The sequence below is a fragment of the Synechocystis sp. PCC 7509 genome (assembly GCF_000332075.2).
Classification (GTDB): domain Bacteria; phylum Cyanobacteriota; class Cyanobacteriia; order Cyanobacteriales; family Chroococcidiopsidaceae; genus Aliterella.
Map to the genome: position 1 here is coordinate 1,494,223 of NZ_ALVU02000001.1, position 54,754 is coordinate 1,548,976.

Here is a 54,754-nt window from a genome sequence, read left to right on the forward strand (position 1 = left end):
CGCCTTGCAGAAGGCAATTAGTTTTTGCGGCGAACCCAGTTTAATTGCTTGAATCACATCCCGTCTAGGAGACATTGGTAAGGGATTAACAGGATAACCAAGCTTGTCAAATACGTAAGCTGTTAAGTGATTGCCTTTAATTGCTTCTCCTACCATTTGCGGCGCAAGAAAAAGCCCTTGAAAAAGCAGCCGATTTTGGTCAAAGGTTGCGCCACCATAACTACCAATTCCCGGAGCAGTCAAGCGGCAGGCAGCAGCCTCTACTAAGTCAGCGCGACCCGCAACGTAGCCACCAGCCGTCACAATTGTGCCGCCAGGATTTTTAATTAGCGATCCCGCCATCAAATCCGCTCCTACGGCAGTGGGTTCTTTGTCTTCGATAAATTCCCCATAGCAGTTATCGACAAAACAAATAGTATTAGGATTTTGCTGTTTAACGATCGCCACAATTTTTTCTATATCGTTAATAGATAAGCTAAAGCGCCAAGAATAACCGCAGGATCGCTGAATTAAAACAAGCTTTGTGCGATCGCTCACTCCTTGTTTTAAATTTTCCCAAGCGATCGTTCCTTCGGGAGTTAGATCCAATTGGCGGTAACTAATGCCAAAATCTAATAGTGAACCTTGTCCGTTACCTCGGATACCAATCACTTCCTCTAATGTGTCGTAAGGAGTACCAGCTACTGCTAACATCTCATCCCCAGGACGGAGAACGCCAAACAAAGCACAGGCGATCGCGTGAGTGCCAGAAACAAACTGCACTCGCACGGCGGCGGCTTCTGCGCCCATTACTTGAGCAAATACTTGATCTAAAGTTTCCCGTCCTAGGTCATCATGTCCGTAGCCACTTACTCCGGCAAAATGATGAACCCCTACCCGGTGATCACGGAAAGATGCTAAAACTTTTTGGAGATTTTGCTTGACCTGAGAGTCAATTTTATAAAAAATAGGAAATAGTGCTTGTTCTGCTGAACTTAGCACCTGGGCGCTGTTAATCATGACTTTTTTCGCAATCGAGATTAGTGAACTATTTATAAATTCACGTAAGATCGGTAAGACTATTCGTATTAAGGGTACTGCATGACGATTGCCACCTCAACCAAACCCACACTCAACTGGGTAAATATCACTTTTTTCGCGGCTCTACATATTGGCGCATTATTTGCCCTACTTCCCAGCAATTTTAACTGGAGAGCAGTAGGCGTTGCCTTCTTTCTATACTGGGTAACTGGAGGCTTGGGGATTACTCTAGGATTCCACCGCCTAGTTACTCACCGCAGCTTTCAAACTCCTAAGTGGCTAGAGTATTTTCTAGCTCTTTGCGGAACCCTTGCTTGTCAAGGTGGCCCTTTTGAATGGATTGGAATGCACCGTATACATCACTTGCATTCTGACCAAGACTTAGATCCGCACGATTCTAATAAAGGTTTTTGGTGGAGTCACTTAGGTTGGATGATTCACCACGCCCCTGCTCAAGACGAAATTTCCCGCTATATCAAAGATATTTCTGACGATCCTGTTTATCAGTTTTATCAAAAGAATATGATCGGGATTCAAGTTGCTTTAGGAGTAATACTTTTACTCCTCGGCGGCTGGTCTTTTGTAGTTTGGGGAATTTTCGCCCGTGTAGTAGTGGTTTATCACTGCACTTGGCTAGTAAATAGCGCAACTCACAAGTTCGGTTATCGCAGTCACGAATCTGGAGATAATTCTACTAACTGTTGGTGGGTAGCTTTACTGGTATTCGGTGAAGGTTGGCACAATAATCACCATGCTTTTCAGTATTCGGCTCGTCATGGTTTGCAGTGGTGGGAATTCGATTTAACTTGGCTAACTATTCGATTGCTGCAAACTTTAGGTTTAGCAACAAACGTTAAACTAGCGGCAATACCTGTAAAAGAGTAGATTCTAGCTTGTTAGGCTGGGCATCAAACTTAAAACAAAAAATTTGTCTGCCTTTTTTAGTCCGTAGATTAAATAAAAAGTCGCTTCACCTTCTGGAGCGGCTTTTTTACTGGCACAAAATACAACTGGGTTTAGCCTTTGCTAAAACTTGATAACAAACCAATATTGGCTATTTACCAAATTAAAACAGAAACTAAACCCAGTGAAGACACGCTAATTAAATTATCCTAATTTTCTAGCGTCTGCCCCGTACCGGAACTAAGCTTAAGTAATCCAAGTCAAAAGCCGAGACTTTCTGCGCGTAGTTATTTTTTGTATTAACGGCGGCTGCCATTTCGCGGTATTTGCCGGGATCTCCTTCGGGAAGACGGCGTTCTTTGTTCTTGCGGCTGTAGTATTCGTCCAAGGTAAAACGCCAATCGGTCTTGACTGTGCCTACTTGTTCGCGGTAATCTTCGCCGTAACGAGGAGTTACCAGGTTAAATGGTCGTCCTTCCATCCGCTTGCGTTGGTAAGGTACAACGTTGTCGCCAAAAGCGTCGGTATACTCTGGAGAATCGATTAAGGCATCTACAAAGCCATAGAAACCCAAAGTCCCAATTTTAATTGACCAAGCAATTTCTTCAGCTTTGTTGTAAGCACAACGACCCAAAAAGCGCTTGAGACAAATATCAACTAAACGATAGTTATTGTTAACGCCAACAACTAATTCGTAAAACCGCGCAGATTTTGCAAGTCCCCGGATAAAGTCGCGGATGGTAATGCTGCGATTTTTTACTTGGGATTCTAGTTGAATTTGACGGTTAGCTTTCAGGGTTTCGTGTTCGCTAAAAACTTGGCGATAGGTTGCCCAAATTATCTCTTGAAGCGCGGTAGCTGAATCTGCGTCTTCAATCCGATAGATGTAAGGTGTGTCCTCATCAAGGTCTGCCTTACCGAAGCTGGCGACGCGATGATTTTGAGTTGTTGGCTTGTATTCAAGCAACGGTAGTTCCATGCTGCTTTTCTCCATTAAATAGGGTGAATAATGTAGTCAAAACGACTTTTATAACCGAGTAGGAAAGCTCGCCGAAGGATTAATTGAAACGGCGGCTTCTTTATTATCTCGCGTCATGTCAGGAATTTGAATGTTAGCTGTTTGAACGGGTTGAGGAACAACAACGCGGATACTGAGGCTTTTTGCCATATCCATAAAGTTGTTGATATCGCCCCACTTGTAGCGCTCCGTTTCTAGTTTGTCACGCCAGTAGTTGCCATAGCGAGGGGTAACTAAGTTAGTTGGTCTATCTTTGTAACGGCGGCGTTGGAAGGGTACGGTATTATCGCCAAAGCTACTACGATATTCTTCACTATCGATTAAAGCATCTACAAAGCTACCCCATCCTAGAGTTGCAACTTTTATTGACCAAGCAATTTCTTCTTCTTGGTTGTAAGGCGCTCTCCCTAGTAAGCGTTTGAGACATAATTCCACTAAGCGGTAGTTGGAATTGGTTTCTACTACTAAGTTGCGGAAAGCATCAGACTTTGCTATTCCTCGGATAAAATCGCGGACGCTAATCGAGCGGTTTTTTAGCTGCGATTCTAGCTGAACTTGGCGGTTAAACTGTAAAATTTGGTGTTCGCTGAGAACTTGGCGGTAAGCGGCGTTGATTAAGTCTAGTACGTCGTTGGGATTTGAGCAGTCTTCAATCCGGTAAATCCAGGGCGTATCTTCGTTGGATACTTCGTAGCCAGCAACGCGCTGATTTTGGGAAGAAGGTTTGTAGTCAAGTAAAGGGATTGACATGGTAATAACTACGGGTGAGTTTTGCTGTGAACAAATTGCCTATACCTTGGGGTTCGCTGCGGGGATGTAGCGGTAGGGTAAGGCGGCTTCTTTGGGCTTTACGGTACGTTCTATCGAATTTTGTCCTTGAGTCATATCGAGAAGTTCCATATTTTTGACTTGGGACGTAACGGAGGCGATGGTGCGCTGGTAGTTGTTTTCGGTAAGTAAAAGCCCTCCAGCCATAGACATAAAGTTGCTAGGAATAGCTTTTCTGACTACTTCTTTGGTAACTTCTCCCGTTTGGCGGGTTTGATAGAAGGAACGCCCACCGATCGCTCGCAAAGATTGGCGATCGCGGAAATCATTGCCATAGCGAGGATTAACTAGGTTAAAGGGGCGATCTTTATAACGGCGACGTTGGTAAGGAATAATATCGTTACCGAAGTTTTCGCGGTATTCCTCACTGTCTACCACTGCGTCTATAAAGCCATGTAAGCCGCGAGTAGCAATAACAATTGACCACGCGATTTGCTCGTCTTGATCGTAACTAGCGCGTCCCAAAAACCGCTTAAAAGTGATATCTACCAAGCGATAGTTAGAATTTGTCTCCCCAACTAATTCCCGGTAGACTTCCGACTTACCCAATCCCCGGATAAAATCGCGCACTGTAATCGCCCGATTGCGTAATTGCGATTCTAGGTATAGTTGGCGGTAACTTTCTAAAATTAAATGTTCGCTGAAAATTTGCCGATAACCTGCCCAAATTAGATCGTTAATGTCTGTACCGGTGGTAGCATCGGCAGCGCGATAAATTCTTGGTTTATCTTCGTCGGGGACTTCATAGCCTTCAACGCGCTGGTTTTGCGTTTTTGGTGTAACTTCAAGTAATGGTATTGACATAATAAATTGACCTGTTTTTATACTTGAGATAAAACTTGTTGCGCCCAGTGGAGGCGCGATCGCACTCCTACATCCGATTCCGTTTGACTTTGCCCGTCAAAATGACTCGTTATTTGCGCTTTTAATTCGGGAATCTTTGCTAGTGCTTGCAATCCCACCGTCGCCGCGTAACGAATTGACCAATCAGTATCGCCGGAGATTGATAAAAGCGTTGCCATTGCTTGCTGTTGAGCCGGATAAACCTGCTCTGGGTTCAGTCGATCCCATTGCAACCTTCCTAGACCAATAGCTGACCCCCGACGGACGCTAGGCGCAAAATCTGTAGTGGCCGCATTGATAAATAACTCTAGAGCGCGGGGGTCGCAAATCGCGGCTAATGCCCGAATTGAATACGCTCTTGCTCCATAGTTGTACTCATCTAATTGTTCCATTAATGGTTGCACGGAATCCGTGCCTAGTTCAATTAGTCCAGCTACGGCGGCGATCGCGGCGGCGGGGTTGTTATACCCCAATACAGCAATTAAAGTAGAAATTGCCTGTTTATCCTTAACGGCTACCAAAGCCTGCACTGCTGCCACTAATTGGGCAGGTTCAGACGCTTGTTCGACGGATTGGATTAGTTCTTGTAGGGCTGTCATTGAAAATTAGCTTATAGTAGAGAATCCATAAGACTCATTACCCGAATAGCATCAGATAAATTGGCTTGGAGGGCAAGATGTTCTAATAATCCCTTCAGAGCAATTAACTTAAAACTGCTTTCTACAGAACATTGGGCGATCGCTTCGGCAGCAGGTAAATAACCAATTGCCCCTAAATCCGTTAAAGCTACCCGACGTAACTTGACATCGCTACCCTTTAGTGCATCAACTAGACGTTGTCCGTAGACATCATTTTGAGTCAGTTGGTACAGAGCGCGTAAGGCGGCGTACTGTACTTTGACTACAGGCTGGTTTAGGAAGCTTTCAATTAGTGGCACGGTTTCTGTTGCGCCCAAACTGCCCAAGGCTTCGATTACAGCTTCACAAGGCTCTAGTGAGTGAGGTCTTCCGGTAACTTGCTTTGTTGCTTCTGTTCCACTATTTAGTAGCAATTTTAAAGCGGGGATAGCCGTAGTAGCGCCGAGCATTTCCAACGATTGAGCAGCAGCTTCGCGCACGTAGAAGTCAGAACATTCCAAAGCTTGAATTAAGCTATCAATAGCGCTTTTATCCTCCAATTTGCCCAACGCTCTAGCCGCATTGCGACGCAAGGGGTAGTCTCCAAGCTCGGTGCGGTGATCTTCGTCAGCTAAGGCAACAATTAAAGCGTCTACGGCTGCTTTTGTGCGGATGCGAAATTTTCCCAACCACCAAGCGGCATAGTAACGCAGACTCAAGTCTTCTTGCTGCAAAGAGGCGATCGCACTTTCCTCGGTCAACGGCGTTACGGTTTCAGGACTAGAATCCACCATCGGAGCTTTAGCTTTTAGCAGACTCGCTAGTTAAAGATTCTATATTCACAATTTTGCCGCCTAAACGAGTAATTCTTTGCATTTCCTCATTCATGCGGCTGTATGGCACGGTAACAAATACGCTACCACTGCGCCGAATACCATGATTATTTTTGTCTGTTTCTTCGTTTTGCTTTAAGCCCGTAACTTCGTAACGAAATACCCGACTAGCAGAGGAAGAAATACCGCCAGTCCCGACGATTGTTTGACCGAACATTGTGTTAGCTCCTATAGTTATTTTGCTTTTTCTTGAGCGCCGGTCGCTTTACTTTTACCTTTAGCTTCAAGGTTTTGATTAGCGGTGGCCGCTTCAGTTTTTGCTTGACTATTGCTATCTTCTAGTGTCAACGGTTTAATGCTAACGATTTTGCCGCCCATGCGGTTGATGCGGTGCATTTCTTCATTCATGCGATTGTATGGCACGGTAATGTAAAAGCTGCCACTCTCACGAATCGGATAGCTGAGTTGGTCTGATTCGTAGGTTTGACGCATTCCCTCAACTTCGTAGCGGAACATCCGATTTTCGGCTCCACTAAGCCTGCTACTACCAAGTGCAGTTTGACCAAACATCTATTATTGCTCCTGTAAATTAATAAATAGCTGTTAGCTCTTAGTTGAATTAAATTCTCCAATTGCTAACAGCCTACAGCTTAAGCTGGTGTAACGCTGACGATTCTGCCGCCTTTTCTGACGATTTCTTGGTACTTTTGCGATAGTCGCTCGTAGGGAACCATAATTGCTGTAGCACTACGGCGCACGTAAGGATAGCCTGGTTGCAAAATTCCTGTTACTTCAATTCTGAACATCCGTCCGCTTTCTTGGGGAGTCCCGCCCAAAGCTTTAGCCGAAGCGGAGTCTTGAGGAATAGAGCCGCCATGTCTCCAACTTGAGCCGCCACCAGAAGGCTTAACGATTGTCCCGGCTTTGTTTTGACCGAGTTCACGCGTTAACCTAGGAGACTTTCCGCCGACAGATCCGCGATCGCTACTAGCATAACCTCGATACAACCGAAACATTCTAGTAAAGCCTACGGTTCTAACTCCCGCATCTACCATAAATCCGGTGTAGTAAGGAACAACGCTATTGCCAAACTTTTGCTCGTATTCGATGCTGTCAATGTAAGAATCAATATCTACATCGTAGCCTTGCTCCTCGCACTGCCCAGTATGAATTGCCCATTCAGCTTCATCGTAAGGAGCGCGACCTAAAAGGTGCTTAAAATTGACTTCAACAAAACGTTGATTTGAATTGGGGTAGAAAAATTTATTTTTGTATAACTCAGATTTGGCTACCGCCCGGACAAATTCGCGTACTGTAATGCTTCCTTGTCTTAGTAACGATTCTGCCGAAACTAGGCGCTCGGATTTCATGATATAGTCGTTACCCAATACCTGACGGTAAACGGCTCGAATTACCGTTTGTAAGTCGCTCTCTGTCCAATCTGGTCGCAATTCAATTCGTGAAGAAGCATCGAACGCAGAAAGCCCAAGCGATCCTGCGGCTGCTAAAGTGTTCACCATTAAAGCGCTCATAAACCGTCCCTATGCTGTTATTTAGATTTTTATAATGAGGCTCTTGAAAAACAATGCCCGGAAAAATTAGTAACTGTTAGCAACAATATCTCTCGTGCGCCAACACTCACTTATTCTTCCGGGCAAACTACTCTAAAACTAGCTTAGGGCGCTAATTGCGTAGTCGATGTAGGTGTTGGTTTGGTTGGCTTCTTGTCCGCTCATACCATGATTTGCTTTGATGTGGTTCAAAGCTTCGATGTACCAGCTAGGAGATAGCTCGAAAGAACGGTTGATTTCATCCAATCCAGCAATTAGATACTCATCCATTGGTCCTGTACCACCAGCAATTAGGCAGTAAGTAATCATCCGCAAGTAGTGACCAATGTCACGAGCGCACTTAGCTTTACCGCGTGAATCGGAGGAGTACTGAGGCCCTTGCATTTGGGTGGTGTAGGGGAATTTTTGGTAAACTGCGTTTGCAGCACCGTCAATTAGCTTTTGAGCGCTTTGTGTCAAACCACGCGCTGCATTTAAGCCAGCGTTAGCTTGAGCAAATCTACCATTAGCTGCTTGTAATTCAGTATTGCCCAAAAAACGTCCTTGGGTATCAGCAGAGGCGATCGCTTCGGTAATTGGTGTTTTCATTTTTTAGATTTCTCCTTTAAACTTGTTTTGCAATTTTTTTTCAAGTATTTGACTTAACTAAATCGTTAGTTAAGCAACAGAAGATGCAGCGCGGTCGAAGTAGCTTGCTAATTCAGACATAATTGCACTGCAATCGCCTTGAACAATACCGGAAGCTTTGGCATCATTAGCGATGTTGATGGCGATATCTTTCATTTTTTGTACGCCAGAAGCAGTTGAACCGCCGGGTACGCCCAATGCTTGGTAAGTTTCGCGCAAGCCATTTAGGCAGCGATCGTCTAGTACACTAGCGTCACCAGCCATTAGTGCGTAGGTAACGTAACGTAAGATAATTTCCATGTCGCGCAGACAAGCTGCCATACGACGGTTGGTGTAAGCGTTTCCGCCTGGTTGGATTAGTTGAGGCTGATCTTCAAACAAAGCGCGAGCAGCGTCAGAAACGATGCTAGAAGCATTTGTGCTGATCCGGTTTACTGCGTCAATACGCTTGTTGCCTTCTTTAACCATATTTGACAGCGCATCAAACTGATTGCCGCTCAAAAATTCACCTTTTGAATCAGCCTGAGAAACTACCTTAGCGAATGCGTCTAACATGAACTCAATTCTCCTAATTGCTTAACTTTTGAGTGCAGTTTTGCTAAAAAGCGAAAATGTTGGATAGATAGAACAGACACAAAAAACATTTTATTCAAGTCGCCGATCGTTTTTTCTCTTAGTTCCTTTTAAAGTTTTAAACTTTAAAAGCGAGAAATCTGAGAAATTTCTTTTTTATATGAGAAATGAGCGAACTTGACTAAATCATGGCTTTGGCTGTTGTTTATCCTCTCTAGGTTATGTTTATACAATGCTGTTGCGACCATGTTTATTACAAATTATTAATGCTAAATTTTGACGGATTTTAGCAGCCGTCTTCACCTAATAATCAGGGTTTCCAGCTTTTACTTATCTAATTTATTGTTACAAAACTTAGTAGTATTTATACTTATACAAAGTTTGTTGAGACGCTTAATATTATTTTTATAATTGACCAAATGCAGTCCTAAAGAGAGATTCAGACAAAATGAGAATACTAAAATAAATAATTATGTAAAGTTACATAACAAAAATATTTCTAAATATTGCTGATAATTGCGGAAGTTCTACGGCGTAGAACCTCTAAAAGAGTCAAAAATGCTGTGGGTAGGGGTGCAGTAACTGAAATAAAGTCGCTAGTTACAGGATGGATCAGTTGAAGTTTCCAAGCGTGGAGAACTTGACCAGGGAGATTTACGCCGATATTTTTACCAGAACTATAGAGGGGATCGTTAACAATAGGATGTCCGATATAAGCACTATGAACGCGAATTTGATGGGTGCGCCCAGTTTCTAGCTGAAAGTGCATCAAGGTGTAGTTGTCTAGCCTTTCGATAATTTCCCAATGGGTAATAGCATTGCGCCCACCTTTTTCGATGGGGACAACTGCCATTTTTTTGCGGTCTACGGGGTGGCGACCAACGGGAAGGTCAATTTTGCCCTTTGGGGTAGCTGGAACGCCGTAGACAACGCCTAAATAGTCTCTCCGGGCTGTTTTAGCTTTCAGTTGGGCTTGCAAGTGTTGTTGAGCAAAATCTGTTTTGGCGATCGCAATTGCGCCTGTTGTGTCTTTATCTAAACGGTGGACAATTCCCGGACGTTGTACGCCACCTATTCCCGGTAAATTGGGACAGTGAGCTAAAAGAGCGTTTACTAGCGTTCCGTCAGGATGACCGGGAGCGGGATGAACGACTAAACCCGCAGGCTTATTGACAATTAGCAAAGCATCATCTTCATAGAGAATATCTAGGGGGATGTTTTCAGCTTTGAGGTCTAGAGGTTGGACATCGGGAATTTGGATTAAAATGTGATCGCCTTTTTGGACGGTAGCTTTTTTAGAAAGGCAGATTTTGCCATTAACTTGAACGTTTCCTTCAGCAATTAGCTGTTGGAGACGAGAACGAGATAAATCGCTGAGATTTTGGGCAAGATAAAGGTCTAATCTTTCGCCATTTTCTTCAATTTGCAAACTAATTTCTATCACAGGTTTTCTAGATCAATTCCTCGTTCTTGAAGCAAAGCGCGGAGAGCTTGCAATTGAGTTTCGGCTTGTTCGGCTCGTTGTTGGGCTTGTTGTCTTTGCTGTTCTACTTCTAGATAACTAAGAAATGGTTGACCATCAGGGCGATAAATTTTTAGTTCGCTTGCAGACAATTCAAATCTTATGCCTAAACGCGGACTTACCCAACCAGCTACTTGTTCGATAGCTTCTAGTTCGTCTTTAGAGCGCAGCCAAAGCAACAATTTGTTACTATCTGGGTCATAAAGATAGTATTCTCCTACCCCGTAGCGTTGATAAAATCGGTGTTTGTTATTCATCTCCTTAGTGGTATTTCCAGGGGAGAGAATTTCAAAAACTACTTGAGGAGCAATGTTATCTTCTTGCCATTGTTGATAAGAACCGCGTTCACCTTTTGGTCTACCAAAAGCAACCATTACATCGGGAGCAACTCTAAGCTTATTATTGCCTTCAACGGGATACCAAAGTAAATCGCCAGCTACAAACACATTGGCATCGTTCGCTAATAGCAAATCCAAGTTTTTTTTAATTAGTACAATTAATTCAAATTCCTTGGTATTGTCTGCCATCGGTTGCCCGTCACTGTCGGGGTAAATGATATCTTTTTGAGTGACAGATTCGGAGGCTACCATTGCTGTTATCTCAATTATTGAGGGTTATGTTATTGATTTTAACTGCTTACTTGGCGACCAAAGTAAAAATTACATAATTGGGCGATAGCTAGGCAAAATATGATGTAAGTTTACAACTTCCCCAATAACTGCGATCGCCGGGGCGCTAAATTGAGATATTTCTACTTGCTTGACAATTGTCGTTAACGTCCCGATTAATTCTTCTTGCTCAATTCTCGTACCCCAACGCACTAAAGCAATGGGAGTATTGGCGCTTAATCCAGCTAATTGCAACTGCTCGACAATATGGGCTAAATTGTGAATTCCCATGTAAACGACAATCGTTTCTGAACCATGAGCGATCGCCCTCCATTTGACGATTGGGCGGTACTTCCCTGCGCCTTCATGCCCGGTCACAAAGGTGACTGAGGAGCTATAGTCTCGATGGGTTAAAGGTATACCTGCGTAGGCTGGGGCGGCAATTCCTGACGTTACACCAGGCACAACTTCTACTTTTATTCCAGCTTTTACTAAGTCTGCCATTTCTTCGCCACCGCGCCCAAATACAAACGGATCGCCGCCTTTTAAACGTACTACTACCGCGTTATTTTGGGCTTTAGCTATTAATAATTGCGTAATTTCATCTTGACTTAAAGAATGACGACCCCGACGCTTTCCGGCATCTAGTTTTTCTGCTTGAGGATTAATCATTTGCAAAATTGCCGCACTAACCAAAGCATCATAAACTACGACATCGGCACACTCTAATAATCCTTTACCTTTGAGTGTAAATAGTCCTGGATCTCCTGGGCCTGCACCTACTAAATAAACTTTACCTAAACACTTTTTAACTGTGTTATCGTTCATTACTCAATTAAATTAATAATTAAATTTGCAAGTTCTGTACTAGCGCCTAATGGTTCTACTAATTGAACATTTATACCTGGGAATTTGAGTTTTAGTTCGTTAACCTTAGCCAGTATTGCATCAGTAATACCACCTGCAAATAAAAAGTATGGCACAATTCCAATTTTTTTATAGCCATTACTCTTTAACTTTTCTACCTGTGTCTCTAAGCTTGGCGAAATCGCCCAGTAAGCAGAAGATGCGCCTATTTTACGGGCAATTTCTTCAATAGGGGCTTTAGAACTAGGGCGACGGCTACCATGAGCAATTAAAATCCAGGCTTCGGCGGTAGTATTTGCCATTTGTTTTTTTAATAACTCAATTAAGCCTGGTTGAGTACCTAAATGAGTTTTCAACTCTATAGTTACTTTTGGGTTGCTTATTTGCCGCGCTTTTGCCACTTCCTGGGGTATATCTTCCATGACATGAACCCCAGAAAGCAGAAATAAGGGTAAAACTTGTAATTTGTCGTATCCACAAGCTAAAGCGCGATCGCATTTTTGTTTAATCTGTGCGTGTAAAGGGAGCGGATCTAGCTCTAAGTAGGCTACATCTACTAAGGGTTCTAGAATTGCGATCGCACTGGTGGCATTTTTATAGGGGTACTTGCCTTTGTGGGCATCCTCTAACTTATGCTGATAAATTAGTTTGGCTAGTTGCTCCATCGCCATTTGAGGACGCGGATCTCGGCTTCCATGAGCTACTAACAAATAGGCTGAAGGCATTGGGTAAGTATTTAGTTGCAACTACTTGTACTTATTTTATTAACATAGGCGATCGCATTTTACTTTATCTGTATATTTTGCTGCATCTTATTGTTGTTCGGCAGAATAAGTATAAAAGTTTTGCATTACTCCAAGTGTTTTAAAGCGATACAGAGGCACAACAGAAGTAATTGATATGTTAGTGCGATAAATACTAAACAAGATAAAATTTTGTCTTTGCGTACTGCGAACAATAATTTGCTGTATCTGCGGGCGATTGGAGTCAATTAAGGAGGCGCAAGAGCCTTGAACTAGAGTTTCAAAGGCTTTGGGTACTTGAGTGCAAACATCATTTTTTAAGTAAGTAGTAAGTTGTTCTACTGCATATTCTTCATAGGTTGCGGAATCTGGATTAGTTATCGCCATAGCTGTTACTACTCCAGCTAAAACAAATAAACCAATGGATGCAAGCGGTTTTAAGCTTTTCATTTCTAAATAATTTTCATTATTTATTTTTGATATTAATTCATCTGTGCCTACTACACACTGATCTAGTTATCTTTGATACCATGTAGCAATTTTATTAGGGGAAATACCAGTAAGGTAAGCAATAATTGCTACTTGATTAATGAAAATAGTCTGAATAATTCCCAACTTTTGCCAGCGCCTTTTTGAAGTGACAACGGGAGTAGAAATAATTGCAATTTGTCCTCTGCGTCGCAAACGACAAATTAGCTCAAAATCCTCCATAATTGGCAAATTAGCAAAACCACCTAATTTGTGAAATAGTTTGGCATCAAGGAATATAGCTTGATCTCCATAGGGTAACGCAAAAATGCGCGATCGCACATTTACAGCTATTTCAACTAATCTTAGCCTCCGCAAAGAACTATCAATTCTCAATGCAAACGCACCCGCCGCAATTTTTCTAGCAATTGCTTGATGAACCATAGTATCAAATTGTCTCGGCAAACGAGTATCGGCGTGCAAAAATAATAAAATCTCTCCGGTGGCGACTTGTGCGCCTAAGTTCATTTGCTGGGCGCGATTAGCACAATTAGAGAGCAAAACCTTAACTCCCAAGGCTTGCGCTATTTGTACTGTATTGTCTTGGCTACCACCATCAACAACAATTACCTCTGCATTTTTTGTACTGGCGAGGGTATCGGCAATATTTTCGGCTTCATTTAAAACCGGAATAATTACAGAAATACGAGTAGGATGGGTCAAAATCTAGTTATTATCGCCAGGAAAACGGAACAATTTTACAGGAAATGTAGTCAACAATAACAAAAATTGTCATCGGTCAAATCATCGATCGTAAGTATATTAGCTAGAGAGACTGAGTTAGAATAGTTCTCAGTACAAAGAGTAGTGAAAAGTCTTTATTTGACTTTAAGCAAATAGCGTTGACGATCGCTTCTTATCCTACAACACAAGATTAAAGGCTTTTTAAGTCTGTTTTTTACTCATCATGCTTACCCAACATCGCTTGCCTGTAAGTCTGTCTCTAGTCTCCACAGACCTACCTCTGTGGTCAGTTGTAGAAACTTTTGCAACACTATATCAAAAAACCTGTGAGCAGTTCCATATAGTCTTACATGAACCACCTTTGCAGCATCTAGAAGTAGCTACTCCCCGTTTGCTGTGGCTAGATATTTCCCCTCATCGAGTGACTATGAGTATGCAAGCAAGTGGAAAAGTAAGTTATCGTCATTCATGGCAACAAGGGACTTATGGCTATAGCTATTATTGGCTGCAAAGTCAGTCGTTCAAACCTCAAGAACAACTGCGATTGCGAAATTTTACTTGTAATTTAAAACTTGTAGGGCGGACAATACCCGAAAATTTGCGCTTGGAATATGAGTTGTGGTCGGAAAAAGTGCAAATGGGACGCTATACATTGAATTTAGATATTCATCATTAACTTATTGAGAATTATTGACGATAAGAACTGCGATCGCCTATACTAACCATTGGACGTAATTGCAAATAATTTGCAATAAATAGTAATCAGCGCGATCACACAATATGGGCAACGATACACTACAAGCTAAGGCACAGCTACGATTGAGCCGCCGACAATTTTTAGAAATTGCTTTAGCTGGGGTAGGTATTACGGGCGCAGCCCTTGCTTATCAAGCAATTAATCAAAAGTCTGTACCTGTGCGGATTCCCAATAGTTCATCTAGCGACTTGCCAGAAGATAGCAATAATCCGATGGCAATAGTGCGAGATTTTGATTACGGGACGGTAAAACAGGAAAAAGGACGGACGATTAGAGAGTTTAAAATTGTTGCGGAAAATTCCACAATTGCTTTAAATAGCGCGGTTAATTTTAATACTTGGAATTTTAACAATCGGATTCCAGGGCCAACATTAAGGGCAACTCAGGGCGATCGCATCCGCGTAGTATTTTACAATAATGGCGGACATTCCCATTCTATGCACTTTCACGGCATTCATCCGGCGGAAGCTGATGGTTTGCGCCCAGTACGTCACGGAAATGCCGCAATTTACGAGTTTGATGCCGAACCTTTTGGCGTTCAATTGTACCATTGCCATACTGACCCCGTAACGCGGCATATTAGCAAGGGATTGTATGGAATGTTTATTATCGATCCTCCTAAACCCCGCCCCCCAGCCGATGAGATTGTATTAGTTATGGGAGGATTTGACACAAACGACGATAACATTAATGAGTTTTACGCTTTTAACGGACTACCAAATTATTATAAAACTCATCCGATTCCTATCTATCAAAATCAGCTAGTGCGGCTTTATTTACTCAACATGATTGAGTTCGATCCGGTGGCTACTTTCCACCTCCATGCTAACTTTTTTCAAGTTTATAAAACGGGTAGAACTCTTAAGCCTACAGAAGAAAGCGATGTAATTACAATGGGGACGGCGGAGAGACATATTTTAGAATTTGCTTACAAATATCCGGGCAAATATATGTTCCATCCTCATCAAGATGCGATCGCGCAATCAGGTTGTATGGGTCTATTTGAAGTTATCCCAGCTAGTTAACAAAGTTTTTCCAATAACACTAAATAAGTACCATGTCTATTATCAAGTTTTTGTTTCTCACTTTGGCGGCGGCTATGCTTTCAGTTTTATTTAGCTGCAATCAAACGCCGTCAGTTGTAGCACCAAATGTCTCGCCTAGTAACGTTTCTAGCCCGGCGGTAGTAGCAACAGGCAAAAACAAAATCAATATCAACAATGCTATTTTGTCGGAGTTAGATAAACTAGAGGCAAAGTTAGGTATTCCGGCTTTATCTAATCAAATTCAAGCGCAACGTCCTTATGGAAGCCCAGAAGAATTAGTAAGTAAAAAAGTTATTAGTCAAGCGCAATACGAGCAAATTAAGGACATTGTGACAATTGAAGACATTGTGCTTACAGGTGTTGCTAAAGATGTTGATTATATGACTAAGCTGGGATTAATGAAGGGACACTTGTTAGTAGCTAAAGAACTCTTAGATTTACAAAAACCTGCTCAAGCTGAACCTCATATTGGACACCCAGTAGAAGAAATTTATATCGATGTAGAAGACCAATTAAACGAGCGTAATGTCCCGGAATTTAAAACAAGTTTAATTAGTTTGCAAGACCTAGTAAAAGCTAAATCGGCGAAGGTAGATACTAATTTTACTGAAGCAGTGAAATCGGTAGATAATGCGATCGCAGCTTTACCAGAAGTAATGCGATCTTCACCAGAATTTGTTTTACAAGTAATCAATGGTTTGCTAGACACGGCTAATTCTGAATATACCGCAGCGATCGCTAATGGCAAAATATCCGCCGCTATTGAGTATCAAGACTCGCGTGGTTTTGTCAACTATGCAGAGGAGTTATACAAAGGTATTTCCAGTCAAGTAAGTGCAGGAAATGCGGACACTGATAAATCTATCACGACTAACATGAGCGAATTAACTAAAAATTGGCCCACCGTTATTCCTCCAGCAACTCCTGTCAACCCTCCATCTTTAGTTACACAGTTGATTAAAACTATTGAAAAAGAGTCGCAAAAAGTGGTAGACAGTAACACCACTGCCCAACAATAAAAATTATGCGCGAACTTGACACAGAAAAAGCGATCGCTTTGCTTAACTCCATCATGGAATTTGAACTAGCTGGGGTAGTACGTTACACCCACTATTCCTTGATGGTGACAGGCCCGAATCGTATCCCGATTGTAGAATTTTTTAAAATGCAAGCAACAGAATCTCTTACCCACGCCCAGCAAGTAGGGGAGATTTTGACAGGTTTAGAAGGGCATCCCAGTTTGAGAATTGCCCCAATGGAAGAAACTTTTCAGCATTCAGTAAAAAATATTCTGGAAGAAAGTTTAAATCACGAAAAGAAAGCACTAGAATTGTATAAAATATTGCTTGATACTGTCAGCGATGCCAGCGTGTATTTAGAAGAATTTGCGCGGACAATGATCGGAACAGAAGAATTACACAACATACAAATCAAAAAAATGTTGCGCGATTTTAGCGGTAATGGAATTTAAGACAAAATATGATGGCAGAGGCGGATAATTTTATTAACCCTCTGCCTTTAAAAAATCGGCGTTGCTAAAAATGTGACGATTTTCTTACCAATTACCCATTACCAACTCAGCAACGCCAAAACAAACTATGAATTTTAGTGCAGCTATACCTACGTTTGTAATTACTCTCCGCGAAGGAGTAGAAGCAGCTTTAGTAGTAGGAATTGTCCTAGCTTGCTTAAAAAAAGCTGGGCAAAAGGGCTTAAACTCTTGGGTTTATGCGGGTGTAGGAGTAGGAATTATTGTTAGTGCAATAGTTGGAATACTTTTTAGCCTTGCAATCCCCATCATTAGCGCCGCTAATCCAAAGTACACGACGGTAGTTGAACCCTTATTAGAAGGCGGATTTAGTGTAATTGCGATCGCTATGCTGAGTTGGATGTTAGTGTGGATGACTCGCCAAGCTAGATTTATGAAAGCCCAAGTAGAAGGAACAATTAGCGCCGCTTTGCAAGACAAAAATGCTGGCTGGGGCGTTTTTACCTTAATTTTGATAGCTGTAGTGCGAGAAGGCTTTGAAACCGTACTATTTATCGCTGCCAACTTTCAACAAGGCTTATTTCCTGCTTTTGGGGCGATCGCGGGGGTAATAACTGCCGCCGCAATTGGTGTAATGCTGTTCCAATGGGGAGTTAAAATTAACATCCGTTTGTTTTTTAAAACTATGGGAGTGTTATTGCTGCTAATTGTCGCCGGATTAGTGGTAGCAGCTTTGGGACACTTTGACGTAGCTTTTGCAACGCTGTCACAAATGGATCGTTCTTCTCAAGGTTTGTGCTTTTACTACGAAAGGTTTACTAAAAACCCTTCCTGTATATTGGGTGCGAGAGTTTGGAATACATCAAAAATCCTGCCCGATGACCAGTTTCCAGGGATAGTATTTAATGCTTTATTTGGCTACACAGAAAACCTGTTTATCGTGCAAGCAATCGCTTATGTCGTGTTTTTGTTAACTATAGGTGGTATCTATTTTCAGAGTTTAGGCGGTAAAGTAAGTAAAAAAATTGAAAATTCGCCTCAATTACCGTTAAAAACTAGACCCGATTAAGCTTATGAATAGTACGGCATTAGTCAAAGAATTATTTACGCATCCAGTTAAAGGTTTAACTCCCCAAAAATGCGATCGCGTATTTTTGCAAGTAGAACATGGTATCCCAGGCGATCGCGCTTTTGCCTTAATGTATGAAAGCGTTACTACCGATGTTCCCGACACTGCGATACCTTGGATGCAGAAAAAAAACTTTGCCATGCAGTGCGATTTACCAGTTTTAGCAGCTTTAAATTGTCAGTACGACAGCAATACAACTATTTTGACAGTTAAACAGAACGATAGAGAGTTAGTAAGTGCTGCAACTAATAATCAAGCAGGACGCGATCGCCTAAGTAGCTTTTTTAGCGAGTATATAGCCCCCCACCGCCCTCAAAAAGGAACTTTGCGCCTAATTGGAGATCCAGAAGGTAAAACTCGGTATAGCGATCGCCAACCTGTGCATATATCCTTAGTTAGTCAAGCAACTTTAGACGCACTTTCTAGCGCCGCAGGACAAGAAATAGATGCACGGCGATTTCGCCCTAATGTTGTCCTAGAAGGAGTACCAGCTTGGGAAGAATTTAATTGGGTAGGACAAGAATTACAAATAGGACAAGCAAGAATTAGGATCTCTGCGCCGATTACTCGCTGCTTGAATATTGATGTCAATCCCGATACCGGAGAACAAGATATTAAGCTTTTTTCTTTGTTAAAGCAGCACTTCCAGCATCAAGAAACGGGCGTAGTAGCGCAAGTAATTAGTAGCGGCGATGTAGCGGTAGAGGAGCGCTTGATTAGAGAGTAAATAGGGTGCGCGATCGCCAAATAGATTAAGACGTTTGATCGCTAAGTCGCCGTCATCAGGAATTCACTCAATGGTGTACTTTTAGACCACCTTCGCAGATGGGCGATCGCTCGAAAAAAAGGTAAATTATCTAGTAAGCTTAAAAGCTAAACTAGGTATGTATATAATTGGTGTACTGTATCTCGGTTTCTAACCATAACACAATACAAAGATACTATTGGAACTAGGAAGTTACTTTAAGTTTTACAGATAAATGCAAGCACGCTCGTTTAGAGGTTGTTAAGCTTGGTGATGAACATAAAAAAATGAACAATCTATTATTTTTCATAGGTAAAATCATTTTTGATTAAAGGTACATAATGAGGCTTGCTAATTCTCCAATTGTTGAAGCAATATTCGATATAAAGGTCGAATTATCTGATGAGTTTCAAGTAAACGAACTTTTAGCATTCCGGGAAAAAGTCGGAGGAAAATATCCTAATAACAAACCACAGATGGAGTTTTTGGGGCAGCTTAATTTTGAAGTAAATTTACCTCTAGAAATTCAATCATCATCCAGTCATTTAGGGTTTATTTTTATTTCTGATGATGAAAAAAAGATTGCTCAAGTTAAATTGGATGGCTTTACTTTTAGTCAAGTCAAACCATATCAAAATTGGAAAGATTTTTATGAAGAAGCTTACAAGCTATGGCAGTTCTATGTAGAAATTGCAGCTCCTAAAGCGGTAAAGCGTGTTGCTTTACGGTATATTAATCGAATTTTAATTCCTTCAGCAGAACAAATAAATTTAAAAGATTATATGAGAATCTTACCGGAGACTCCTGATACATTTTCAGTAACAATATTAGACTATTTTCTAAGAATCGTGGTAGCTAATCAAGAAGATAGTAACGTCAGAGCAATTATTAATCAAACTATTCCAAGAGATGATCAATTAGATTTAGAAAAGGATAGCATACCTTTAATTTTAGATATTGATGTATTTCAAGAAAACGATCTCACTATGGATGATACTGAAATTAGAAATATATTTGAAAATAAATTGCGTAAGTTTAGAAGCAAAATATTTGATGAGAGCATAACAGATAAAACAAGGAGTCTTTTTCAATGAGTTCAACACTTACTATACTAAAAGACGAAAAAAATACTTTTACTAACTCTAGTCAAGGTACAAGTAAAGAGCAGGGAATAATCATTCATGAGGCTAAAAAAGCAATAGCTCATGTACGAATGACTCGGTTGTCAATGTCTTCTGTCTCTTACCATTTATTTAGTAGCTCAAATATTTCTGAATTTGAGGATAGAGTTGAGGAAATCTATAATCAGCTATTAGAAGGTCGTACACTATTTTCGGATAGAGATATAAGCTTTCTAGAGGCAATAATTGATCGATTAACAATTTCACAATTGTTAGCTTTAGCAAGGCTTTTTGGACCTTTCCTGGAAAAAAATCGCTACTCACAAAAAGCTAGTAGTATGATAAAAAAGCTCCTTCGGCATTCTTGTCCAGAAGCAAGATATGCAGCATTAGAAGCAATAAGTTTTGCTTTAGGTGAAGTGTCAATTGCTGAAAGTATGCTTGAGGAAGCAAAAGACATACTTAAAAATGAGACAAGTTCTTTTGTATTGGATTATTTAGAGTCACTATAGGATTTATGAGTGCTACGGTACTATAGAAGCGTTGGTAGTCTTACTAAATGGCAAAAAGGCAGAGAGATGCGTGCTATTCCAGATGAATATGCAAGCGCTTATTTAAAAGATATCAAGCAGGGAACCGGACTTCCTTCTTTATGGCTGGCGGAAAGCGAGTGTGATTTGGAAAAGATTGCCCTAGGAATACTACTAAGAAAGGGCAATCTTGACAATATTAGATTAGTTGGCTTCGATAGTAATTGTTTTAGCACCGTAGGCATTCAAGTAAAACAGAAAGACGATCTTGAATTTCCAGTACATACAGTATGTCACCTTCACCACGAACTATCTACTTCGGAAGATGAAAAGTTAAAATCTGCTATAGAGATTTTTTTTAGAGGTGAAGGTGGATTTAAAGAATTTTTTAAATCAAATCTAAAAGATACTAATATGCGCCTAATTTCTGCTAAACATATTGGTGAAGTGACAGATGCCTACAAAGGAAAAGCTCAAGAATGGGGACGCATCTCTAGTTAAAAAGCAAGAACTTTATCATTAAATGTTTTGATTGTTTTGTCTTAAAGCAACGGAGAAGGGGAGATTCGAACTCCCGGAAGCTTTCACTTCATCTGATTTCAAGTCAGACGCAATCGACCACTCTGCCACCTCTCCAATTTATCAGTCGGTCAAAACTGACAGATAACCATCATACCTTACGATCGCACTGGCTGCACTACTTGATTTGGTTGCTGATAAACAATTTCTTCTGATACCACTGTAAAATCCTTGCCTACCCAAACTAGAGAGGCTTGAGTAACTACTCCAGCTTGTAAATATACTAAAGAGAAGTTTCGCAGCACGTCCCTTTGAGGAGTTGTGATAATTCGGGGAACGCGCGCCGCATTTAGATACATTGTTCCTTCAGGACTGACTAAAAACGTCTTTCTTAACTGTTGTTTTGTATACCTTAGATCGTGGTGCATATGACCGAAGGTAACTAAAGGAATAGTTTTACCTAATTTTCGCACTTGAGCGATCGCTTCTGTCAAATCAGGATCGCCATAATCGCCGCCTAGAGGTTGCCAATCTTTCCCACAGGGATCATCGGCGTTACTTCCTAAACCTACGGGCCCATTATGACCAAGAAATATTATTGTTTCATAAGCTGCGGTTTCGGCGGCGGCTACTATTTTGGCTGTAGACTCGGCAAAACTTGTAACTCCAAACCTTTCTTTGTAAAATTCGGCATTTTTCCAAACTTCTCCACCCCAGCTAAACGGACGGCTACCAACTACAGTGAGTTTTAAGTCAGGAAAATCGAGCTTACCATAACCTACATGAATTTCTTTTAATAAATCTATCTGGTCTTGAACCCAATCTTCTTTTTGGCGATCGTAGGGGCATTTTTGTTTACCCCAGTCTGAAGCGCTGTACCATGCGTCATGATTGCCAAATACTGCGGCTTTAGGCAGCTTTACTGCGGCAATTTCTCGTACTACCTGTACCGATTCGTTGCCAAAATCTCCCACAAATAATACTAAATCTACACCCAAATGCTGAAGGGCGATTTCGTCGGCGGTTTCCCAGCGATCGTGTATGTCTCCGACAACAGCGATTTTAATCGATTTGCTAGAGAAAATATTATCTTTTTGTTCGTGCGTTCTCTGGCTGGTCATCCCTTTTTCCTTGCCTGTCTTTCCCTAGGATAGGAAACCTCAATCTATTTTGACAGAAAAAAGTCCCACAGCTAGTTTTGGTAAAAACTACTATAATTAAATTTAGAACTGATTAAGCTATTTAAAACCTGTGTTTACAACTGCCCTTGCTCAAAAAAGTCCCGCTAATGAGTTACCTATAGATTTATTTGCAGCAATTTCCGATCTTAAAAAAGAGTTAAATGCTGTAATTTTAGCTCACTACTACCAAGAACCGGATATTCAAGATGTCGCCGATTATATTGGCGATTCTTTAGGACTTTCCAGACAAGCCGCTAGTACAAATGCCGATGTAATTGTCTTTGCTGGCGTTCATTTTATGGCAGAGACGGCAAAAATTCTCAATCCCAATAAATTAGTATTATTACCAGACTTAGATGCTGGCTGTTCGTTGGCTGATAGTTGTCCGCCGCAAGAGTTTGCCGCTTTTAAAGCTGCTAACCCGGATCATTTAGTCATTTCCTACATTAACTGCACTGCCGAAATTAAGGTGATGAGCGATATTATTTGCACAAGTTCTAACGCTGTGCAAATTGTCAAGCAAATTCCCGAAACTCAGCCGATTATTTTTGCACCCGATCGCAATTTGGGACGTTACGTGATGGAACAAACCGGGCGAGACTTGCTACTGTGGCAAGGTAGCTGTATTGTTCACGAAACTTTTTCCGAACGAAAGCTAGTTGAATTAAAAATTGCTCATCCCGAAGCGGAAATAATTGCTCATCCCGAATGCGAGACAAGCGTACTGCGCCACGCTAACTATATAGGTTCTACTACAGCTTTACTCAAATACTGTACAAAATCCTCGGCAAAAGCCTTTATCGTTGCCACCGAACCGGGGATTATTCACCAAATGCAAAAAGACGCTCCCGGCAAGCACTTTATCCCTGCACCCCCGATAAATAACTGTGCTTGTAATGAATGCCCATATATGCGGCTAAATACTTTAGAAAAGCTGTATTTAGCGATGAAAAACCGCACGCCAGAAATAACTATGTCTGAGGAAGTTAGATTAGCAGCACTCAAGCCTATGCAACGAATGCTAGAAATGAGCAAGTAAATTAACAAAACATAGAATCTGTTTTATTTGCCTCAAATTGTCTGTATTAGAGGAAATGCGTTTAGCTGTTCTCAAGCCTAGGCAACGAATGCTAGAAATGAGCAAATTAAAATACAGAATCTATTTTATTCGTCGTAAGTTGTATATAATTATAGATTGCGTCCTTATTGCAGTCTGTATATGCCTAAACTAAAAACTCGCAAAGCCGCCTCCAAGCGCTTTCGCGCTACTGGTACTGGTAAAATTGTCCGCCGCAAAGCTGGCAAAAACCACTTACTTCAACACAAATCGTCAGACAAAAAGCGTCGCTTCTCTCAAATGGCAGTAGTAGACGAAAGCGACGCTAAAAATGTCCATTTAATGCTGCCATATTTGTAAATAACTAAGGATAAATAAACTATGACACGGGTAAAACGCGGTAATGTAGCCCGCAAACGCCGCAAGAAAATTCTTAAACTAGCTAAAGGATTTCGCGGTTCTCACTCTACGCTGTTTAGGACGGCAAACCAACAGGTAATGAAAGCCTTGCGGAGTGCTTATCGCGATCGCAAAAAACGCAAGCGTGATTTTCGCCGTCTATGGATTGTCCGTATCAACGCCGCCGCCAGACTTCATGGAGTTAGCTACAGCCAACTGATGGGCAATTTGAAAAAGGCTAATATTGGTATCAACCGTAAAATGCTGGCACAAATGGCAATACTAGATCCCACAGGTTTTAGCAAAGTTGCCGAAATGGCAAGCCAAGTTAAGTAGATGCAGCTAAAAGGCAAAAGGATAGTTATATTCCTGATTGCTTTTTACTGCGGTTTTTTGAGTTTTTGCGGTGCTTGTAGCGCCGCCGAACTTAAAGAAATTCAACGCCGAGGCTACCTAACGGTGGCTGTAAAAGATAATTTGCGTCCTTTGGGCTTTCGAGATGGTCAGGAGAATTTGCAAGGCTTAGAGATTGATTTAGCTAGGCGTTTGGCACAAGATTTGTTAGGCAAGCCAGAATCTGTAAAGTTGCAACCAACAGAAAATAATTTGCGGCTTTCGGCAGTTTTAGAAGATAAAGTAGATATTGCGATCGCAGATTATACCGCTACCGAGTCTCGCGCCCGATTGGTCAGCTTTAGTTTGCCTTACTATTTTGACGGTACAGCTTTAATTACCAAAGATGCCGCCATCCAAAAATTAAGCGATGTGGTTAGAGGCAAAATTGCAGTTATTAATGGTTCTAGTACCATAGCCAGCATCCGTTACTTGTTACCACAAGTGCAGTTAGTGGGTGTTGATAGCTATCAAGCTGGGAAAAAACTATTAGAAGCCAACGGTGCAGTAGCTTTTGCGGGGGATGCCAGCGTGTTGACGGGCTGGAAGCAGCAAAACGAGCAATATAGACTTTTACCTAGTTTAATTGGCGCAGAACCCCTTGCTGTAGTCATGCCGAAAGGATTGCAGTACGATGAGTTACGCAGACAAGTTAACTATGCGATCGCTCGTTATGTATCTGAAGGTTGGCTAGAAGAGAGAGTTAATTATTGGGGTTTACCTAATTCTATTTCTAGATTAAGAAGTGGCAAGATGGAACAAGACGTAAACTGAAACTATATTTTTTAAAAATGGATAATTTACCAGTTGTATATCTTTCAATTTTATTAATTGTGCTGCTAGGTAGTGGTGTATTTGTGTTTCGCCAGGTGTTGAAAACCCGCAAAACCGAAAATGCCCTAGGAAGACTACAGAAAAAACTTAGTAAAGATAAGGGGACGGTTCAAGAGTGTTACGAGTTGGGCAGTATATATCTAGAGAAGAAATTGTACTCCCAGGCGATCGCCCTATTTCAAAAAGCTATCAAAGCCGCCGAACAAGAAACTGAGGAAAATATCGCCCCAATTTATAACGGTTTGGGCTATGCGGCTTTTTCTCAAGAACAGTACGACTTAGCAATTCGTCACTACAAGGAAGCTTTGAAGGAAAACCCAGATTACATTTTTGCTCTCAATAACTTAGGTCATGCTTACGAAAAGAAAAGTTTAATGACTCCAGCATTGGAAACTTACGAGCAAGTATTAAAGTCTGAGCCAAATAATACCACTGCCAAACGTCGCGCTGAATCCATCCGCAAACGATTAGTTACCTCTTAAACACCATAAAAAACCGACTGCTCTATTACGCAGTCGGTTTTTAGCTTAAATATCGCTATTTTGGGCTTATTTCTCTAAAAAGCCTTGAATTTGTCTAATAGCTGCGGGCGCAATATTGAAAACTGCCCAACTTGCGGCGGCAATTAGTGGTAATAAAACTATGGCTACGCGAAAATCAATATCCATCTGATTGTTATCCTCTCTTATTTAGAGATTAAAGTTTTTTAGAGTAGTTCTCATTTTTTATTTTTAGCTGAAACAGGCAAATAAGCTAGACCTTTTACCGATAAATGTTTTTAATTAATCTGTTGTCACTGTAAAACCCATATCTGTACCCTTGCCAGCGTGAACTAAAGCTAACTTTTTGTAACGCTCTGCGTGTTCTATAAGTTCGGCGACAGTTTGGGGAGAATTTTCTTTAATCGGTTTTCCCGGTACGCCGACAACTAACGAAAAAGGCGGGACATCTTTAGTTACAACCGATCCCGCACCAATAATACTACCCGTACCGACTCGCACACCGTCCAAAATTATCGCCCCAATTCCAATTAAACAACCTCGTTCGATATAAGCGCTGTGAATTACCGCCCGATGTCCAACAGTAACAAAATCCTCTAGAATGGTTGGCTTGCCAGGATCTCCATGCAAAATTGCCCCATCTTGAATATTAGTACATTCCCCAATTTCAATTCGCTCTACATCGCCGCGAACTACTGCGCCATACCAAATACTCGCCCCGGTAGCTATTTTAACTTTACCAATAACCACAGCATTAGCCGCAACAAAAGCAGCTAGAGAAAGATCGGGCGCGGGGAAGTAAGACATAATAGACAACAGCAGCGAATAGATTTCCAGGAAAATAGTTGTAAAGGCTCAAAATGCAGCGCTTTAAGCACGATATCATAGTGCTAACCTCCCAGCAGGCAAAGCGATACAGAGGCAGCAATGACACAAAACCACTGGCGCTAGTGAAGAAGTAACTATGCTGATAAGCACTTCATGATCAACTCAAGCTTACAATATCCAATTTTTGGCCCAGAAATTCAGTGTCCCCATTGTCGCCAAACCGTCCCGGCGCTGACACTAACAGATACTTATTTATGTACTCGTCATGGTGCTTTTGAAGCTGACCCCAAAACCGGGGAATTAGTACACCTCCAATCTGGTCGTCATTGGAAACAATGGGGCGATGAGTGGTATAGACAACATACCCATCCTGACGGGATCAGATTTGAAATTCATGAAGCTTTAGATCGACTTTATACTCAAGGCTTCCGCGCGACAAAAGTAATTATTGCTTGGCGTTATCAAGAATTAATTAGCGGCTATTTAGAACGTAGCACCCCTTGGCGGGGACAATCAGACCAGTTTCCCAAACTTTACGGATTACCTGTAGATTTTAGTCCCAATCCCGAAGCAGATGCGCGTTGGGAAGTAATTAATTTTGACCTAGAAAAAGAGCCTGGTGTTCCAGTACGTTATCCTTATTTTCGCTTGTTTGAGTAATGCACCACGTTTCTATTCGTACTGGAAATATTCATAAAGCGATCGCATTCTACGAATTACTAGGCTTTACTGTAGGCGATCGCTTTACAACTGGCTACACTCTAGCTTGTTGGATGGAAGGCTTGCAGGGACGTATTGAATTGATCCAAATTCCTCAACCTCACCCTGCCCCTGATGCTTTTAACGATGAGCATTATGTTGGTTATTATCATTTGTCTTTTGACTTAACCGAGACTGCACCAGACTTGACCGATTGGTTAAACTCTTTGCAACAGCGTTTTGCTAAAGCGCACCAAGAACAGCCAGAACAATATTCGCCGTTAAAGATACTATTACCGCCAGAACAGCAGCAAATCGGCAATTCTATCTATGAAGTTGCCTTTATTGCCGATATTGATAACTTACCTTTAGAATTTATCCGCAAATTGAATTGAATTATGCCCCCCCAGAGGATTGCATTTTAATTAAAATATAGCTTTGATTAAGAAAAATTCATATTTGGTTAGAGAGTAAATTTGTTAACTACAGTTACAGGCAGTTTATTGTCTTCAACCTTTTTGGATTGGACAATTACGCCGCATTTAGCCTTACACATTCCTGATGGGTTTTTAAACTTACCTGTGATCCTTGTCACCTCCTTGGCAGCGCTAGGGTTAATTGCTTTAGCTCTAAATCGAGTACAGGCAGAATATCAGGAAAAAGCTGTACCTTTGATGGGAGTTTGTGCAGCGTTTGTATTTGCGGCACAAATGATTAATTTTCCCATTCCCGGCGGTACTTCCGGTCACTTACTCGGTGGAACTTTAGCAGGTGCTGTGTTAGGCCCTTGGGCTGGTTCTTTGGTGATGACAGTAGTGTTTATCGTCCAAAGCGTGATGTTTCAAGATGGCGGCTTGACAGTTTTGGGAGCAAATATTTTTAATATGGGCTTGGTGGGTACGTTTGGCGGCTATTACCTCTACAAAGTAATTAGACTTGCCATTGGGAGAAATAAACTATCGGGCTTAGTCGTAGGATCTGCTGTAGCATCCTGGACGAGCGTTGTCGCGGCGGCAGCGATCGCAGCACTACAATTAGCCATTTCTGGTACTGTACCCTTGTCTGTAGCTTTAACAGCTATGGCTTCTTGGCACGTAATTATTGGGATTGGCGAAGCACTAATTACTGTAGTTGCCCTATCTTCTATTTGGCGGACTCGACCAGATTTATTTTACGATCCCCCCCGCAGAACTAGGGTTACAGCCTCTCGTCCAGTTTCTAGGTATTAATTTATGAATAATAATAATGTGCGATCGCGCAATCTTGGCTTTACCATTGCAGGCTTAGGGGTTGCTCTCCTAATTGCTATATTTCTTTCTCCTTTAGCTAGTCAAAACCCTGATGGTTTAGATAGAGTTGCCCAAGACTTGAAGTTTGAAGATAAAGCTTTAGAAGATACACTGGCTCGTAAAACGCCTTTTGCTCAGATATTTGATGAATATGCATTTATTGGCGTACCAGAAAGCGTTGCGACTCCAATAGCCGGATTAGTAGGAACTTTAGCAGTGTTTGGTTTAGCTTGGGGAATTGGCAAAATTGCTGTGCGGGGTTCATCTCCAAAAAACGAGCAGTTGCCTTACTCCGACGATTCAGACTCGCAAAGGCACTAAATGCTGTTACACGTTGGCGCTTTTAAGCTAGATATCGATAGCAAACATCGTACACCTTGGCACGCGATCGCCCCTCGTACCCGCTTGCTGTGCGCCTTACTATTTGTATTTGCTGTAGTTTTGACACCTAACGGACATTGGCAAACTTGGGCAGTTTATGGGTTAGGTTTATTGAGTTTAATTTTGCTTAGTCGCATTACTATTGCCGTACTGTTGAAGCGTTTGGTAGTAGAATTTGCCTTTGTGGGTGTAGTGCTGATTGGTACGTTATTTCGGGAAGGAGGACAAGTAATTTGGTCTTGGGGAATATTAAAAATTACCACCGTAGGACTAACTATTTTGGCAAGCGTCAGCATCAAGGCAATGCTGTCGTTAACAATATTAAATCTACTAACGCTGACAACTTCTATCCCCGCAATCTTGAACGGGATGAAAGAATTACGCATTCCGCCCTTACTGGTGGCAACTTTAGCCTCCATGTACCGCTACATTGGCGTGTTGATTGCCGAGTTTGAGGCGATGCGACGGGCTGCATTGTCACGCAACTTGATGAATAGCAATCGTTCTATCCGTTTAGTAGTGGGTAATACTATTGGAGCGTTATTTATTCGCACCTACGAGCGCGGAAATCGCATACATCAGGCGATGCTGTCACGAGGTTATCAAGGAATCCCACCAATGGAAGAAATAGCCCCAGGTGGAAAAAAAGACATTGTAGCCTTGACTTTAACTTTGCTACTGGCACTGCTAGGGCAGGTCATTTACTTGCGAACATAATTATTATCTGTTGTCTCAATGCACCATAATCCGATCGCAATTCAAAACCTTAGCTATGTTTACCCCGATGGAACGCAAGCACTACAAGGAATTAATTTATCTATTGCTGCTGGCGAACGAGTAGCATTAATTGGGGCTAATGGTTCGGGAAAATCTACCTTACAATTGCATCTCAACGGGATAATTTTGCCTCAAGAAGGAGAAGTAATTATTGGTGAGTGGTCAGTAAAAACAGAAAACTTGCGCTCTATTCGTAATTTTGTGGGTTTGGTGTTTCAAAACCCCGATAATCAGCTATTTATGCCTACAGTTTGGGAAGATGTGGCTTTTGGTCCTATGAATTTAGGCTTGCGCGGTACAGAACTAAAAAAGCGAGTATTTGGCGCTATGCACGCCGTAGATATCGATCCTGAATGGTATGGACAAAGATGTACAGAAAACTTGTCTGGGGGGGAGAAAAAACGTATTGCGATCGCCGGGGTACTAGCAATGCAGCCGCAAATCTTGGTATTTGACGAACCATCGGCGCAGTTAGATCCGCGATCGCGTCGTCAACTAATTGAATTATTGCAAACATTGCCTTTAACACAGTTAATTGCTACTCATGATTTGGATTTAGCCTTAGAAATATGCGATCGCACAGTGGTACTCAGTCAAGGAAAAGTAGTATTTGATGGCGAAACAGTGCAAGTAATGAGCGATCCTGATTTTCTCCATCAACACGCTTTAGAATCGCCTCTTAGTTACAGTCGCCCTTATTGTTTGTTGGAACATTCCCCAGTTAAGAAGTCTTACTCTTTGAGTTAGAGGTAGAATGCGATCGCACAGGCAGCAAAAGGAGAAAATGCGATCGCTGTTCAAATTCCCGCCCAAACAAACCTTGTATATGCAGCTATTTATGAGGGTGCAACAGCTTTATTACCAGACAGTTTAATGACAGTAGAAGCTTGGCAACAAACCTTAGAAACTTGGCAAACACCGTATCAATTAGTTAAAGCGGAAAATGGTTTAGGGGCAACAGTTGTAAGTGTTTTAGAGATTGCCGAATCTCAATGGCAACAAGGGAAATATCCTAATTGGATAGATGCCGTACCTTTTTACGGTCAATCCCCTGTAAGCTGAGTCTTGTTTCTGGGTCGTTAAGTGCGATCGCTTTGATTAATAGGTTGCTTATTTCCTGTCCTTTCAAGATGACACAGAAGAATTTGTTTGGAACTAAGTTTGACTTCAAATTCATCACCAGGCTTTAGCCCCATTATCTGAGTGTACTTGGCACTGATTGTAATTTGACCGCGTTTATCTACCCTACCGCGATACGGTGCTTGTATACCGAGATTTTTTCGACGAGACAAGAGAATTTGCTTAGAACTAAGTTTGACTTCAAATTCATCACCAGGCTTTAGCCTTATTGCCTGAGTATACCTGGCACTGATTATAATGTTACCGTGTTTATCCACCCTACCGCGATACGGTGCTTGCCGAGTGCGCTTTTCTCTTATTTTCTGATTTATCTCCACAGCCTTCATAGCAGAAGAATTACTAAATAGCCTTGGAAATTCTTGTTTTGATAAGTAAAAAAAGTTAATATTTTTTTGAACTAGAGATTCTACTTTTGAAGGATAAGAAGCTGATCTTACTGCTTCAATAATCTTTTGGATTAGAGATTTTGCTTTTGAAGGATTAGAAGCTGATTTTATTGCTTCAATAAAATTATTTTCTGATTGAATCGCCGCTATAGTTTCCTGCGATGATGTATCTTCGCTCGCAGCTAATAATTTAATTGCTTTATCTAATAATATTGAACTATCCCAAAAAGTAGCAGAACTAGGCAGAATTAGCTGGACTGGTCTATCTAGCTCGTCAGTTGAACGTTGAAACAGTATTATGTTCTGATTTGGATGAGGAACTTGCTGCCATCCAATTTTTTGTGCATAAGATATAGTCTTTTCCAACAATAAGTTGTCAAAATGAGGAGTATCAGACAGTAATTTATCCATAGCTAAAACTCTCCTGTTTTAACTTTATTGAGTAAGGCGATCGCTGATTCTGGTGTTAGCAGATTCTGTTGAGGGATATAAATCGTTTTCCCTACCTTATTTGATGTACGCAAGCCAGTGGGATAATACCAGTAGCATCCTCCTCCTATTGTGACTTTTGTTTCCACACACTCCAACCATTGCTCTCGGTTTTTGGGTAAAGTTAAAAGAATTAGAATACAAGGTACAGCACCGTTTGCGCCCATCTGAATTAGATCGTTGTAGGTTTTTGCTTCTAGGTTATAGATAATTTTATCTTCTTTTTGTTGCCACTGGATTGATGCCTTGAGTTGATAGTGCAATGAAAAACCTGACTGGCAATGTCTTCCATTAATAATACTAACCTCACTAAAAGTACCGTCAATACCATAATCAAATTCGGTTCTTGATATGATTAAGCCAGACTTTGCGGCAATTGCTTGGACGCAAGCACGACTCAATCCTTCTTCAATGTGCTGCTCTGTGATCACTATTGATTAAATTTTGCTCTAAGTGACTTGACTGAATTAGAGCATTATCAACTATAAAATGCTTATTGCTATACTTACGCCATCACGAAAGCGTAATCTTTGTAAGTTTCGGTGCGATCGCAAATGCTAATAACGCCTTTGAAGCTTGCGATATAATTTACTGTTTCTCTCCACCGATCGCACCTATCAGTAAAGTAAAATTATCTCCCACCCTGCCTTTACTAACCCCATGCTTTGCGACTACTTAGTACAGATTCTCACCGCCCGCGTTTATGATGTTGCCCAAGAAACGCCCTTAGAATACGCCCCCAACTTGTCAACGCGATTAAATAACAAACTTTTGCTGAAACGCGAAGATATGCAATCTGTCTTCTCTTTCAAGCTGCGGGGTGCTTACAACAAAATGGTAGGACTCTCGCCCGATAAACTAGCCAAAGGAGTAATTGCCGCCTCTGCCGGAAATCATGCCCAAGGAGTGGCTTTATCTGCCCGTCAGCTAGGAACTAAAGCTATTATTGTCATGCCCATAACTACGCCCCAAGTTAAGGTAGATGCGGTAAAAGCGCGGGGTGGCGAGGTTGTATTGCATGGCGATACTTATGACGATGCTTATAGTTATGCGCGTCAAATAGAAGCAGAAAGAGGTTTAACTTTTATTCATCCTTTTGATGACCCTGATGTAATTGCCGGACAAGGTACGATTGGGATGGAGATTTTGCGCCAGTACCAGCAGCCTATTCATGCGATTTTTGTGGCGATTGGTGGTGGTGGGTTAATTTCTGGGATTGCGGCGTATGTAAAAAGGTTGCGTCCAGAAATTAAGATTATTGGGGTTGAACCTGTAGATTCTGATGCAATGAATCAATCGCTAAAAGCAGGTAAAAGGGTAAGGTTGTCTCAGGTTGGTTTATTTGCTGATGGGGTGGCGGTGCGGGAAGTTGGCGAAGAAACTTTTAGACTATGCCAGCAATACGTTGATGAGATTATTTTGGTTAATACTGATGCTACTTGTGCAGCAATTAAAGACGTATTTGAGGATACAAGGTCAATTTTAGAACCTGCGGGGGCATTGGCGATCGCTGGGGCGAAACTTTATGTTGAACGAGAGCAAATTGAAAACCAAACCCTAGTTGCGGTTGCTTGCGGTGCAAACATGAATTTTGACAGACTCCGGTTTGTAGCCGAAAGAGCAGAATTAGGAGAACGTCGAGAGGCTATTTTCGCGGTGGCGATTCCTGAAGCGCGGGGAAGTCTGCGTAAGTTTTGTGAAGGTTTGGGAAGGCGCAACTTAACGGAATTTAGTTATCGGATTGCAGACGAAAAAGAAGCACATATTTTTGTAGGCGTACAAATTCAAAACCGCGCGGATGCTGCTTTGATGGTAGAAAACTTTGAAGCCCATGGATTCAAAACTATAGATTTAACTGATGATGAATTAACAAAATTGCATTTACGGCATATGGTAGGAGGGCGATCGCATTTAGCCGATAATGAATTAATATATCGCTTTGAGTTTCCCGAACGTCCCGGCGCATTAATGAAATTTGTGGGTTCTATGAGTCCCGATTGGAATATTAGCTTATTTCACTACCGCAACAACGGCGCAGATTACGGGCGAATTGTTGTAGGCGTACAAGTTCCCCCCGATGAGATGCAACAATGGCAAGCATTTCTCGATAATTTGGGCTATCAGTATTGGGATGAGAATAACAACCTGGCATACAAGCTATTTTTAAGATAATAATTGTTTACCATCCTTCCCTTTCTCCCAATTACCCATTACCACCCTTGCATTTCTACCAATTCTATGCAGAGATTATCAATCTTTTGCAAATTTGGACTATGAGGTAAAGTTGATTGTTGCATAGCTTCATCCATTTGAGCGATTAAATCTTCTGCCATTTTCATGACTTCTTCGTAAGTATACGCGCCTTGCAAAATAGCTTTTAATTCGTCTACATCTCCGGCTACTTGGCGATTGACAATTACTTTACCTTGGCGCAATATTTCTAAACCACAACGCAACAATCTAATACAGTGCATTCCATGCTTTAAATCAAAACCCGATTGTTTTTCCATTTCTGCTCTTTTCGGATTTCTATTTTGCTGCCATGACAAATAAGCTTTCCACTCGCGCATTGCTCCTTGATACTTCTGGCTTTTTTGTAATAGGCGAATAAAATCAGCGCGACTATTAGTTAATTTTTGCGTATATGCTAAAGTTTCATCGGGCAAAGTATGCTGTTTTAACATACCTTTAAAATCAATATCCGCCGTGAGTAATTGATATAATTCTTCGGCTTCTTCTAAAAATTCAATTCGTCCTCTAACTAAGTTATACAAATATTCTAAAAAAGCATTTAATTCGTCTTTAGTTAATGGATCTTCTAGGATGCCAAAATCTGCGGGTAAAGGCTTATTTTCTGGTGGATGTAACAACCATTTACGATGAGTTTCTATTTTTTTGATTTGAGCAAAAGCATAGCCAGAATAAGTATGTTTAACCTTTTTGCTGAGAAATAATTGTCTATGTTCAATTAAATATTCTCCTACTTCTGTAAGAAAAGGATAATTATCTAACCATAGCAATTCTAATACATTAGGATTTGCCGCCGCTAGTAATTGAACAACTTTTTTTAACTCGTAAATAACCGTATCTTCATTACCATCTATAAACGGAAATATTCCTTCTTCATTCCAACCGCTATCTTTTTGTTCTATAGAATTAAATCCTAAATAGTATTCTTTTGGCGCAATAAACACGCCACGATAATCATAATCTGATTTAGGATGATTCAATCCGTAAGCATGACTACCAGCTAAACCCACAAAAATAGCTCTTTCTTCAACCTCTTTTCTTTTCATTTTTTTGCGTCTAAAACTTTAGATGCGCGATCGCACTATCAAGTTATCTTAAACAATATGCGCTTGCTATATGGAAAAGCGATCGCATTACCCTAGCCAAGTTTCCAAATCTGTAATACTGGTAAAATCTAATAAAGATTCCCCCAAAGCCTCTAATCTTTCCAGACTTAGATTACTCACTTTTGCCGTTATTTCTAGCGATAAACTACCCAACTTCCGGGTAAGCAATTTGAAAACTAATGTTTTTTCTCCATCGGTGCGACCTTCGCGTAAAATAGATTGATACATGGTAGACTCGCGCATCGCCGGACTCCTCATTAATTGTCGGATTGTCTGCTCCTCTAATTCTAACCCTGCTAAGATGCTTGTAGCTGCTACTAAATTACTCTGTTCTCTAGAATCAGCAATTCGCTCTAGTTGATTTACCACTTGCGCTAACACGCTTTCCTTATCTGCTGCGCTGCTTAATACTGCATAAGGTAATAATCCTGGGGTTCTCAAAAACACCTCTACTGGTTCTTCCCATAACCGAATTGTGCGAAACTGATGAGTCATTACAGGCGTTACATATCGTTCTTGTCTAACTAAGTTTGAATTTGTCTTTTTTAAATAAATGACTACTTGTTGAATAGTTTGTTGGGGAAACTTACGTTTTAGACGCAAGTAATAATCCGCCATCCGAAAGGGCATTGTTTCATCGCCAAAAGTTTGAAACTCTGTGTGCAGGATAACGGTACTCGATTGCAGTAACATTACTGAATCGGCTCTAATGGGTTCTACATTTAGTTCGGTAGGATTAATGGTAGTTAGACTAATTGCGTCACCTAATAACCAAGCTGCAAAATCATTAGAATACTGTTCGATCAGAAACTTTGAGATATTATCTATCACTGGTAGATCATTAGATGTAACTTAAAGCGATCGCATTTAAGACTGATGTAAAATCAATCTATTACCATCAGGATCGCACGCATAAATTTCTTTACCGTGAGAAGCTATAACAATCTCCCCCGTTGGTGGGTAGCCTATATTAGTTAAATGCGCGATCTCTACTTTTTCATTAACGGTTTGATGTTTTCTAACGCATCTGCTTCCTTCTGTTGTGCATGATATAAATCCCATCGCAGTTGAAGATTTAACCAGAAGTCAGGGGACATTTGAAAAAACTTAGCTAAACGTAGCGCAGTTCTAGGCGTAATTCCTCGGCGACCATTAATAATTTCATTAATTCGTTGGTAAGGAACTCTAAGCTCTTGAGCGAGAGTAACTTGAGTTATATTCATCGGCTCTAAAAACTCCGCTTTCAACATTTCTCCGGGATGCGTCGGAACTCTATGGGTAGGAATACGAATCATCTGGGTTTCCTATAAGTGGATGTGTTTAGTGATAATCAACAATTTCAACATCTTCTGCGCCGTTTTGTGTCCAAATAAAGCAGATACGATATTGGTCATTAATCCGAATGCTGTATTGACCTTGGCGATCGCCCTCTAATGCTTCCAATCTATTTCCTGGTGGAACGCGAAGCTCATTTATTTCAACGGCGGAGTCGATTTGATCTAACTTTCTAAATGCAACGCTGTATAGGGTTTGAGGACAGGTTTTACGTGCAGACTTTGTATTTTCGCCATTAAAAATATCCTCCGTGCCTACATTTTTAAATGACACTATCATACTAACACTCTATCACGGTTATCATGCTATTATGTAATCATGTCTCTAGCTGTATCTGGCATTCCAATATTTCTCAATACTGCGGAAAAGCGATCGCATTTAAGACTGATGTAAAATCAATCTATTCCCATCAGGATCGCACGCATAAATTTCTTTACCGTGAGAAGCTATAACAATCTCCCCCGTTGGTGGGTAGCCTATATTAGTTAGATGCGCGATCACACTTTCCAAATCTTTCACCTCTAAACACAAGCTCATCCTACTACTTTGACTACTCGCAAACTCAGATTCTTTGCTTTGCTGCGGCTGAAAAATACCCAAGCGCAAGCCAGAGATTTCAAACTCAGCATACACATTTTCTCGATAAATCTGCGGTTCTTGTTGCCATAACTCTGTATAAAACAACACGAGCTTATCTAAGTTGCTAGTTGCCAAAGTTACAAAAGCAGCAGTGTAATTAGATAACATTAGGTTCAACCTGTCTATAGGTAAGTGCTTATAAAGTAACGTGAGTTCGACAGAATTAAAAAATAGCAGGAAGTAGTACAGGTAAGCCTTTTGGCTAAATTTCAATAGACGGTTTTTTCGGCAAATAGTATAAGATGCTAAACCTACCATCAAAATTATTTAAACATTTAGCGGATATACTTTTTCTGTCTTTAAAGCATTGCTTGCATAGCTCAAACAAGCTTTTATATCTTCTTGTGTTATTCCTAGATGATTTTTTAGTATGTCTGCTTCTAACCATCCTTGAGCTAAAAGCTCGACAATAAATTCTATGGACAGACGAATACCTTTAATTACTGACTTTCCTGCCAATATCTCTGGATTAATAATAATGCGGTCTTGCCAATCCATGTTATCTACCTTACCTTTCATTGCGACCCCAATCCGATAATCACCTACACGAATCTTATATTTATCTATATAACCAGTCATTTTTTCAATATATCCTAGTGCAAAAGGATTTTCTGACTCTAGTTCGGCAAATACAATAGGTTCGACACGGGTTTGAATTTCTAATGGTAAAGTAGCCAAATCTTTTAAAAATCGCTTAGTATATTCAACTTTCCACATTACTATCCTTTAGCAATTGATAAAACTTTAAAGCTTCATTTTTAGCAAGTTGTTCCTCGTTATGAGTTTCATCCATTAGTTTTACTAAACCATAATTTTCGAGAATTTCCTCAATTTGCTCAAACTCAGCAATGGGAATTTGTACAGCTATAGGTTGCTGCTGTTCGTTTAAAACATAATTTTTGTGAATTTCAAGCATTGTATTACTTGTCTAATGGTTGACTATAGTAGTTTATCAATAATTAAGCGATCGCACTTTTAGATAAGGATGCGATCGCTGTGAAGTTTTTTATTTTAGAGTATCGTTATAGTCACTTAGTATTCTAAATAACCAATAAATTCAATAACAGTCGCCTTCAAAGTCGTAGGTTGGCAAGTCAGTTTCAAATTCTGACATTTGCTGTTGATATAGAAGTAAATATTCATGTACTGAATCAGTTGTGACTTGCAACCATGTAGTAGCACCCTCAAAAGAGTTTCTTACTACTTCCATTCGTTCTTGAATATTTCTTAGATCGTATGTTTTCTGCTTTAGTAATGTTAGATTACCTTGTTTATCTAGAGGATAGCGAAATGTTATACCTCCAGGATCTAATCGATGAATATCTAATATAGTTTCGCATATACTTTCTTTAAAGCCAACTTCACTTATTAATCGTAATTTTTCAGTCAAGTATTTTAATACCGTTTTTAAACAGTGGGTGTCAAGCTAGCTTATTTTTAACTCTTTTTTTAAGTTCTCCATAATTCGATTCAATTTCTTTAAGGACATCATAAGCATCCTCTACCTTATCTATTAAATCCTTCAAACTTAACTCTATGTAATGTCTGTAGTTAAAAACGACCGGGAAAAACAGCATATCTCTATCTCTATCTCTATCTCTATCTCTGTTTCTATCACTAGCTAAAGCCGAATTAACTAAAATATTAGCAGCTTTGTAATAACCGTGAATGTGATTATTTGAGCCTAGTAAGTAATTTCCACCTGCTATTGCTTCATTTTGCCAATTCTTCTTTGTTGATGAAATAAAAGTTTTGTTTATCATAAGGTTGTAATAACGATCTGAATACTCTATTTTAAATGACTTAAGTATGTTATGGAAATTTAAATTGGCAATAGATACTTAAATCTTGCTTAAATTATTTTTTGCAATTATTCTAAAAAGCTTTCAATTTCTTCATTTGTAAAGCCAAATTGTCTACAAATGCGTAACACATAAGCAGGTGACATTTCTCCTGCGCCTATATCTATAGGAACGACTTTTCGCACTGCATCAATTTCATGAGTATATAAGCAATGGTCGCCTTTCCCTTGTCTATAAAATGTACAGCCTGCTTTTTCCAAAAGCTTAATCAATTCTCTAGGTTTAAGAGAAGGTATATTTTTAGGCATAAACCTTTCTCAATTCATAGGACTCTGAATCGTTTTGTCGATCTTCTACCATTAGAAACTCGTGCAGTTCTTCTATAGAAATAGGGGCAGTATAAATATTATTTTCAATTGCCCGAACAGCTTGAAAAGACTCAATGGCTTCTTTTAACTTATCAATGGCTTCTTGTTGATTTTTTCCTTGTCCTACAATTCCATTTTCTAGGCATAAGCTAACCCAATAGCCTGCACTTTGTCTAATTACTGCTGTATAAAACTCCATAGATTTCACTCGTTATTATTCAAATGTAGCAAGGTAGTTTATCAAAGTACCCTGCTACTTATTATCGACTAGCGCAGCGTACCTGCGGGGATGCCTAAAATATCCTCAATGCGAGGCATTTCTTCTAAGGGAATTACTCGCCCTTCGTCTTCAAAATTGGCGATTTGGTCAAAGTTCAGATAGCGGTACAAATTGTCAGCAAAAGGATTAATTTTATTTGCTACAACCTGCATATATTCCTGTACTGTGGGAATCCGCCCTAACATTGCACAAACAGCAGCAAGTTCCGCCGAACCAAGATAAACTTGCGCTCCTTTACCCATGCGGTTATTAAAGTTGCGCGTTGAAGTGGAAAATACGGTTGTTCCATCTCCTACCCGTGCCTGATTGCCCATACACAAGCTGCATCCCGGCATTTCTGTTCTCGCACCCGCCGCGCCAAAGGTGCTGTAAACTCCTTCTTCTTTTAGCTGATGTTCGTCCATCCGCGTTGGGGGACAAATCCATAGTCGAGTTTTTACAGGGGGTTCGCCTTCTAATACTTTGGCTGTAGCGCGGTAATGACCAATATTTGTCATGCAAGAACCGATAAATACTTCCTGCACCGCATCCCCTGCTACTTCTGATAGTAGTTTGACATTATCCGGGTCATTGGGGGCAGCAACAATTGGCTCTTTAATTTCGTTCAAGTCAATCTCAATAATCTCTGCGTACTCTGCATCGCTATCAGCTTCCATTAGTATGGGATTTGCTAACCACTGTTCCATTTTGGCGACGCGACGCATAATAGTACGAGCATCTTCATAACCCCGCGCTACCATATTTGTCATTAAGGCAATATTAGAACGCAGATATTCTGATACTGTTTCTATATTTAGCTTAATCGTACATCCCGAACACGATCGCTCGGCAGTGGCATCAGTTAGTTCAAAAGCTTGTTCTACCTTCAAGTCGGGCAATCCTTCTATCTCCATAATCCGCCCAGAGAAGATGTTTTTCTTATTCTCTTTAGATACCGTTAATAAGCCTTTTTGGATGGCTATATAAGGAATTGCGTTCACAATATCTCGCAGGGTTACTCCCGATTGCAATTCCCCCTTAAACCTGACTAACACTGATTCCGGCATATCTAAAGGCATCAATCCCAACGCCCCAGCAAAGGCTACTAAACCCGAACCTGCGGGGAAGGAAATACCCAAGGGGAAACGGGTATGAGAGTCGCCGCCAGTACCTACAGTATCGGGTAATAGCATTCGATTTAGCCAAGAGTGAATAATTCCATCTCCAGGACGTAACGCAACGCCGCCCCGTTCTGCCATAAAATCGGGTAATTCGTGATGAGTTTTAATGTCTACAGGCTTGGGATAAGCGGCGGTATGACAGAAGCTTTGCATGACTAAATCTGCGCTAAAACCAAGACAAGCAAGTTCTTTAAGTTCATCGCGGGTCATGGGCCCTGTGGTATCTTGAGAACCTACCGTAGTCATAATTGGTTCGCAGGATGTACCGGGGCGCACTCCTACGAGTCCGCAAGCTTTACCGACCATTTTTTGCGCTAATGTGTAGCCTTTCCCTGTATCTACGGGCGAACGAGGACGAATAAATATAGAACTAGGTTCAATTCCTAACGCTGCTCTAATTTTGTCCGTCAAACTGCGCCCAATTAGTAGCGGGATACGTCCCCCAGCGCGGACTTCATCGGCAATTGTATCGGGTTGGAGGTTGAAAGTTGAAATTACTTCTCCGGATTCGTTAACAACTTCACCTTTGTAGGGATAGATAGTAATAATCATCCCGGTTTCTAGCTGAGAAACATCGCATTGAATCGGTAAAGCGCCGGAGTCTTCGGCGGTGTTGAAAAAGATAGGAGCGATCGCACTTCCCAATATATACCCACCAGAACGCTTATTTGGCACGTAGGGTATATCTTGCCCAATATGCCACAATACAGAATTTATAGCAGATTTGCGCGACGAACCCGTCCCCACTACATCGCCTACATAGGCTACAGGATGCCCTTTAAGCTTCAATTCCTTAATAATTTCTAACGCCCCCGGCATTTTTGATTCCAGCATTACCAAAGCGTGCATCGGAATGTCTGGGCGGGTTGTGGCGTGAGGTGCGGGGGAAAGATCGTCGGTATTTGTTTCTCCCGGTACTTTAAATACCGTTACAGTAATTTTTTCCGCTAAAGGGGGGCGATTTGTAAACCATGTAGCATCCGCCCAAGCTTCAATTACTTGTTTAGCATAGGTATTAGTTTCTGCTAGGTCAAAAACATCGTGGAAAGCATCATAAACTAAGACTGTATGACTAAGCGCTTTTACCGCCGCTTTTGCTATTTCCTCGTTATCAGAAGACAGCAAATCTACCAAGCTTCGGACGTTATAGCCGCCAAGCATAGTTCCTAATAATTCTATGGCGTAGATAGGCGAAACTAAAGGGCTGCTAATTGCTCCTTTGGCAATTCCCGTCAAAAATCCAGCTTTTACATAGGCTGCGGGATCTACTCCTGGGGAAATGCGATCGCGCAATAAATGTAATAATGTTTCTTTCTCCCCTACTGGTGGCGCTTTCAGTAGTTCGCACAACTGGGATGTCTGCGGCGCATCCAATGGTAATGGGGGAATATTTAACGCCGCTCTTTCGGCGGTATGTTGGCGATATTCTTCAAGCATTCTATATAAATCCTCTCTTTATTTTGTTTCTACTGCCAGATTAGCGCTGCTGCTAACATCAATACGGTTTGTCATGATACTTCTAAAACTAAATCCCTAGGAAGTCGCGGTACAATTATTTTTTAAAGCTGTAAGGGCGCTACTCCTAACTGTTTCTATATGCCTCAAACTTACACCGTTCAAATTCTCCACGCCGGAACAACTCATACTATCCAAGTTCCCGAAGACCAAATTATCCTTAAAGCTGCCGATGCTGCGGGTTTGGGGTTGCCAAGTTCTTGTAATGCGGGGGTTTGTACTACCTGTGCTGCCCAAATTTTAGAAGGAACTGTAGAACAAAGCGAGGGTATGGGTATTAGCCTTGAACTTCAAAAAGAAGGCTATGCTTTGCTTTGTGTTTCCTATCCTCGTTCTGACTTGAAAATTGAGACAGAAAAAGAAGACCGAGTTTATCATTTACAATTTGGTCAGTTCCAACAATAGCTCTTAATTTATGACTACTCACTTTATCACCGCCGAAATTAACCTAGAAGAAACCCCCACCCAACTCCACAAAGCCATTGAGTCAGAATTGGCAAAACAGGGAGAACCTTTGCGTTGGGCGATCACATCGGTAAATATGCAAAAGCAAACTGTGATCGTTGAAGCCGTTGTTACCTTAGAATCACCTCGCGAGTGAATCATCCTTACACTGCTATTTTAATTATACCAACGGGAATTGGTGCGGCAATTGGCGGTTATGCTGGAGATGCTTTGCCCGTTGCTCGTGCGATCGCCTCAGTATGCGATCGCCTAATTACTCACCCAAATGTCCTCAATGGCGCTCAATTATACTGGTCAATGCCTAATGTTCTCTATGTAGAAGGTTATGGACTTGACAAGTTTGCTGCTTCTGCTTGGGGTTTGCATCCAGTGCGGCAAAATCGGATTGGGTTAATTCTCGACAAGGGAATTGAACCAGAATTGCAAGTTAGACAACTCCAAGCCGCCGAAGCTGCTAGAGCAACTTTAGGACTATCTCTAACGGATTACGTGATTACCGATACTCCTTTAAATGTAGAATTACGTACCTCAGCATCGGGGGCAAGTTGGGGAACTATAGAAAATCCCGATAGTTTGTTACGAGCGGCGCAAAAATTAATTGATATAGGGGCAAATGCGATCGCAGTTGTAGCCCGTTTCCCCGATGATATCGATAGCACCGCTCTAGAACAGTATCGTCACGGGCAAGGAGTAGATCCTTTAGCGGGGGCGGAAGCCGTTATTAGTCACTTAATAGTTAAAACCTTTAAAATCCCTTGCGCTCACGCTCCAGCCTTATTACCACTGCCCATCGACCCCAATATATCACCGCGATCGGCGGCGGAAGAATTAGGTTATACCTTTTTGCCCAGCGTGCTTGTCGGTTTAAGTCGCGCTCCTAGATTTACAAGCGATCGGCGCGATATTTGGGCAAAGGAAGTTGATGCTGTCATCGTACCTGCAACCGCCTGTGGTGGCAGCGCTATTTTAAGCTTAAGCAATAGCACTGCTCAAATAATTACCGTGAGCGACAATCATACTAAAATGCTCGTTCCTCCAGCACCTCTGGGGATTAAAGCAATTCAAGTAAACTCTTATTTAGAAGCCGTTGGAGTGCTAGTAGCTCATAAAGCAGGCGTAGATTTAGCTAGTTTTAGCCCCACTATTTCACCTTTAAACTGTTTATTAACTATGTAAAAAATTAACTTTAAGTTGTACTTCCCCTTGATTCCATCTTAGATACTAAATATTAAGCCCAGTTTGCCAAAAATAGCGGCAGTTTAAAAAATGTCTTCCATTACTCTAGAAGTTCTGCTCCTCTTACTGTTGATCCTTGCTAATGGCATATTTTCTATGTCGGAAATGGCGATCATCTCCTCCCGGAAGGTAAGGCTGCAAAACATGGCGAATCAAGGAAATAAAAAAGCAAGAGTTGCTCTAGATTTGGCTGAATCCCCCAATAAATTTTTGTCTACAGTCCAAGTAGGTATTACCTTAATCGGCATTTTGGCGGGTGCTTTTGGGGGTGCTACTATTTCCGAAAAATTAGCAGAAAATCTCAATCAAATTCCTTGGTTAGCACCCTATAGTCAAGGGTTATCTTTTGGGATTGTGGTTATGGTGATTACTTACCTATCCTTGATTGTGGGCGAACTTGTACCCAAACGCCTCGCTCTAAATAATCCCGAAGTGATCGCCGCTACTGTAGCAATGCCTATGAGAGCGATCGCCGCCTTTGCTTCCCCGGTTGTCCATCTACTCAGCGCCTCTACAGACTTAGTATTGCGAATAATAGGCATAGGCCCTTCCAGCGAACCCCAAGTAACGGAAGAAGAAATCAAAGTATTGATCGAGCAAGGTACAGAAGCAGGGATGTTTGAAGAAGCCGAACAAGACATGGTAGAACGAGTATTTAGATTAGGCGATCGCCCCGTTAGTGCTTTAATGACACCGCGCCCCGATATCGTTTGGCTAGACTTGGAAGACACCAGCGAAGAAAACCGCAAAAAGATGATGGATAGCGCCAATTCTCGCTTTCCCGTTTGCCAAGGTGGTTTGGACAATGTTTTAGGAATTATGCCTGTCACCGACTTATTAGCTCGTAGTTTGTCCGGGGAAGCACTAGATTTAACAGTCTCTTTACGTCAACCTGTATTTGTCCCCGAAAGCACTCGCGGCTTAAAAGTGCTGGAGTTATTTAAACAAACAGGTACTCATATGGCGCTAGTAGTCGATGAATACGGCGTAATTCAAGGCTTAGTGACTTTAAATGATATTTTAGTAGAAATTGTCGGCGATGTGCCTTCCGCCGACGAATTAGACGATCCTCAAGCTGTGCAACGAGAAGATGGATCTTGGCTATTGGATGGAATGTTAAGTGTTGATGAATTTTTTAAAATCTTTGCTGTACAAGACTTTCAAGGGGAACATCGTGGTAGCTATCAAACCCTAGGTGGCTTTGTAATTACCCATTTAGGACGCATCCCCAACGCCGCCGATCATTTTGAATGGGATGGAATGCGGTTTGAGGTGATGGATATGGATGGCAATCGCGTTGATAAGGTTTTGGTAGTCCCAGCCGAAAAACCCTCTATGCAATCATCGGATTAAAGGGTTATTTGCAACTTAACTTCACATTTTTTTCAGTAAAGATACTGTGTTACTTTAGCTGTCTGTACTGCTATTAATTAGTTATACCCGAACAGCAATAAATTATTTCTTCGAGGCGCTGGCTTTAATTAAAAAGAAATAATCTAGAGTTTGACAATTTTTATAATTTTTTTCCCTTGTCCAATTTAAACCTAGTTAAAACTAACTAATCATTATGAGTACTACAATTTCTAATTTTAATGAAACCGCTAATCAGTCTACAGATCCTGATATTTGGTTAGTTAAAGGTAACGACCTAGCGAACTTGGGCGATTACGAAGAAGCTCTGAGCAGTTTTAACAAAGTAGTAGCAATTCAACCGCAAAACACTACCGCTTGGGTACAGAGATCCGTAGTTTTAATCCATCTCAATCGTTACCTAGAAGCCGTTGATAGTTGCGATCGCGCTTTAGAAATTGATGACAGTGATCGACAAGCTTGGCTGTTTCGCGGTGCAGCATTAAATCATTTAGGTCGTTACAAAGAGTGTTATGCCAGCTACGATAAATCTTTAGGAATCGAGCAGCAAACCTTAAGACAAAAACTCAGCTTCAAACTTAAATCAATATGGCATAATTCCTCAGAAGTAAAAGCCCCTCAAATTAGCAATATTTCCCATCAAGTTTAAAAAGTTCTTTACCCCCAGCCCATGAGTATAAAAGCTTATTCCTTTCCCGATTGGGAAAGGAATATTAGTATAGGAAAGACAAACTCACTAAATTTTTTATTATTATTTGCTTAAGGTGTGTATTCTCCGATCAAACTGGGCAAACTATAAGTACACATCGTCAAAACCAAAAAACCGTGTTAGAGAGTGAAAAAGAACAAGTCAAACACTTACTAGCGATCGAAGACAACCGAGGTAAACGCACAATTAGTCTAGAAAGTGCTAACTATTCAATTGGTCGTAATCCTACTAATTCTATAGTGCTACACTCCCAGTTGGTATCGCGACAGCACGCTATTTTGGTGAGACTAACAGACCAAAGTCCGCACCTATTTCGGCTGATTGACGGCAATTTAAAAGGTGTACGCAGCACAAACGGCTTAAGAGTCAATGGTCAACATTGTTTTGAGCGCGAACTTAGCCATGAAGATGAAATTATTTTTGCCGATGACGTTAAAGCTTGGTACTACACAACGGTTGACTCCCTAGAAATAAGTCCAGAGAATAGAGAAAAAGAAGTGATAAAAGTAGCTTCAAGTACCCTAATTGGAGTAGAGCGAGAAATAGCAAACTACAGTGATGCGGCACTGCTAAAACTGGCAGCTTTTCCCGAACCCATTGCTAATCCAATTATTGAAATCGATCTAACAGGAAATATTACTTATATTAATCCCTCGGCACTGGCACAGTTTCCAGACCTTAGAGAAACTAAGCTGCAACACCCTTTGTTAGAAGAAATAGTCCCCATTGTCAAAAACGGTCAAGAAACTTTTTTTGTGCGAGAAGTAGAAATTGGCAGTAAGATATTTTCTCAATCAGTTCATTATGTTGCCGTTAGCGGTCTAATTAGAAACTATATTGTCGATATTACCGAGAGCAAGCATACCGAACTTGCCTTACGCGAAAGCGAAGCTAAAAATCGAGCTTTATTAAACGCAATTCCTGATTTGATGTTGCGGCTTGATAAAAATGGTAATTGTTTAAATTATTTGCCAGCAAAAACAGATACTGACCGCCCTAACGAGTGTGCAATTCTACCTCAAGAAATAATAAGTCAGAGGATGCACCATATAAATCGAGCTTTGCAAACAGGCGAAACTCAAATTTTTGAGTATCAACTCCAAGTCCAGGGTACTACGTGCCATCATGAAGTAAGAATCGTTGTTGACGGCGAAGACGAAGTTTTGGCAATTGTTCGCGATATTAGCTCCCGCGTTACGGCTGAAATCGAACTCAAACAAGCTAAAGACGAACTAGAACTTCGCGTTCAAGAACGTACCACAGAACTCCAAAAGGCTAACAATCGATTGCTTAGAGAGATCGTTACTCGCCACAGAGCCGAAGAAGAAGTACGTTTTCTCCAAACGATGACTCAATCTATTGGCGAATCGGCAAACTTTCACTCGGCTTTAGGTGTAGCACTGCGCTTAGTGTGCGACTTTACAGGTTGGGCGTTTGGAGAAGCCTGGATTCCTCATGGTGGCGCTCTTGAATGCAGTCCGGCTTGGTATAGAAATACCCAAAATCTCGATAAGTTTAGACTGGAGAGCGAAAACCTGACTTTTTTGTTAGGGGTAGGATTGCCAGGGCGGGTTTGGTCATCAAAGCAGCCGGAATTGATGCAAAGTGTTGTTAATGCTTCATACACCGATTTTTTGCGTAAAGCTTGCGCTTTAGAGGTTGGTTTTAAGTCTGGGTTAGGTATTCCAATTGTAGCAACGGATCGCGTTTTGGCGGTTTTGGTGTTTTTTATGTTTACCGCCGACGACGAAGACAAACACTTAGTCAAGCTTGTTTCTACCGTAGCAACCCAGTTGGGCGCATTAATCCAACGCAAGCAAGTAGAAGAAGCTTTATCCGATAGCGAGGAGCGTTTTCGGCTATTAGTAGAGGGCGGGAAAGATTACGCTATTTTTATGCTCGATATAGAAGGAAATATTATTAGCTGGAATACTGGAGCCGAGCGAATCACAGGTTATACGTCCGCAGAAATTTTAGGCAGGTCTTTTTATTGTTTTTATCCACCAGAAGATAGAGCTATAAACAAACCTGAATATCTGCTACACCTAGCTAAAGTAAATAGTCAAATCGAAGATGAAGGCTGGCGAATATGTAAAGATGGTTCGCAAATTTGGGTGGATGAGATTATCACCGCCCTGAAAGATCAAAATGGGCAACTACGAGGCTTTTCTAAAGTGGTACGCAATACTACAGAAAATCGGCGCAGTCAACAAGCCTTACAAGAGAGCGAACAGCGTTTGCAGGCAATACTCGACAACTCTACAGCCTTAATTTACGTTAAAGACCTCCAGGGAAGGTTCATTACCATTAATTCTTGGTTTGGAATTGTGTTCAATATCCACAGAGAAGAGATTAAAGGCAAAACTGACTATGATCTCTTTCCCAAAGAAATAGCTGATACCTACCGAGCAAACGAATTAAAAGTAATAGAAACTAAAAGCCCAATGGATTGGGAAGAAGTGGCTCCGCAAAGTGACGGATTGCATACTTATATTTCGATCAAGTTTCCCCTATTTGACGCGGTGGGAAAAATCTATGCCGTTTGTGGGATTTCTACCGATATTAGCGATCGCAAACGAGTAGAAGATGCTCTAAATTCAAGTTTAGCGACAAATAGAGCCTTGCTTAACGCTATCCCCGATTCAATGTTTCGCATTAGTTTTAAGGGAATTTTTGTTAATTTTAAAGCTGTAAAAAATAATCGTTTACCACTACCTACACAAGAATTTTTGGGCAAAAGTTTGTATGAGGTATTTCCTTATCAAGTAGCTAATCCGATGATGGATTGCGTACAGTTGGCTTTGACTACCAAAAATATGCAAATTCTTGAATATCAGTTGCTATTAGATGACAATCTTTTGGACTACGAGGCGCGAATTGCTGTTAGTGCAGAAAATGAAGTAATGGCGATTATTCGCGATATTACTGAGCGCAAGCACGTAGAAACAGATATTCGCCAGGCTTTAGAAAAGGAAAAAGAACTGGGCGAACTAAAATCGCGGTTTGTGACCATGGCTTCTCATGAATTTCGGACTCCTTTGGCGACAATTTTATCGTCTAGCGAGTTACTGGAATATTACAGTCATAAATGGAGCGACGATAAAAAACTCAAACACCAGCAGCGCATTCAATCTAGCGTTAAACATATGACAAGTTTGCTAGATGATGTGCTATTAATTGGCAAAGCTGAAGCTGGAAAACTAGAATTTCAACCAAGATTGCTAGACATTATCCAATTGAGCCGCGACTTGGTAGAAGAAGTCCAAGTTACAACCCAGACTCATACTATTAATTTTTGCCCTCAAACGCAATGGGATAGACTTGATGGACTGATAGATGAGAAGCTATTTCGGCACATTATTACTAATTTGCTCACAAATGCTGTGAAGTATTCACCGCAAGGCAAAGAAGTCGATTTTAATTTAGAGTGCGATCGCACAAGGGCAATTTTTTCGATTCAAGATGGGGGAATTGGGATTTCAATTGAAGACCAACAACAGTTGTTTGAGTCCTTTCATCGCGGCAGGAATGTGAGTAATATTCCTGGTACGGGCTTGGGACTTGCGATCGTTAAAAAGTCTGTGGATTTACACGGAGGCACAATTACCGCCGAAAGCCAATTAGAAGTTGGCACAAAGTTTACAGTTACACTGCCATTAAATCAATGAGTATAAACAAATGAAAAAAATTTTAGTAATTGAAGACGAACCCGCAGTAAGAGCAAATATTTTAGAATTGCTAGAAGCAGAAGATTTTGAGGCGGTAGGGGCAGAAAATGGGTTTATGGGTGCAATGTGGGCGCAAGAATACCTACCCGATTTAATTATTTGCGACGTAATGATGCCCGAAGTTGATGGTTATGAAGTTTTAGGGGCTTTGCGTCAAGTTCCAGAAACCGCAGCAATTCCGTTTATTTTTCTAACAGCGATGGTAGATAAAGCTGATATTCGTCACGGAATGGACTTAGGAGCGGATGACTATCTAACTAAACCATTTACAAGATCGGAGTTATTGGGAGCCATTACTTCACGGTTTAATAAACAAGCCGTTGTCATGCAGCAATTTCAAACCGAGCGCGAACGTGCGGAAAGTTTACAAAAAAAAGTGCTTGAACTTCAGCAGTCTGTGAGTAGCCAAGGAGAAATCTTACAGCAACTACAACAAGAAATGCGTAATACTGTACCAAAAATTACTATGGCTATTGGATTTCTTAAAAGCATACAACCTGGAGGGCAGCGCGATCGCTGCATACAAATTTTGCAACAATCTTGTCAATCGGAAATTGCTTTACTTAATCAACCTAATTTACAAAAGTTCCTAACTCCTGAAGACTTAATACTGCTACGCCAGTTGAATTTAATTAACCCAACTCCTCATTCACCTACTCATAGCTAACTTTGAATTAAATAAAATTTTGCTTTAATCAACAGATAATTTTTTTTAAAATAGCCCTGGACTAGCTTATTCTGGGGCTATCATTCTATACCTCCGCTAGTATCCGCGCTCTCATTTGTTCGACTAGCTGATGTAAATTACTTGTATTGAGGCGATAACTTAAAGGATGAGCAATTAGCCGTGCTGTACTAATAAATAACGTCTCAATTTCAATTAAGCCATTTTCTTGTAAAGTTCGCCCGGTGGAAACCAAGTCAACGATCGCTTCAGACATTCCAGTAATAGGCCCTAATTCCACTGAACCATAAAGCGGCACAATTTCTACAGGCAAATCTAGGCTATCAAAATAATCTTTGGCGCAGTTAACAAATTTAGATGCAACTCTACCATGAGGTGGCAATTCTAAAGCCGAGCGATACAAGCTTGATTGTCTCACCGCCACCGATAGCCGACAAAGCCCAAATTGCAAATCGATTAAGTTAGCAACTTGTGGTTGTTTTTCTTGCAAGACATCGTAACCGACAATACCTAGTTGCGCTTGACCGTATTCTACATATACTGGAACATCTTGCGCTCTAACAAGTAAAGCTTTAGCCGTCTGTGTGGGGTCAGAAATTTGTAATTGCCTATTAGTGGAATCGAGAAAAGCACTAAAATCTAGTCCCACTGATTGTAATAAACGGATGCTATCTTTTAAGAGTGAGCCTTTGGGCAATGCGACAGTAAGCATAATTAAGAATTAATATATTGAAGCTTCGGGCATAATAATAGCCCAAATGCGATCGCCTAAGTAATGCAAATACTGCTAGTTGATGATGAAGTTGAATTGACAGATCCTCTCTGTCGAGTGCTAAAGCGTGAAGGTTACAGTGTTGATGTAGCTTATGATGGCGCAGCCGGAAGCGATCTTGCCGCCAAAAGTGGGTACGATTTGCTGATTTTAGATTGGATGCTACCTCACAAAACCGGGTTAGAGATTTGCCAACAAGTACGAAAGGCGGGACAAGCTACCCCGGTACTATTTCTTACGGCTAAAGATACCATAGACGATCGCGTACAAGGATTAGACGCGGGAGCGGATGATTATTTAGTTAAACCTTTTGAACTAAGGGAATTATTAGCACGAGTCCGGGCATTATTGCGTCGTTCGGCATCTGACAGCGCGATCGCCCCTTCTCAACGGCTAAAGGTGGCAGATTTGGAGTTGGACTGCGAAAACCAGTTAGGTTATCGCCCAGGGCGCAATATTGAGCTATCAGAAAAAGAAACCCAACTATTGGCTTATCTGATTGAAAATAACAGTCAATTGCTAACTCACGCTCAGATTTATCAACATCTCTGGTCTGAGGGCGAACAACCTAGTAGTAATGTGTTGGCGGCTTTAATTCGGTTATTGCGGCGCAAAATTGAAGCACCAGGGGAAACTCAATTAATTCACACGGTCTATGGTAAAGGCTACCGCTTTGGGGAGAATAGTTAGATTGAATGTGCTGGCGATCGCCGCTTTGGGTTTAGGTATAGAAGTGCGATCGCATTAAAAGCCTGAAATAGGCAAAGGCTTTACTCTAATTTCCATACAATACGGGAACGCTTGGCTAACAGACCTGCCAACCGTTCAGCCTCAACTAAATTATCTTCTTGATATGGTAGCCCAGTTATATTTGCATGATCTGGGGAATCTTGTTCTACATTTAACCCAATTTCTCTAACACGACCAACTTCAAGGCTGGCAATTCCATAACACTTACGAAACAAGTTAGCACATTGCTCTAAAGAATACGCACTTGCCAAATTAACCGAAAGCCCAAGTTCATTAGCTCGCAAAAAATAAGCATCTGCTTTTATCCTTCCTGTATCTTCATCAATCCACTGTTTTCGCAGTATTGCTCGATAAATAATGCTATCTGCTGGCAATGGCTCAAAGGGGTTTATGCTCGATTCAGCCATTCCAACCACTGCATCAAGATGGATGATGTAACTTCGTGTTCTACGGCATAATTGTCGCCTAATTCGTGGTACAGATACACGGGTTGATCTTTACTACCAGGACAAATTAGTCTAACTTCACTTTCAACTTCTAGTTTGCTCCATGTTAGTCTAATGCCACCTTTCTCGTCGGTAGATACTGATGCTTTGGGAAAATTATCACCCATTAATTCGTAAGCTTCTACAACAAATTGGATTGCTAGTTTAAACGCTGATTGACTTGGTTGCAAAATGCCATAATCATCTGTTTCCTCTGCTTCTAAAAGATCAGTGAGCCGCTTTCGTGTCACTGCGAGATTGCTGCTAAATGGTTTCAATGATTGTGCAGGTTGTGCGATTTTGCTTTTATCAGCTTCTCGGACAATTTTAACAATCTCTTTTGCATCCAGACTATCAATATTTATAGACGTTGAAATTAAAGACCACACTCCTCGCTCTGAATTTTGTAAAAGCCCATATTTTTTTAAATAAGTGCGACTCCATCCGAGTCGGTATTCAACTTCACTCTGTGATGTACTTCCATGTGGAGTGTTTAATACTTCATCAGGCAAATCAAGAAGTTGTGCTACTTTCTCATAAATCTCTTCAGTAGTGCCAGACCCACCCAAAACTTGTAGAGCCTGAATTGTGGGAAGGAGCATTGAGTCAAAGGTAGGAATTAAAGAGCTAGATCGCTTCATAGGAAAACTATAATCTGGAAAAACTGCTGCTACATCAGGATCTAACTGAACATTTAGGGTAGATTTTTTGCGTCCTTGACCACGCGCTACAACCGGGAGTTGAGTAAAATTGTATTCAGGTCGTAAGTCATCATCCATTTCAAAGGTCTGATTCATAGCGCTGATTCACAACAATTCCTTTTCCCAGCCTACCAGTATAGTTTTATCTAAAGTTACAAATAAAACTTCGCCTTAACCTCGTTTCATGGTAACTATACTTTGCATTTTGTCGCGCAATTCTTGAGCTTGTTTGTAGAAATGCGATCGCGCTAGTCATTATATTATTAGATTGTTGATTTTTAGGGCATTGTTTCAATCAACGCTCTCAGAACTTTATTGACCGTTTCGGGATTGGAAAAGACTTTAGCAACATCTTCATCCAAAACAACCACTGTCATTTTTCTTTCCTTATCTTTTGCTGCAAATCGGTTAGGCTTTGCTTTCTTATAGTCGAAGGTATATTCTGGGGCTAAATTGTCATTAGTAGGTATTTCATCAGAATGCGTTGTTTTCATAGTCTTCACGTTCTTTTTGAGTTACAATACGAGCGCTGATAATGCGGATTACTTGGGGACGTTCAGTGAAGCTGACTAGCAATAGCCGATTTTGTTGAGAATGACCGATAATAATTTCCCGATGCTTTTGCCTTGAATGCAATTCATCCTCAAAAATTAGTGCTAATGGATTATTAAAGACAGTTTGAGCCTCTTCAAAGCTGACATTATGCTTCTTAATATTGTTAGCAGCTTTGGTAGTGTCCCCTTCGTAATCCATAATTAGATTGTAACGGACTCGATAAAATCGCAAAAGCAGTAAATTAGTTGTAAAGGAAATACAACCAAAACGAGAATTGTTTGAGTATAAATACTTTGCACTACCCCAGTTTCATCGCAATTATACTTTGCATTTTGTCGCGCAATTCTTGGGCTTGTTGGTAGAAACGCGATCGCACTTTTCCCGGCGAACTTTCTATTACAGGCGTTTTATATACTGGTTGAATGTAGTAATCTAACTTGCTTCTGGCTGCCCAAACTCCCATTGAAGGAAACAGTAGAAAAATAAACATTAATGGCGATAAGGGTAAAAAAGGTAATTGCAAGCGTCTTGCTAGACTTTTGATATTAAAAGCCCAAGAATGTAAGTATTCATTACCCATGCAGACTACAGGCAAAATTGGGATAGAGGAAACTTCGCTTAGACGCATAAAACTAAGATCAAAGGTTTCTAATTGATGGCGTTTTTGCCAACCTTTACTTGGCCCTCGTAAACCTTCTGGAGCATAAAGTAAAATAGTTTTTTGCTCTACTGCTTGCTCAAAATCATTCATCTCGGCGCGAACTCCACCCATTACTTTTGCCCAACCTGGAGGTAGCCACCAAATTAACCAAGGGTGTTCAAATAAAGATACATCTGCTAATGGTTGCAATACCCAACCTGGTTGAGTATTACTCAATAGATAGCCCAAACTTAAAAAGTCCCAAGGGAAACACATCCCGGCGTGATTCATCGCCACGATAAAGGATTCTGTGGCGGGTAAATTCTCAGTTTCGTGTAATTGGGCGCGAAAATAATGTTTGATGATGGGAGCAAGAATTTCCTCACTAAAATGTTGCTGATAACTCAAGTCAAATTGTTCGTTTTGAGGACGTGGTAAACGGCAACCCAAACGCAGCCAGCGAATTAATAAAGCCACATAGAATCCCCCAGGGATAAGAAATAGTAAGTATTCCAGCCAATTCCAGCCATCAGAATCGCTATTGTAGCGTTGCCAATGACGGTTAAATAAAATCAGCCAACCTGGAGGATACCAAAGACAAAACCAATCGAACCAACTAAATTGATACGCCTGTTTTAGTGGCTCGATTGTGTCAACTTCGCGCAATTGTTTCATTTTAGGCAATAGTCACATCTGGAGATAAATAAACATCCTGAATAGCGTTAAAC

Annotated in this window: 72 protein-coding genes and 1 tRNA gene (2 of these 73 running past the window's edge); 31 read left to right on the forward strand and 42 right to left on the reverse strand. The window is 41.0% G+C overall.

Translation table 11 applies throughout. From position 1 onward, the window contains the following. Positions 1-999: the 5' portion of a methionine gamma-lyase family protein gene (locus tag SYN7509_RS0207575; RefSeq protein WP_009632127.1), read on the reverse strand. 234 nt of this gene lie to the left of the window's left edge; 999 of the gene's 1,233 nt are visible here — the first part of the coding sequence; the start codon lies at positions 997-999; its stop codon lies off the left edge, out of view. A gap of 81 nt (positions 1,000-1,080) precedes the next feature. Between SYN7509_RS0207575 and SYN7509_RS0207580 the strand changes: the two genes are divergently transcribed. Continuing rightward, positions 1,081-1,905 carry an acyl-CoA desaturase gene (locus SYN7509_RS0207580; protein ID WP_009632128.1) on the forward strand — a complete coding sequence of 275 codons (825 nt, stop codon included), beginning with the start codon at positions 1,081-1,083 and terminating at the stop codon, positions 1,903-1,905. 235 nt (positions 1,906-2,140) lie between these two features. Here the strand turns inward: SYN7509_RS0207580 and SYN7509_RS0207585 are convergent, their stop codons facing one another. The 16 genes from SYN7509_RS0207585 to SYN7509_RS0207660 all read right to left on the reverse strand — a co-directional run bounded on the left by SYN7509_RS0207585 (position 2,141) and on the right by SYN7509_RS0207660 (position 13,764). After that, positions 2,141-2,917: a phycobilisome rod-core linker polypeptide gene (locus tag SYN7509_RS0207585; RefSeq protein ID WP_255327291.1), complete on the reverse strand. Its 777-nt coding sequence runs from the start codon at positions 2,915-2,917 to the stop codon at positions 2,141-2,143. 33 nt (positions 2,918-2,950) lie between these two features. Continuing rightward, positions 2,951-3,691, reverse strand: coding sequence for a phycobilisome rod-core linker polypeptide (locus SYN7509_RS0207590; RefSeq protein ID WP_009632130.1), 741 nt, complete (start codon positions 3,689-3,691; stop codon positions 2,951-2,953). Positions 3,692-3,730: 39 nt separating this feature from the next. Beyond that, positions 3,731-4,573 carry a phycobilisome rod-core linker polypeptide gene (locus SYN7509_RS0207595; protein ID WP_009632131.1) on the reverse strand — a complete coding sequence of 281 codons (843 nt, stop codon included), beginning with the start codon at positions 4,571-4,573 and terminating at the stop codon, positions 3,731-3,733. 17 nt (positions 4,574-4,590) lie between these two features. After that, positions 4,591-5,211 (reverse strand): HEAT repeat domain-containing protein, encoded by a 621-nt coding sequence (locus SYN7509_RS0207600; RefSeq protein WP_009632132.1) that lies wholly within the window; start codon positions 5,209-5,211, stop codon positions 4,591-4,593. Positions 5,212-5,222: 11 nt separating this feature from the next. Next, on the reverse strand, positions 5,223-6,023 hold the full coding sequence (locus SYN7509_RS0207605; RefSeq protein ID WP_009632133.1) for a HEAT repeat domain-containing protein: 801 nt from the start codon (positions 6,021-6,023) through the stop codon (positions 5,223-5,225). Between the two features lie 7 nt (positions 6,024-6,030). Beyond that, on the reverse strand, positions 6,031-6,279 hold the full coding sequence (locus SYN7509_RS0207610) for a phycobilisome linker polypeptide (protein ID WP_009632134.1): 249 nt from the start codon (positions 6,277-6,279) through the stop codon (positions 6,031-6,033). A gap of 17 nt (positions 6,280-6,296) precedes the next feature. Then, positions 6,297-6,632, reverse strand: a complete 336-nt coding sequence (locus tag SYN7509_RS0207615) for a phycobilisome linker polypeptide (RefSeq protein WP_009632135.1) — start codon at positions 6,630-6,632, stop codon at positions 6,297-6,299. Positions 6,633-6,712: 80 nt separating this feature from the next. Next, a complete protein-coding gene (locus SYN7509_RS0207620) occupies positions 6,713-7,579 on the reverse strand; it encodes a phycobilisome rod-core linker polypeptide (protein WP_369792307.1) in 867 nt (288 codons plus the stop codon). Between the two features lie 153 nt (positions 7,580-7,732). Next, positions 7,733-8,221: a phycocyanin subunit alpha gene (cpcA, locus tag SYN7509_RS0207625; protein WP_009632137.1), complete on the reverse strand. Its 489-nt coding sequence runs from the start codon at positions 8,219-8,221 to the stop codon at positions 7,733-7,735. 69 nt (positions 8,222-8,290) lie between these two features. Beyond that, a complete protein-coding gene (locus tag SYN7509_RS0207630; RefSeq protein WP_009632138.1) occupies positions 8,291-8,815 on the reverse strand; it encodes a phycocyanin subunit beta in 525 nt (174 codons plus the stop codon). A gap of 517 nt (positions 8,816-9,332) precedes the next feature. Then, positions 9,333-10,277 carry an RluA family pseudouridine synthase gene (locus tag SYN7509_RS0207635; protein ID WP_009632139.1) on the reverse strand — a complete coding sequence of 315 codons (945 nt, stop codon included), beginning with the start codon at positions 10,275-10,277 and terminating at the stop codon, positions 9,333-9,335. Next, a complete protein-coding gene (locus SYN7509_RS0207640; protein WP_009632140.1) occupies positions 10,274-10,945 on the reverse strand; it encodes a Uma2 family endonuclease in 672 nt (223 codons plus the stop codon). The genes SYN7509_RS0207635 and SYN7509_RS0207640 overlap by 4 nt, the downstream gene beginning before the upstream one ends. A 69-nt stretch (positions 10,946-11,014) precedes the next feature. Then, on the reverse strand, positions 11,015-11,791 hold the full coding sequence (gene cobA / locus SYN7509_RS0207645; RefSeq protein WP_009632141.1) for a uroporphyrinogen-III C-methyltransferase: 777 nt from the start codon (positions 11,789-11,791) through the stop codon (positions 11,015-11,017). Continuing rightward, complete coding sequence (locus tag SYN7509_RS0207650; RefSeq protein ID WP_009632142.1) at positions 11,791-12,555, reverse strand: sirohydrochlorin chelatase; 765 nt, start codon at positions 12,553-12,555, stop codon at positions 11,791-11,793. Before SYN7509_RS0207650 ends, cobA begins: the two co-directional genes overlap by 1 nt. Positions 12,556-12,642: 87 nt before the next feature. Then, complete coding sequence (locus tag SYN7509_RS0207655; RefSeq protein ID WP_009632143.1) at positions 12,643-13,023, reverse strand: DUF4359 domain-containing protein; 381 nt, start codon at positions 13,021-13,023, stop codon at positions 12,643-12,645. Positions 13,024-13,089: 66 nt separating this feature from the next. Continuing rightward, positions 13,090-13,764, reverse strand: a complete 675-nt coding sequence (locus SYN7509_RS0207660; RefSeq protein ID WP_009632144.1) for a TIGR04283 family arsenosugar biosynthesis glycosyltransferase — start codon at positions 13,762-13,764, stop codon at positions 13,090-13,092. A gap of 244 nt (positions 13,765-14,008) precedes the next feature. Between SYN7509_RS0207660 and SYN7509_RS0207665 the strand changes: the two genes are divergently transcribed. The 9 genes from SYN7509_RS0207665 (at position 14,009) to SYN7509_RS0207705 (ending at position 21,103) form a co-directional block, all read left to right on the forward strand. Then, complete coding sequence (locus tag SYN7509_RS0207665; RefSeq protein WP_009632145.1) at positions 14,009-14,461, forward strand: hypothetical protein; 453 nt, start codon at positions 14,009-14,011, stop codon at positions 14,459-14,461. 104 nt (positions 14,462-14,565) lie between these two features. After that, positions 14,566-15,567 carry a multicopper oxidase domain-containing protein gene (locus tag SYN7509_RS0207670; RefSeq protein ID WP_009632146.1) on the forward strand — a complete coding sequence of 334 codons (1,002 nt, stop codon included), beginning with the start codon at positions 14,566-14,568 and terminating at the stop codon, positions 15,565-15,567. A 32-nt stretch (positions 15,568-15,599) separates the two neighbouring features. Continuing rightward, a complete protein-coding gene (locus SYN7509_RS0207675; protein WP_009632147.1) occupies positions 15,600-16,607 on the forward strand; it encodes a ComEA family DNA-binding protein in 1,008 nt (335 codons plus the stop codon). Positions 16,608-16,612: 5 nt separating this feature from the next. Next, positions 16,613-17,059 (forward strand): ferritin-like domain-containing protein, encoded by a 447-nt coding sequence (locus tag SYN7509_RS0207680; RefSeq protein WP_009632148.1) that lies wholly within the window; start codon positions 16,613-16,615, stop codon positions 17,057-17,059. A 127-nt stretch (positions 17,060-17,186) separates the two neighbouring features. Continuing rightward, complete coding sequence (locus tag SYN7509_RS0207685; RefSeq protein ID WP_009632149.1) at positions 17,187-18,146, forward strand: FTR1 family iron permease; 960 nt, start codon at positions 17,187-17,189, stop codon at positions 18,144-18,146. A 4-nt stretch (positions 18,147-18,150) separates the two neighbouring features. Beyond that, positions 18,151-18,933: an MOSC domain-containing protein gene (locus SYN7509_RS0207690; RefSeq protein ID WP_009632150.1), complete on the forward strand. Its 783-nt coding sequence runs from the start codon at positions 18,151-18,153 to the stop codon at positions 18,931-18,933. Between the two features lie 359 nt (positions 18,934-19,292). Beyond that, the gene (locus tag SYN7509_RS0207695; RefSeq protein WP_009632152.1) at positions 19,293-20,045 is read left to right on the forward strand and encodes a TIGR04255 family protein; all 753 of its coding nucleotides are present in this window, start codon (positions 19,293-19,295) and stop codon (positions 20,043-20,045) included. Next, a complete protein-coding gene (locus tag SYN7509_RS0207700; protein WP_009632153.1) occupies positions 20,042-20,584 on the forward strand; it encodes a hypothetical protein in 543 nt (180 codons plus the stop codon). Before SYN7509_RS0207695 ends, SYN7509_RS0207700 begins: the two co-directional genes overlap by 4 nt. Positions 20,585-20,593: 9 nt before the next feature. Continuing rightward, positions 20,594-21,103 carry a hypothetical protein gene (locus tag SYN7509_RS0207705; RefSeq protein WP_009632154.1) on the forward strand — a complete coding sequence of 170 codons (510 nt, stop codon included), beginning with the start codon at positions 20,594-20,596 and terminating at the stop codon, positions 21,101-21,103. A gap of 50 nt (positions 21,104-21,153) precedes the next feature. Here SYN7509_RS0207705 and SYN7509_RS0207710 read toward each other — a convergent pair. Both SYN7509_RS0207710 and SYN7509_RS0207715 read right to left on the reverse strand, forming a co-directional pair. After that, positions 21,154-21,238: transfer RNA gene (locus SYN7509_RS0207710), tRNA-Ser, on the reverse strand. A 41-nt stretch (positions 21,239-21,279) separates the two neighbouring features. Continuing rightward, positions 21,280-22,242, reverse strand: a complete 963-nt coding sequence (locus SYN7509_RS0207715) for a TIGR04168 family protein (RefSeq protein WP_009632155.1) — start codon at positions 22,240-22,242, stop codon at positions 21,280-21,282. A 130-nt stretch (positions 22,243-22,372) separates the two neighbouring features. Here SYN7509_RS0207715 and nadA point away from each other — a divergent pair, with 130 nt between their 5' ends. The 5 genes from nadA to SYN7509_RS0207740 all read left to right on the forward strand — a co-directional run bounded on the left by nadA (position 22,373) and on the right by SYN7509_RS0207740 (position 25,467). Next, positions 22,373-23,341, forward strand: a complete 969-nt coding sequence (gene nadA, locus SYN7509_RS0207720; RefSeq protein WP_009632156.1) for a quinolinate synthase NadA — start codon at positions 22,373-22,375, stop codon at positions 23,339-23,341. Positions 23,342-23,521: 180 nt separating this feature from the next. After that, a complete protein-coding gene (rpmI, locus tag SYN7509_RS0207725) occupies positions 23,522-23,719 on the forward strand; it encodes a 50S ribosomal protein L35 (RefSeq protein WP_009632157.1) in 198 nt (65 codons plus the stop codon). A gap of 21 nt (positions 23,720-23,740) precedes the next feature. Beyond that, positions 23,741-24,094, forward strand: coding sequence for a 50S ribosomal protein L20 (gene rplT / locus SYN7509_RS0207730; protein ID WP_009632158.1), 354 nt, complete (start codon positions 23,741-23,743; stop codon positions 24,092-24,094). Next, positions 24,095-24,925 carry a transporter substrate-binding domain-containing protein gene (locus SYN7509_RS0207735; RefSeq protein WP_009632159.1) on the forward strand — a complete coding sequence of 277 codons (831 nt, stop codon included), beginning with the start codon at positions 24,095-24,097 and terminating at the stop codon, positions 24,923-24,925. A 17-nt stretch (positions 24,926-24,942) separates the two neighbouring features. After that, entirely contained in the window at positions 24,943-25,467 is a 525-nt protein-coding gene (locus tag SYN7509_RS0207740) for a tetratricopeptide repeat protein (protein WP_009632160.1), read from the forward strand. A gap of 66 nt (positions 25,468-25,533) precedes the next feature. On the opposite strand, the gene SYN7509_RS0207745 is transcribed toward SYN7509_RS0207740, so the two are convergent. Beyond that, entirely contained in the window at positions 25,534-25,653 is a 120-nt protein-coding gene (locus SYN7509_RS0207745; RefSeq protein WP_009632161.1) for a photosystem II protein Y, read from the reverse strand. Between the two features lie 114 nt (positions 25,654-25,767). Beyond that, positions 25,768-26,292, reverse strand: coding sequence for a gamma carbonic anhydrase family protein (locus SYN7509_RS0207750; RefSeq protein WP_009632162.1), 525 nt, complete (start codon positions 26,290-26,292; stop codon positions 25,768-25,770). A 174-nt stretch (positions 26,293-26,466) separates the two neighbouring features. On the opposite strand from SYN7509_RS0207750, the gene SYN7509_RS0207755 reads away from it, so the two are divergent. The 7 genes from SYN7509_RS0207755 (at position 26,467) to SYN7509_RS27530 (ending at position 30,521) form a co-directional block, all read left to right on the forward strand. Next, positions 26,467-26,973 carry a TIGR02652 family protein gene (locus tag SYN7509_RS0207755; RefSeq protein WP_009632163.1) on the forward strand — a complete coding sequence of 169 codons (507 nt, stop codon included), beginning with the start codon at positions 26,467-26,469 and terminating at the stop codon, positions 26,971-26,973. Next, the gene (locus SYN7509_RS0207760) at positions 26,973-27,407 is read left to right on the forward strand and encodes a VOC family protein (RefSeq protein ID WP_009632164.1); all 435 of its coding nucleotides are present in this window, start codon (positions 26,973-26,975) and stop codon (positions 27,405-27,407) included. The genes SYN7509_RS0207755 and SYN7509_RS0207760 overlap by 1 nt, the downstream gene beginning before the upstream one ends. 81 nt (positions 27,408-27,488) lie before the next feature. After that, positions 27,489-28,241 carry an energy-coupling factor ABC transporter permease gene (locus SYN7509_RS0207765; RefSeq protein WP_009632165.1) on the forward strand — a complete coding sequence of 251 codons (753 nt, stop codon included), beginning with the start codon at positions 27,489-27,491 and terminating at the stop codon, positions 28,239-28,241. A gap of 3 nt (positions 28,242-28,244) precedes the next feature. Then, positions 28,245-28,622, forward strand: coding sequence for a PDGLE domain-containing protein (locus SYN7509_RS0207770; RefSeq protein ID WP_009632166.1), 378 nt, complete (start codon positions 28,245-28,247; stop codon positions 28,620-28,622). Beyond that, a complete protein-coding gene (gene cbiQ, locus SYN7509_RS0207775; protein ID WP_009632167.1) occupies positions 28,623-29,399 on the forward strand; it encodes a cobalt ECF transporter T component CbiQ in 777 nt (258 codons plus the stop codon). 18 nt (positions 29,400-29,417) lie between these two features. Beyond that, the gene (locus SYN7509_RS0207780) at positions 29,418-30,206 is read left to right on the forward strand and encodes an energy-coupling factor ABC transporter ATP-binding protein (protein ID WP_009632168.1); all 789 of its coding nucleotides are present in this window, start codon (positions 29,418-29,420) and stop codon (positions 30,204-30,206) included. A gap of 126 nt (positions 30,207-30,332) precedes the next feature. Next, complete coding sequence (locus SYN7509_RS27530) at positions 30,333-30,521, forward strand: hypothetical protein (RefSeq protein ID WP_009632169.1); 189 nt, start codon at positions 30,333-30,335, stop codon at positions 30,519-30,521. A 17-nt stretch (positions 30,522-30,538) separates the two neighbouring features. Here SYN7509_RS27530 and SYN7509_RS30955 read toward each other — a convergent pair whose 3' ends face one another. Then, a complete protein-coding gene (locus tag SYN7509_RS30955; RefSeq protein WP_009632170.1) occupies positions 30,539-31,396 on the reverse strand; it encodes an AbrB-like transcriptional regulator in 858 nt (285 codons plus the stop codon). 2 nt (positions 31,397-31,398) lie between these two features. Continuing rightward, positions 31,399-31,905, reverse strand: a complete 507-nt coding sequence (locus tag SYN7509_RS0207800) for a DUF4365 domain-containing protein (protein ID WP_009632171.1) — start codon at positions 31,903-31,905, stop codon at positions 31,399-31,401. A gap of 229 nt (positions 31,906-32,134) precedes the next feature. Between SYN7509_RS0207800 and ilvA the strand changes: the two genes are divergently transcribed. Further along, a complete protein-coding gene (ilvA, locus tag SYN7509_RS0207805; RefSeq protein ID WP_009632172.1) occupies positions 32,135-33,646 on the forward strand; it encodes a threonine ammonia-lyase, biosynthetic in 1,512 nt (503 codons plus the stop codon). Positions 33,647-33,684: 38 nt separating this feature from the next. Here ilvA and SYN7509_RS0207810 read toward each other — a convergent pair whose 3' ends face one another. From SYN7509_RS0207810 to acnB, 12 genes are all read right to left on the reverse strand, one after another. Then, positions 33,685-34,770 (reverse strand): nucleotidyltransferase domain-containing protein, encoded by a 1,086-nt coding sequence (locus SYN7509_RS0207810; RefSeq protein WP_009632173.1) that lies wholly within the window; start codon positions 34,768-34,770, stop codon positions 33,685-33,687. An 87-nt stretch (positions 34,771-34,857) separates the two neighbouring features. After that, positions 34,858-35,661 (reverse strand): DUF4351 domain-containing protein, encoded by an 804-nt coding sequence (locus tag SYN7509_RS0207815; RefSeq protein WP_009632174.1) that lies wholly within the window; start codon positions 35,659-35,661, stop codon positions 34,858-34,860. A 158-nt stretch (positions 35,662-35,819) separates the two neighbouring features. After that, on the reverse strand, positions 35,820-36,125 hold the full coding sequence (locus SYN7509_RS0207820) for a HigA family addiction module antitoxin (protein ID WP_009632175.1): 306 nt from the start codon (positions 36,123-36,125) through the stop codon (positions 35,820-35,822). A 25-nt stretch (positions 36,126-36,150) separates the two neighbouring features. Further along, on the reverse strand, positions 36,151-36,444 hold the full coding sequence (locus SYN7509_RS0207825) for a type II toxin-antitoxin system RelE/ParE family toxin (protein ID WP_009632176.1): 294 nt from the start codon (positions 36,442-36,444) through the stop codon (positions 36,151-36,153). A gap of 99 nt (positions 36,445-36,543) precedes the next feature. Continuing rightward, the gene (locus tag SYN7509_RS0207830) at positions 36,544-36,912 is read right to left on the reverse strand and encodes a VOC family protein (protein WP_028954172.1); all 369 of its coding nucleotides are present in this window, start codon (positions 36,910-36,912) and stop codon (positions 36,544-36,546) included. A gap of 159 nt (positions 36,913-37,071) precedes the next feature. Continuing rightward, positions 37,072-37,521: a DUF433 domain-containing protein gene (locus tag SYN7509_RS30960; protein WP_009630734.1), complete on the reverse strand. Its 450-nt coding sequence runs from the start codon at positions 37,519-37,521 to the stop codon at positions 37,072-37,074. After that, a complete protein-coding gene (locus SYN7509_RS0207845; protein ID WP_009630735.1) occupies positions 37,508-37,720 on the reverse strand; it encodes a hypothetical protein in 213 nt (70 codons plus the stop codon). The genes SYN7509_RS30960 and SYN7509_RS0207845 overlap by 14 nt, the downstream gene beginning before the upstream one ends. Before the next feature lie 141 nt (positions 37,721-37,861). Beyond that, a complete protein-coding gene (locus SYN7509_RS0207850) occupies positions 37,862-38,194 on the reverse strand; it encodes a hypothetical protein (RefSeq protein WP_009630736.1) in 333 nt (110 codons plus the stop codon). A gap of 31 nt (positions 38,195-38,225) precedes the next feature. Continuing rightward, entirely contained in the window at positions 38,226-38,567 is a 342-nt protein-coding gene (locus SYN7509_RS0207855; protein ID WP_009630737.1) for a hypothetical protein, read from the reverse strand. A 107-nt stretch (positions 38,568-38,674) separates the two neighbouring features. Next, positions 38,675-38,914, reverse strand: coding sequence for a type II toxin-antitoxin system HicA family toxin (locus SYN7509_RS0207860; RefSeq protein WP_009630738.1), 240 nt, complete (start codon positions 38,912-38,914; stop codon positions 38,675-38,677). Next, positions 38,907-39,173, reverse strand: a complete 267-nt coding sequence (locus SYN7509_RS0207865; RefSeq protein ID WP_009630739.1) for a type II toxin-antitoxin system HicB family antitoxin — start codon at positions 39,171-39,173, stop codon at positions 38,907-38,909. The genes SYN7509_RS0207860 and SYN7509_RS0207865 overlap by 8 nt, the downstream gene beginning before the upstream one ends. Positions 39,174-39,241: 68 nt before the next feature. Then, entirely contained in the window at positions 39,242-41,851 is a 2,610-nt protein-coding gene (acnB, locus tag SYN7509_RS0207870; protein ID WP_009630740.1) for a bifunctional aconitate hydratase 2/2-methylisocitrate dehydratase, read from the reverse strand. A gap of 159 nt (positions 41,852-42,010) precedes the next feature. On the opposite strand from acnB, the gene SYN7509_RS0207875 reads away from it, so the two are divergent. From SYN7509_RS0207875 to SYN7509_RS0207910, 7 genes are all read left to right on the forward strand, one after another. After that, a complete protein-coding gene (locus tag SYN7509_RS0207875; protein WP_009630741.1) occupies positions 42,011-42,334 on the forward strand; it encodes a 2Fe-2S iron-sulfur cluster-binding protein in 324 nt (107 codons plus the stop codon). Between the two features lie 10 nt (positions 42,335-42,344). Continuing rightward, positions 42,345-42,530: a hypothetical protein gene (locus tag SYN7509_RS0207880; RefSeq protein ID WP_009630742.1), complete on the forward strand. Its 186-nt coding sequence runs from the start codon at positions 42,345-42,347 to the stop codon at positions 42,528-42,530. Further along, positions 42,527-43,570, forward strand: a complete 1,044-nt coding sequence (locus tag SYN7509_RS0207885; RefSeq protein ID WP_009630743.1) for a DUF3326 domain-containing protein — start codon at positions 42,527-42,529, stop codon at positions 43,568-43,570. Before SYN7509_RS0207880 ends, SYN7509_RS0207885 begins: the two co-directional genes overlap by 4 nt. Positions 43,571-43,660: 90 nt before the next feature. Further along, positions 43,661-44,983: a hemolysin family protein gene (locus tag SYN7509_RS0207890; protein WP_009630744.1), complete on the forward strand. Its 1,323-nt coding sequence runs from the start codon at positions 43,661-43,663 to the stop codon at positions 44,981-44,983. Between the two features lie 214 nt (positions 44,984-45,197). Further along, complete coding sequence (locus tag SYN7509_RS0207895) at positions 45,198-45,650, forward strand: tetratricopeptide repeat protein (protein WP_009630745.1); 453 nt, start codon at positions 45,198-45,200, stop codon at positions 45,648-45,650. 176 nt (positions 45,651-45,826) lie between these two features. Beyond that, entirely contained in the window at positions 45,827-49,378 is a 3,552-nt protein-coding gene (locus SYN7509_RS27535) for a PAS domain S-box protein (protein ID WP_009630746.1), read from the forward strand. A gap of 10 nt (positions 49,379-49,388) precedes the next feature. After that, positions 49,389-50,105: a response regulator transcription factor gene (locus SYN7509_RS0207910; RefSeq protein WP_009630747.1), complete on the forward strand. Its 717-nt coding sequence runs from the start codon at positions 49,389-49,391 to the stop codon at positions 50,103-50,105. Positions 50,106-50,190: 85 nt separating this feature from the next. On the opposite strand, the gene hisG is transcribed toward SYN7509_RS0207910, so the two are convergent. Further along, on the reverse strand, positions 50,191-50,835 hold the full coding sequence (gene hisG, locus SYN7509_RS0207915; protein WP_009630748.1) for an ATP phosphoribosyltransferase: 645 nt from the start codon (positions 50,833-50,835) through the stop codon (positions 50,191-50,193). Positions 50,836-50,898: 63 nt separating this feature from the next. Between hisG and rppA the strand changes: the two genes are divergently transcribed. Continuing rightward, entirely contained in the window at positions 50,899-51,585 is a 687-nt protein-coding gene (gene rppA / locus SYN7509_RS0207920; RefSeq protein ID WP_009630749.1) for a two-component system response regulator RppA, read from the forward strand. Positions 51,586-51,665: 80 nt separating this feature from the next. On the opposite strand, the gene SYN7509_RS25405 is transcribed toward rppA, so the two are convergent. The 6 genes from SYN7509_RS25405 to SYN7509_RS0207955 form a co-directional block, all read right to left on the reverse strand. Then, positions 51,666-52,052, reverse strand: a complete 387-nt coding sequence (locus SYN7509_RS25405) for a hypothetical protein (RefSeq protein WP_009630750.1) — start codon at positions 52,050-52,052, stop codon at positions 51,666-51,668. Beyond that, positions 52,034-52,927, reverse strand: a complete 894-nt coding sequence (locus SYN7509_RS29135; RefSeq protein ID WP_009630751.1) for a winged helix-turn-helix domain-containing protein — start codon at positions 52,925-52,927, stop codon at positions 52,034-52,036. The genes SYN7509_RS25405 and SYN7509_RS29135 overlap by 19 nt, the downstream gene beginning before the upstream one ends. A 182-nt stretch (positions 52,928-53,109) precedes the next feature. After that, on the reverse strand, positions 53,110-53,325 hold the full coding sequence (locus SYN7509_RS0207940) for a hypothetical protein (RefSeq protein WP_009630752.1): 216 nt from the start codon (positions 53,323-53,325) through the stop codon (positions 53,110-53,112). Continuing rightward, entirely contained in the window at positions 53,306-53,584 is a 279-nt protein-coding gene (locus SYN7509_RS0207945; RefSeq protein WP_009630753.1) for a BrnT family toxin, read from the reverse strand. Before SYN7509_RS0207945 ends, SYN7509_RS0207940 begins: the two co-directional genes overlap by 20 nt. 100 nt (positions 53,585-53,684) lie before the next feature. Next, positions 53,685-54,701, reverse strand: a complete 1,017-nt coding sequence (locus SYN7509_RS0207950) for a 1-acyl-sn-glycerol-3-phosphate acyltransferase (RefSeq protein WP_009630754.1) — start codon at positions 54,699-54,701, stop codon at positions 53,685-53,687. A gap of 1 nt (position 54,702) precedes the next feature. Next, positions 54,703-54,754: the end of a class I fructose-bisphosphate aldolase gene (locus SYN7509_RS0207955; RefSeq protein ID WP_009630755.1), read on the reverse strand. Its footprint extends 1,031 nt past the window's final position; 52 of the gene's 1,083 nt are visible here — the last part of the coding sequence; the start codon falls outside the window, past its right edge; its stop codon occupies positions 54,703-54,705.

Coding starts and splice junctions, on each gene's coding strand:
- rpmI (WP_009632157.1), top strand. CDS start 23,522: ATGCCTAAACTAAAAACTCGCAAAGCCGCCTCCAAGCGCTTTCGCGCT.
- cpcA (WP_009632137.1), bottom strand. CDS start 8,221: ATGAAAACACCAATTACCGAAGCGATCGCCTCTGCTGATACCCAAGGA.
- SYN7509_RS0207895 (WP_009630745.1), top strand. CDS start 45,198: ATGAGTACTACAATTTCTAATTTTAATGAAACCGCTAATCAGTCTACA.
- cobA (WP_009632141.1), bottom strand. CDS start 11,791: ATGAACGATAACACAGTTAAAAAGTGTTTAGGTAAAGTTTATTTAGTA.
- SYN7509_RS0207875 (WP_009630741.1), top strand. CDS start 42,011: ATGCCTCAAACTTACACCGTTCAAATTCTCCACGCCGGAACAACTCAT.
- SYN7509_RS0207890 (WP_009630744.1), top strand. CDS start 43,661: ATGTCTTCCATTACTCTAGAAGTTCTGCTCCTCTTACTGTTGATCCTT.
- SYN7509_RS0207745 (WP_009632161.1), bottom strand. CDS start 25,653: ATGGATATTGATTTTCGCGTAGCCATAGTTTTATTACCACTAATTGCC.
- SYN7509_RS0207695 (WP_009632152.1), top strand. CDS start 19,293: ATGAGGCTTGCTAATTCTCCAATTGTTGAAGCAATATTCGATATAAAG.
- SYN7509_RS0207630 (WP_009632138.1), bottom strand. CDS start 8,815: ATGTTAGACGCATTCGCTAAGGTAGTTTCTCAGGCTGATTCAAAAGGT.
- SYN7509_RS0207665 (WP_009632145.1), top strand. CDS start 14,009: ATGCTTACCCAACATCGCTTGCCTGTAAGTCTGTCTCTAGTCTCCACA.
- SYN7509_RS0207755 (WP_009632163.1), top strand. CDS start 26,467: ATGATCAACTCAAGCTTACAATATCCAATTTTTGGCCCAGAAATTCAG.
- ilvA (WP_009632172.1), top strand. CDS start 32,135: ATGCTTTGCGACTACTTAGTACAGATTCTCACCGCCCGCGTTTATGAT.
- cbiQ (WP_009632167.1), top strand. CDS start 28,623: ATGCTGTTACACGTTGGCGCTTTTAAGCTAGATATCGATAGCAAACAT.
- SYN7509_RS0207880 (WP_009630742.1), top strand. CDS start 42,345: ATGACTACTCACTTTATCACCGCCGAAATTAACCTAGAAGAAACCCCC.
- SYN7509_RS0207595 (WP_009632131.1), bottom strand. CDS start 4,573: ATGTCAATACCATTACTTGAAGTTACACCAAAAACGCAAAACCAGCGC.
- SYN7509_RS0207760 (WP_009632164.1), top strand. CDS start 26,973: ATGCACCACGTTTCTATTCGTACTGGAAATATTCATAAAGCGATCGCA.
- SYN7509_RS0207855 (WP_009630737.1), bottom strand. CDS start 38,567: ATGATAAACAAAACTTTTATTTCATCAACAAAGAAGAATTGGCAAAAT.
- SYN7509_RS0207910 (WP_009630747.1), top strand. CDS start 49,389: ATGAAAAAAATTTTAGTAATTGAAGACGAACCCGCAGTAAGAGCAAAT.
- rppA (WP_009630749.1), top strand. CDS start 50,899: ATGCAAATACTGCTAGTTGATGATGAAGTTGAATTGACAGATCCTCTC.
- SYN7509_RS0207750 (WP_009632162.1), bottom strand. CDS start 26,292: ATGTCTTACTTCCCCGCGCCCGATCTTTCTCTAGCTGCTTTTGTTGCG.
- SYN7509_RS30960 (WP_009630734.1), bottom strand. CDS start 37,521: ATGTGGAAAGTTGAATATACTAAGCGATTTTTAAAAGATTTGGCTACT.
- SYN7509_RS0207940 (WP_009630752.1), bottom strand. CDS start 53,325: ATGAAAACAACGCATTCTGATGAAATACCTACTAATGACAATTTAGCC.
- SYN7509_RS30955 (WP_009632170.1), bottom strand. CDS start 31,396: ATGGATAAATTACTGTCTGATACTCCTCATTTTGACAACTTATTGTTG.
- SYN7509_RS0207820 (WP_009632175.1), bottom strand. CDS start 36,125: ATGATTCGTATTCCTACCCATAGAGTTCCGACGCATCCCGGAGAAATG.
- SYN7509_RS0207830 (WP_028954172.1), bottom strand. CDS start 36,912: ATGTTATCTAATTACACTGCTGCTTTTGTAACTTTGGCAACTAGCAAC.
- SYN7509_RS0207590 (WP_009632130.1), bottom strand. CDS start 3,691: ATGTCAATCCCTTTACTTGACTACAAACCTTCTTCCCAAAATCAGCGC.
- SYN7509_RS0207680 (WP_009632148.1), top strand. CDS start 16,613: ATGCGCGAACTTGACACAGAAAAAGCGATCGCTTTGCTTAACTCCATC.
- SYN7509_RS0207580 (WP_009632128.1), top strand. CDS start 1,081: ATGACGATTGCCACCTCAACCAAACCCACACTCAACTGGGTAAATATC.
- SYN7509_RS29135 (WP_009630751.1), bottom strand. CDS start 52,927: ATGAATCAGACCTTTGAAATGGATGATGACTTACGACCTGAATACAAT.
- SYN7509_RS0207640 (WP_009632140.1), bottom strand. CDS start 10,945: ATGGTAGCCTCCGAATCTGTCACTCAAAAAGATATCATTTACCCCGAC.
- SYN7509_RS0207615 (WP_009632135.1), bottom strand. CDS start 6,632: ATGTTTGGTCAAACTGCACTTGGTAGTAGCAGGCTTAGTGGAGCCGAA.
- SYN7509_RS0207860 (WP_009630738.1), bottom strand. CDS start 38,914: ATGCCTAAAAATATACCTTCTCTTAAACCTAGAGAATTGATTAAGCTT.
- SYN7509_RS0207600 (WP_009632132.1), bottom strand. CDS start 5,211: ATGACAGCCCTACAAGAACTAATCCAATCCGTCGAACAAGCGTCTGAA.
- SYN7509_RS0207670 (WP_009632146.1), top strand. CDS start 14,566: ATGGGCAACGATACACTACAAGCTAAGGCACAGCTACGATTGAGCCGC.
- SYN7509_RS0207770 (WP_009632166.1), top strand. CDS start 28,245: ATGAATAATAATAATGTGCGATCGCGCAATCTTGGCTTTACCATTGCA.
- SYN7509_RS0207650 (WP_009632142.1), bottom strand. CDS start 12,555: ATGCCTTCAGCCTATTTGTTAGTAGCTCATGGAAGCCGAGATCCGCGT.
- SYN7509_RS0207845 (WP_009630735.1), bottom strand. CDS start 37,720: ATGCTTGAAATTCACAAAAATTATGTTTTAAACGAACAGCAGCAACCT.
- SYN7509_RS0207685 (WP_009632149.1), top strand. CDS start 17,187: ATGAATTTTAGTGCAGCTATACCTACGTTTGTAATTACTCTCCGCGAA.
- SYN7509_RS0207950 (WP_009630754.1), bottom strand. CDS start 54,701: ATGAAACAATTGCGCGAAGTTGACACAATCGAGCCACTAAAACAGGCG.
- hisG (WP_009630748.1), bottom strand. CDS start 50,835: ATGCTTACTGTCGCATTGCCCAAAGGCTCACTCTTAAAAGATAGCATC.
- SYN7509_RS0207780 (WP_009632168.1), top strand. CDS start 29,418: ATGCACCATAATCCGATCGCAATTCAAAACCTTAGCTATGTTTACCCC.
- SYN7509_RS0207690 (WP_009632150.1), top strand. CDS start 18,151: ATGAATAGTACGGCATTAGTCAAAGAATTATTTACGCATCCAGTTAAA.
- SYN7509_RS0207825 (WP_009632176.1), bottom strand. CDS start 36,444: ATGATAGTGTCATTTAAAAATGTAGGCACGGAGGATATTTTTAATGGC.
- SYN7509_RS25405 (WP_009630750.1), bottom strand. CDS start 52,052: ATGGCTGAATCGAGCATAAACCCCTTTGAGCCATTGCCAGCAGATAGC.
- SYN7509_RS0207585 (WP_255327291.1), bottom strand. CDS start 2,917: ATGGAGAAAAGCAGCATGGAACTACCGTTGCTTGAATACAAGCCAACA.
- SYN7509_RS0207675 (WP_009632147.1), top strand. CDS start 15,600: ATGTCTATTATCAAGTTTTTGTTTCTCACTTTGGCGGCGGCTATGCTT.
- rplT (WP_009632158.1), top strand. CDS start 23,741: ATGACACGGGTAAAACGCGGTAATGTAGCCCGCAAACGCCGCAAGAAA.
- SYN7509_RS0207605 (WP_009632133.1), bottom strand. CDS start 6,023: ATGGTGGATTCTAGTCCTGAAACCGTAACGCCGTTGACCGAGGAAAGT.
- SYN7509_RS0207715 (WP_009632155.1), bottom strand. CDS start 22,242: ATGACCAGCCAGAGAACGCACGAACAAAAAGATAATATTTTCTCTAGC.
- SYN7509_RS0207945 (WP_009630753.1), bottom strand. CDS start 53,584: ATGGATTACGAAGGGGACACTACCAAAGCTGCTAACAATATTAAGAAG.
- SYN7509_RS0207655 (WP_009632143.1), bottom strand. CDS start 13,023: ATGAAAAGCTTAAAACCGCTTGCATCCATTGGTTTATTTGTTTTAGCT.
- SYN7509_RS0207610 (WP_009632134.1), bottom strand. CDS start 6,279: ATGTTCGGTCAAACAATCGTCGGGACTGGCGGTATTTCTTCCTCTGCT.
- SYN7509_RS0207740 (WP_009632160.1), top strand. CDS start 24,943: ATGGATAATTTACCAGTTGTATATCTTTCAATTTTATTAATTGTGCTG.
- SYN7509_RS0207735 (WP_009632159.1), top strand. CDS start 24,095: ATGCAGCTAAAAGGCAAAAGGATAGTTATATTCCTGATTGCTTTTTAC.
- SYN7509_RS0207700 (WP_009632153.1), top strand. CDS start 20,042: ATGAGTTCAACACTTACTATACTAAAAGACGAAAAAAATACTTTTACT.
- SYN7509_RS27530 (WP_009632169.1), top strand. CDS start 30,333: ATGACAGTAGAAGCTTGGCAACAAACCTTAGAAACTTGGCAAACACCG.
- SYN7509_RS0207865 (WP_009630739.1), bottom strand. CDS start 39,173: ATGGAGTTTTATACAGCAGTAATTAGACAAAGTGCAGGCTATTGGGTT.
- SYN7509_RS0207810 (WP_009632173.1), bottom strand. CDS start 34,770: ATGAAAAGAAAAGAGGTTGAAGAAAGAGCTATTTTTGTGGGTTTAGCT.
- acnB (WP_009630740.1), bottom strand. CDS start 41,851: ATGCTTGAAGAATATCGCCAACATACCGCCGAAAGAGCGGCGTTAAAT.